Source organism: Rhodococcus sp. FW305-130, assembly GCF_058788335.1.
In genome coordinates this window covers 57,672-114,837 of sequence record NZ_JBYTAP010000013.1, presented here as the reverse complement: position 1 = coordinate 114,837, position 57,166 = coordinate 57,672, and the positions used below count along the sequence as shown (strand labels likewise).

The following is a 57,166-nucleotide window of genomic DNA, read 5'->3' as shown; positions in this document are numbered from 1 at the left end:
CCGAGGCCGGCGTTTGCGCCGAGGAGGCAGCGCTTGCCGAGGGAGATGGTTTCCTTGCCGCCGCCGGAGAGGGTGCCCATGATCGAGGCGCCGCCGCCAACATCGGATCCGTCGTCGACGACGACGCCCGCGGAGATGCGGCCTTCGACCATCGAGTTACCGAGGGTGCCGGCGTTGAAGTTGACGAAGCCTTCGTGCATGACGGTCGTTCCGCTGGCGAGGTGCGCACCGAGTCGGACACGGTCCGCGTCACCGATACGCACTCCGGACGGCACGACGTAGTCGACCATGCGGGGGAACTTGTCGACGCTGAACACGGTCACGACGCCGCGGATGCGCAGACGTGAGCGAACTTGCTCGAAGCCTTCGACGGCGCACGGGCCGAAGTTGGTCCACACGACGTTGCTGAGCAGGCCGAACTGGCCGTCGAGGTTGACGCCGTGGGGTGCGACGAGACGGTGCGAGAGGAGGTGGAGGCGCAGGTAGACGTCGTGTGCGTCGACCGGTGCCTTGGAGAGATCGGCGATGGTGGTGCGGACGACGACCTGCGAGACCTCGCGAGCGTCGTCAGTGCCTGCCAGCAGTGCAAGATCGGAAGGAATGTCTGTTCCCTCGACGTTCTCGGTACCGGTCTTGTCGAATGTTCCCAGCTCCGGTGCCGGGAACCAGGTGTCGAGGACGGTTCCGTCCGCGGTCACGTTGGCGATACCTACTGCTGTTGCTCCCTGTGCGCTCACGGGACTAGAGATTACTGGGTGGTGGGTGCACCGGCCTAGGCTGGTGCGTGTGAGCATCCTCGATCTTGCTTCGGACCCCATCGACTTGACGGCCGCCCTGGTCGACATCCCCAGCGTCTCGCACGACGAATCCGTCATCGCGCAGGCCGTCGAGGATGCGCTGCGTGAGCAGACTTCGGGCTTCGAGATCATCCGCAACGGCAATGCCGTGTTGGCGCGTACGTCGCGTGGTTTGCCCAGTCGCGTCATGCTCGCCGGACATCTGGATACGGTGCCCATCGCGGACAATGTTCCTTCGCGGCGTGACGGCGACATCCTGCACGGCTGCGGGACCGTGGACATGAAGTCGGGCGATGCGGTCTTTCTGCACCTGGCGGCCACCATCGAGAACCTGGCCCACGATCTGACCCTGGTTTTCTACGACTGCGAAGAGATCGCCGCAACCTTCAACGGCCTGGGACGGATCGAACGCGAGATCCCGGAATGGCTCGCGGCCGACGTCGCAATTCTCGGTGAGCCGACGGCCGGTTTCATCGAGGCCGGGTGCCAGGGCACGATGCGGGTTCGGTTGACGGCTTCGGGAACTCGCGCACATTCGGCCAGGTCCTGGCTGGGGGACAACGCCATTCACAAGTTCGGCGGTGCGTTGGAGCGGTTGTCGAGTTACCAGCCGCGCTCGGTCGACATCGACGGTTGCGGCTACCGCGAAGGTTTGTCGGCGGTGCGGATTTCTGGCGGGGTCGCCGGAAACGTCGTCCCGGACGAAGCCGAGATGGACGTCAACTTCCGATTCGCGCCCGATCGCAGCGAGGCGCAAGCCGAGGCGCATGTGCGCGAAGTGTTTGACGGTCTGGGCCTCGGATTCGAGGTCACCGACTCCTCGCCCGGCGCGCTGCCTGGCTTGGCGAACCCGTCCGCTGCCGCCCTGATCGAGGCGGCCGGTGGTCAGTTCCGTGCGAAGTACGGGTGGACCGACGTGTCCAGGTTCTCGGCGCTCGGCATTCCTGCCGTGAACTACGGACCGGGTGATCCGAACCTCGCACACAAGCGCGACGAGCACGTTCCGGTGCAGCAGATCACCGACGTCGCGGCCGTGCTGAGGAAGTATCTGTCGGCCTGACCGTTAGCCTTGCCGCATGGCACCAGAGAAGAATTCGGCTTCGAAGAAGCAGAGCTCGTCGATCAAGCACCGCGGGCCCGTTCAGCTTCGACGCAAGCGCAAGGACGAGAAGACTACGACCGATCAGCGCTTGCTCGACAAGCGCGGACCCACGGACTGGGTACACACCGATCCGTGGCGTGTGCTGCGTATCCAGAGCGAATTCATCGAAGGTTTCGGCGCACTCGCCGAGGTCCCGCGTGCGGTGACGGTGTTCGGTTCGGCACGCACCACGGTCGATCATCCCGAGTATCAATCCGGCCGTGAGCTGGGAACGGCGTTGGCCGAAGCCGGATACGCCGTCATCACCGGCGGTGGACCGGGAGTCATGGAAGCTGCCAACCGCGGTTGCAGCGAGGCCGGCGGATACTCGATCGGTCTCGGCATCGAGCTGCCGTTCGAGCAGGGTCTCAACGAGTGGGTGGATCTCGGAATCAACTTCCGGTACTTCTTCGCACGCAAGACGATGTTCGTGAAGTACTCCCAGGCATTCATCTGCCTGCCGGGTGGCTTCGGAACACTCGACGAGCTGTTCGAGGCACTGACCTTGGTGCAGACCCACAAGGTCACGCGCTTCCCGATCGTCCTGTTCGGTACCGAGTACTGGTCCGGACTCGTCGACTGGATTCGCGGCACCCTCGAGCGTGACGGCAAGATTTCCGAAGGTGACGTGAACTTGCTGCACGTCACCGACAGTGTGGAAGAAGCAGTACGAATCGTCCTCAACGCCGACAAGGGCGTCGACGAGGCCGCAGATCTGGGGAAAGAAGAAGAATGGTGACCGATTCCGGCAAGAAGTACTCGATCTGCGTCTACTGCGCGTCGGGTCCGGTGGACGAATCGTTCCTGGCGTTGGCGTCAGAGGTGGGAACCGCGATCGGTCGACGCGGATGGCAGTTGGTCTCGGGCGGTGGCAACGTCTCGATGATGGGCGCTGTCGCCGAGTCGGCTCGCGCGGCGGGCGCCTGGACCGTCGGCGTCATTCCGAAGGCCCTGGTGCACAAGGAAGTAGCCGACGTCGATGCCGACGAGCTGATCGTCACGGACACCATGCGCGAGCGCAAGAAGCTGATGGAAGATCACGCCGACGCGTTCATCACGCTGCCGGGCGGAATCGGGACGCTGGAGGAGCTGTTCGAGACGTGGACCGCCGGCTACCTCGGAATGCACGAGAAACCAGTGGTGATGCTCGATCCCGTCGGGCACTTCACCGGCCTGCTCGAGTGGTTGAACAAGCTCGACGGGACCGGCTTCGTCGGGCGTCAGGCTTTGGACACTCTGTTGGTGCGGACGGACGTCGAGGCTGCGCTCGACGCGTGCGTCAGATCCTGATCAGACGCCTGCGTGGAACCCTGACCTGGGGCATGGCGGGCTTTATTACCGTGCAGTAAGGTGGCCGCAGACTGGGCGGCCGAATGGGCGCCGGATACGTGTTAGGGGAGCCATGAGTTCGGAAGCCCGTTCGACCGTCGGCCTGCTGGATCTGGCGGCAAAACTGCCGTCGATGATCACCGAGGTGCCGATCCTGGCGCGGGGGGCCGCCGGGCTCACCCGCAAGCCTTCGGCCAAGGAATCGATCGGGTTGATCTTCCAGAAGGCCGCGCACGCGCACCCGTCGCGCCCGTTCATCCGGTTCGAGGGCCACGCGACCAGTTACGCGGAGGCCAACGAACTGGTGAACCGCTACGCCGACGTCCTCCGCGGACGAGGAGTCGATCGCGGAGACGTCGTCGGAGTGCTGGCAAAGAACACCCCCGAAGCCCTGCTGATCGCGTTGGCCGCCGTCAAACTCGGCGCGGCTGCGGGCATGTTGAACTACAACCAGCGCGACGACGTTCTGGCACACAGCCTTACGCTGCTCGACGCGCGCGTCCTGGTGGTCGCCGACGAGTGCGAAGAGGCCCTCGAATCCTTGCCGGCGGGGTTTACCGGACCGAAGCAACTTCTCGTCAGTGAACTCGCGGATCTGGCGAAGACGGCTGATGCCGCCAACCCGGCGGTCACCGCCGAGGTGCTCGCGAAGGAGAAGGCGTTCTACATCTTCACCTCGGGTACCACGGGAATGCCCAAGGCCAGCTTGATGACTCACTTCCGTTGGCTGAAGTCGATGTCGGGCCTCGGGTTGATGGGCGTGCGCTTGCGCGGCTCGGACACTCTGTACTGCTGCCTGCCGCTCTACCACAACAACGCGTTGACGGTCTCGTTGTCCTCGGTGCTCGCGTCCGGTGCGACAATCGCGATCGGTCGTCAGTTCTCCGCCTCGCGGTTCTGGGACGACATCGCACTCAACAAGGCGACCGCGTTCACCTACATCGGCGAACTCTGCCGCTATCTGCTCAACCAGCCGGTCAAGCCGACCGACGGCGACAATGCTGTTCGGCTGATGGTGGGTAACGGTCTGCGCCCGGAGATCTGGGCCGAATTCACCCAGCGCTTCGGCATTCCCCGCGTCGCCGAGTTCTACGGTGCGAGCGAATGCAACATCGCGTTCGTCAACGCACTCAACGTCGACAAGACGGCCGGGATCTGTCCGTTGCCGCACGCCGTCGTCGAGTTCGACGAGGACACCGGAAAAGCGTTGCGTGGAGCCGACGGTCGCCTTCGCAAGGTGTCCACGGGTCAGGTCGGGCTCCTGCTGTCGAAGGTCACCGACCGAGCGCCTTTCGACGGTTACACCGACGAAGCCGCGAGCAACAGCAAGCTGGTGCGCGGCGGATTCAAGGACGACGACACCTGGTTCGATACCGGAGACCTGGTGCGCAAGCAGGGATGGGGCCACGTCGCCTTCGTCGACCGTCTCGGCGACACCTTCCGTTGGAAGGGCGAGAACGTTGCCACCACGGAGGTCGAGGGCGCGCTGAGTTCGCACCCGGCCGTCGAGGAAGCAGTTGTCTACGGCGTCGAGATCCCGGGCACCGACGGTCGCGCGGGAATGGCGGCGGTCAAGCTGCGGGACGGGCAGAGCTTCGAGGGAAGCGAAGTTGCAGCTCACCTCTACGGCAAGCTTCCCAACTACGCGGTCCCGCTGTTCATCCGCATCGTCGACTCACTCGAACACACCAGCACTTTCAAGTCGCGCAAGGTGGAATTGCGCAACGAGGGTTACGACGTCGGCGCCGACACTCTGCACGTTCTCGAAGGCCGCGAGGGTGGTTATGTGGACTCGTACGACGAATACGTCGGAAAGGTCGCGGCGGGCTCGGTACCCAAGGGCTAGACCGAGTTCCGTCATGCCAGTATGAGTGGCATGTCTTCACTCTCCGGTTCTACCGCGCAGCCAGGTCCGGCGCCCACCCTGTGTGGGCGTCCGGTCGCGGTCGACCGTGCACTGGTGATGGCGATCGTCAACCGCACTCCCGATTCCTTCTACGACCAGGGCGCGACGTTCTCGGATTCGGCAGCGATGGCCGCCGTCGACAGGGCCGTCGACGAGGGCGCCGATCTGGTGGACATCGGGGGAGTGAAAGCCGGGCCAGGTGACCTCGTCGACGCCGACGAAGAGGTCAGGCGGGTGGTTCCGTTTGTCGCCGCGATCAGAGCCAAGTACCCCGAGCTGATCATCAGCGTCGACACCTGGCGGAGCGGCGTCGCGCGGTTGGCACGCGGCGAAGGCGCCGACCTGATCAACGACACGTGGGCGGGTGCGGATCCGGAACTCGTTGTGGTTGCCGCCGAGACTGGTGCCGGGATCGTCTGCTCGCACACGGGTGGTGCGGTTCCGCGCACCCGCCCGCACCGTGTCCGCTACGACGACGTCGTCGCAGATGTGGTCACCGAGGTCGTGTCGGCGGCAGAACGCGCCCTGGCACTCGGAGTGCCGCGTGACGCGATTCTGATCGATCCCACTCACGATTTCGGTAAGAACACCTTCCACGGGCTCGAGTTGTTGCGAAAAGTGGACGTTCTTGTAAACACCGGGTGGCCAGTGCTGATGGCGCTGAGCAATAAGGACTTCATCGGGGAGACTCTTGGTGTGGAGCTTTCCGAGAGGTTGGAGGGAACATTGGCAGCGACAGCAATGGCCGCGGCTGGCGGCGCCCGGGTGTTCCGTGTTCACGAGGTGGCGTCCACCCGTCGAGTAGTCGACATGGTGGCCGCGATCCAAGGACGCCGTGCCCCGGTACGTACGGTTCGAGGTCTGGCATGAGCATCACCGGTGCGGGCCCGACCCGCGTATGGGCAGAAGCCAACAGTTGGGACCATCCGAGTTGGACGGTCGCCGAACTCGAACGGGCGAAGGGTGGCCGAACCGTCTCGGTGGTGTTGCCCGCGCTCAATGAAGAGGACACCGTTGCTGCGGTGGTCGACACCATTCATCCGTTGCTCGGTGGTTTGGTCGACGAGTTGATCGTTCTCGATTCCGGTTCGACCGACCGTACCGCCGAGCGTGCTCGCGCGGCGGGGGCGACGGTGATCAGTCGTGAGAGCGCAGTCCCGTCCATCCCGCCGACCGCGGGCAAGGGTGAAGTGTTGTGGCGTTCGGTCGCCGCAACGACCGGCGATCTGATCGCATTCGTCGACTCCGATCTCATCAATCCCGATCCAGCGTTCGTGCCGAAACTGCTGGGGCCGCTGCTCACGGTGGACGGCATCCATCTGGTGAAGGGCTACTACCGCCGTCCGCTGCGCGTGAGCGGCACGGAGGACGCCAACGGCGGCGGACGAGTCACGGAATTGGTTGCGCGGCCCATGTTGGCTGCGCTGCGGCCCGAACTCACGTCGGTACTGCAACCATTGGGCGGTGAATACGCGGGCACCCGTGAGCTGCTGTCGGCTGTTCCGTTTGCGCCCGGCTACGGCGTCGAGATCGGCCTTCTGCTCGACACGTACGACACGTTGGGGCTGGCGGCGATCGGTCAGGTCAATCTCGGTGTGCGCAAGCATCGCAACCGGCCGCTCGCCGACCTCGGCGTGATGAGCCGGCAGATCATCGGAACGATGCTCCGGCGGTGCGGGATCGAGGATTCGGGTGCCGGGTTGACCCAATTCCTGGTCGACGGCGATTCTTTCGTGCCCGAGACCACTGAGGTTTCGCTACTCGATCGACCCCCGATGAATTCGATAGTGCGCACCGCGGGGGTCTGACCGCTCACTCTCGGGTATGGGAGTATCGGTTCATGATGACGATCCTCCTGTACCTGATTGTCATGGCACTGGTCGGCGCGATGATCTTCCTCGCCGCCAGCGCTGTGTTCGGGCGCTCGGAAGAGCTGCCGCCGCTGCCTCCTGGCACGACGGCGACCGTACTCCCGGCAGAGGACGTCACCGGGGCGGATGTCGACGCTCTTCGTTTTCAGCAGGTGTTGCGTGGATACAAGGCGAGTGAAGTGGATTGGGCCCTGCATCGCCTCGGGTTGGAAATCGATTCTCTGCGTGCGCAACTGGGCCGTGACGAGAAGTCCGAGGTTCTGGTGAAGGCGGATGCTCCGGCCAAGGCCGAAGCAACGCAGGAGGCGCCTGAGACCGAATCCGAAGCGAAGGATTCCCAGGGCTGATGGCAGACGGACTGGTTCGGTGCGGCTGGGTGGTCGAGACGCCCGGTGACTCGCTGTACCGCGACTATCACGACGAGGAGTGGGGGCGTCCGCTGCACGGGCGCGACGAACTGTTCGAGCGGCTCGCCCTCGAAGCATTCCAATCGGGGCTTTCTTGGATCACGATTCTGCGCAAACGCGAGGCGTTCCGCGAAGCCTTCGACGGGTTCGATCCGGACAAGGTCGCAGCGTACGGAGTTGCGGATGTGGAGAGATTGCTCTCCGATGCCGCGATCGTCCGCAATCGCGCGAAGATCGAGGCGACGATTTCCAACGCCCGAGTGCTCGTGAATTCACCCGATCTGGACCTCGATTCGTTACTCTGGTCGTTCTCGCCGCCTCGACGCACCAGACGACTGACATCAATTGCAGAGGTTCCAGCGGTCACTCCCGAGTCGACTGCCATGGCTAAGGAACTCAAGCGACGCGGGTTCAAGTTTGTGGGTCCTACCACGGCTTATGCGCTCATGCAGGCTGCCGGAATGGTCGACGATCACGTGGTTGATTGCTGGGTTCCGGCGCAGGTGTGACGGTCGACTGAACACCCCTAAATGTGACTCAGATTCCCGGTTCCTGCATCCATAGGGAACAATGGAGGGTACGAGCCTCGCTGATTGTTGGCGGGGCGCACCGTTAGTCGAGGCGCAGAGCAATGCAGCGCAGATCTGGAGGGAGCAGAGGATGGCGGCCATGAAGCCCCGGACCGGGGACGGTCCCCTCGAAGCAACCAAAGAGGGACGAGGAATCGTCATGCGGGTTCCACTCGAGGGTGGCGGACGCCTCGTCGTCGAGCTGACCCCGGATGAAGCTGCAGCGCTCGGTGTGGAACTCACGAACGTCACCAGCTAGTCGGGTCCAGGTTGTAGCAGTACGAACAACAGCACGTGATTGCACGCAGGCTCCGTATCCGTTTCGGTACGGGGCCTGAAGTGTGCGCACCGCCGGTAGCCGAAAGGACGGATCAATGCTTGCCGCCGTGGTCGATCTACTGTCCTGCCCGCAGTGCGCTGCTGAGTTGGAATTGGTGGACGGCGCCGCCGAGTGCGATCGCGGACATCGATTCGACGTGGCTCGCCAGGGTTACGTGAGCCTGATCAGTGGCGGTGCCACGAAGTTCACCGGCGACAGTGCCGAGATGATCGCCGCGCGTGCACGACTTCTCGGCGCCGGCCACTTCGGCCCGCTGATGGATGCCGTTTCCCGGGCCTGCGCGACGACGGCAGGGGCGGATCCTGCGCGGATCGTCGAAATCGGTGCAGGCACAGGACAATACCTCGCACACGTCGTGGATTCGCTGCCTGATTCTCGGGCAATAGCCTTGGACGTGTCCAAGTTCGCGGCACGGCGAGCGGCGAAGATCCACGAAAGGATCGGCTCGATCGTCGCGGACGTCTGGCAACCACTTCCGATTCGAGACGGAGCGCTCTCCCACGTGCTCTGTGTGTTCGCTCCACGCAACGGTCCGCAGTCCCATCGAGTTCTCGCCGATGACGGCGTTCTGGTGGTCCTGACGCCCACCGACAGGCATCTGCGCGAGCTGATCGACATTCTCGAGATGGTCAAGGTCGACGATCGCAAGGTGGAACGTCTCGAATCGTCGATGGCCGGCTTGTTCGAGCGCGTGAGCAGCGACGAGGTCGAGTTCACGATGTCACTCTCACACCAGGACGTCCTCGACTTGGTGGGGATGGGACCGTCGGCGAGGCACCTGACGCCCGCCGATCTGGCTGCCGCCGTGGCGAAGCTGCCGCAGCCGAGCACCGTCACCGCGTCGGCGACGGTCTCGACCTATCGCAAGATCTGACGCGGATCAGCGTCTCGTGACGGCGTCCGCGTAGACCTCGAGCGTCTGCTTGGCGATTTCGGCCCAGGAGAACTCGTCGATCGCACGGATTCTGCCCGCACGACCCATCGCGTCGGCGCCTTCTCGGTCGGCGACAACGGCATTGACGGTGGCAGCGAGTGATTCCTCGAATGCGTTCGGCTCGTAGGCGTTGTAGTGCACGAGTCGTCCGGTGACGCCGTCGGCGACCACCTCGGGGATACCGCCGACATCGGAAGCGACCACGGCGGTCTCACACGCCATGGCTTCGAGATTGACGATTCCGAGGGGCTCGTACACCGAAGGACAGACGAATACCGTTGCTGCCGAGAGTATTTCCCTGATCTGCTCGGTTGGGAGCATCTCGCGCACCCAGTAGACATTGCCCCGATGTCTGGCGAGTTCGGCCACTGCCTTCTCCGTTTCGGCGGCGATCTCCGGCGTATCGGGAGCGCCGGCGCACAGCACGAGCTGAATCTCCGGGTCGAAGTGGTGTGCTGCCGCGACGAGGTGCCCGACGCCCTTCTGCCTCGTGATCCGTCCGACAAAGGCCACGATGGGTTTTGCGGGGTCGACGCCGATCGACGCGAGTGCGGACGGCGCTCCCGGCGCAGATCCCCCGGGATGCCATACCTCGGTGTCGATTCCGTTGCGCACTACGTGAACGCGACTCGGATCGACGGCGGGGTACGCGTCGAGGACGTCGAGTCGCATACCTGAACTGACGGCGATGATCGCGTCTGCGTGCTCGACGGCGTTGCGTTCGGACCACGACGAGATCCGATAGCCGCCGCCTAGCTGTTCGGCCTTCCACGGGCGTCTGGGCTCGAGTGAGTGCGCGGTGAGGATGTGCGGCACGTCGTAGAGAGCCGACGCGAGATGTCCGGCCAGTCCGGTGTACCAGGTGTGGGAGTGGACGATGTCGACACCGGCCGCGGCGTCCGCCATCCGCAACTCGGTGGAGAGCGTCGTCAAGGCTGGGTTGGATCCGGCGAGAGCGGGGTCGGGAGAGTGGACGATCGCGCCTTCGCGCGGGGCGCCCATGCAGTGCACGTCGACCTCGCACAACCGCTTCATCTGAGCGACGAGCTCGGTTACGTGTACTCCTGCGCCGCCGTAGATCTCCGGCGGGTATTCCTTGGTCATCATTGCGACTCGCACGCGCTAAACCTAACCGCCCGTGGTCGATCCGGCTACCGATCGCGTTATCCCCGACCGTTCGGAGAGGGACACGATCGGACCTCTCGGACTGCTTCGCTAGCGGGAGTTCACCAGTGCGGATAGGTTAGCGGTGTGAGAAGCCAGCCGCATGTGCTTGGAATCGTGCTCGCCGGGGGCGAGGGCAAACGCTTGTATCCGCTGACCGCGGACAGAGCGAAGCCCGCAGTGCCCTTCGGAGGTGCATATCGACTTATCGACTTCGTGTTGAGCAACCTTGTCAACGCGGGATATCTGCGTATTTGTGTGTTGACGCAATACAAGTCACATTCACTCGACCGTCACATTTCGCAGACGTGGCGATTGTCCGGGTTCGCGGGTGAGTACATCACTCCGGTCCCGGCCCAGCAGCGGCTCGGGCCGCGCTGGTACACCGGCAGTGCCGACGCAATCCTGCAGTCGCTCAATCTCGTTTACGACGAGGACCCCGAGTACATCGTGGTTTTCGGTGCCGACCACGTGTACCGGATGGATCCGGAACAGATGGTGCAGCACCACATCGAATCCGGGGCAGGCGTGACGGTCGCGGGTATTCGTGTACCGCGAAGTGAGGCTTTCGCTTTCGGCTGCATCGACAGTGACGAGTCCGGACGCATCACGCAGTTCCTGGAAAAGCCCGCCCATCCTCCCGGGACACCGGACGACCCAAATTCCACGTTCGCGTCCATGGGTAACTATGTGTTCACCACCAAGGTGCTCGTGGACGCCATCCGCGCTGATTCCGAGAACTCCGATTCCGACCACGACATGGGCGGAGACATCATTCCCGCCTTGGTCGCGGCGGGTGAGGCGTCGGTCTACGACTTCAAGGACAACGTCGTTCCCGGCGCCACCGATCGAGACCGCGGTTACTGGCGTGACGTCGGTACCCTCGACGCCTTCTACGACGCTCACATGGACCTCGTGTCGGTGCACCCGATCTTCAATCTCTACAACCGTCGCTGGCCCATCCGCGGCGCCACCGAGAATCTCGCGCCCGCCAAGTTCGTGAAGGGCGGACTCGCTCAGGAATCAGTGGTCGGTGCGGGGTCGATCCTGTCCGCGGCGACCGTGCGCAATTCGGTACTCAGTTCCAACGTGATGATCGAGGACGGTGCGACCGTCGAGGGCAGCGTGCTGATGCCGGGTGTGCGCATCGGCAAGGGCGCCGTCGTGCGGCGCGCGATCCTCGACAAGAACGTCGTGGTCGGTGACGGCGAAATCATCGGCGTCGATCTCGAACGTGACCGCGAACGATTTGCCGTCAGTCAGGGTGGCGTCGTCGCCATCGGTAAGGGCGTCTGGATCTAGAGCTTGCTCGCGCAGAGGAGGCCGTCGCCGAGGGGGAGGAGGACTCGAATGAGTCGCTCGTCCTCGGTCACGGCCTTTGCTGCTTCTCGGACCGCAACCGTTGTCGCGTCGCGAGCGGAGCTGTCGGCAACGCGGCCGTCGGCCAGGGCGTTGTGCAGAACGATGACACCGCCGGAGCGCAGCAGGCGGACACCTTCGCGGACGTAGTGGGGGTGGTCGATCGCGGCGCAGTCGACGAACACCAGGTCGTAGCCGCCGTCCGCGAGCCGGGGAAGTACGTCGAGAGCCCGTCCGTTGATCAGGCGAGTGCGTGCCGGAGCGATTCCGCTTTCGCGGAAGGTCAGCTTGGCCGCCCGCTGGTGTTCGGGCTCACTGTCGATCGTGGTCAGGACGCCGTCGTCGCGCATGCCGTGCAGAAGCCACAGGCTGCTCACGCCGGCTCCGGTACCCACCTCGACGGCCGTCTTCGCGTCGAGCATCCTCGCGAACATCGCGAGCGTCGCACCGACGGCGGGCGTCACCGGATGGGCTCCGAGATCCAGCGCTCGATCTCGCGCCGCGGTCAAAATCTCGTCCTCGGAAACAACGTCCTCGACGTGGCGGAGTATCTGTTCGGCGTGGGTCACGCTCATGAGGTTATCGGGCGGTTCGGATTGTCGCTGCAAGGCGCGCAGTCACCAGGATTCTCAGGAATCCCTCAGGCTCCTCATATGGCGTGCACACCGCGATGAGAAAAGGTGTATATATCGCCGGATCGAAGATCGCACGGCGGTATCGATTTTTACCAAGTTGGTCTTTCGCAGCTCGGTGATCGGGAACAAATCACAGCAACGGCTGGTTCTCCCGAATATCGCGCACTACGTGATTCGGACAACGCGGTGATCGAACTACGCGATCCCGAGCAGGAGGATCAACTTATTTACCAGGTCAACGACGAGCCTCGCCCTCGAGAGTCGGAAGTTTTGACGACGGAATCGGCTGTGGATTCCGAATTGATCGGCACTGCTGTGTTCGATGCAACTGGTGAGAAGTCCTCCATGCCGTCTTGGGACGAACTCGTGCGTCAGCACGGTGACCGGGTGTACCGCCTGGCCTACCGGTTGTCAGGCGATGCCCAGGACGCCGAGGACTTGACGCAGGACACCTTCATTCGGGTGTTCCGCTCGCTCTCCGATTATCAGCCCGGAACTTTCGAGGGCTGGTTGCACCGCATCACCACAAACTTGTTCCTCGACATGGTTCGCCGACGCAACCGCATCCGTATGGAAGCGCTGCCCGAGGACTACGACCGCGTTCCCTCACCCGGTCCGGACCCCGAGCAGATCTACCACGACGCGCGCCTCGACGCAGGTCTGCAGGCCGCACTCGACTCACTCGCACCTGAATTTCGCGCCGCTGTTGTGCTCTGTGACATCGAAGGTCTGTCGTACGAGGAAATCGGTGCCACACTGGGAGTGAAGCTCGGAACGGTTCGTAGCCGTATCCATCGTGGGCGACAGGCGATTCGTGATCATCTGGCAGCGCAGCGCGCAGCCGAATCCGAACTCGTCGGTTTCTGACGGTCGGGTTCGAGCTACAGAGCGGGACGTGGTCAATCACCTGGAGGGACGAATGACGGAGGCGCGGGCACATCGCCAGTTCGGTTCGACCGAACATCTGGCCAGCGAGGCAATCGCTGCCTACGTCGACGGAGAACTCCGAATGCAGGCCTACTTGCGGGCCTCGCATCACATCTCGATCTGCGCCGAGTGCGCTGCGGCCGTCGATGCTCAGCAGCAGGCACGTGGTGCGCTGCGTCGAAGCGGCGAGATGACGATGCCGTTGTCCCTGGTTGGACTTCTCAGTCAGATTCCCTCGTGCAACAGTCCGACCACCGGACCCAATTCGGAAAACGCCGACGGTTCCGTCGGCAATCAGCCCGCAGGCTTTTCCACCATCAGCAAGCGGTTGTCCCGTCGCTGGCGCAAATGACGCCGCGCGCGCTGGCGCAAATGACGCCGCGCGCCAGCTTCCCGGCACGGATCAGTGATACTGGACAACGTGACTGACGGAAAGAGGGGGCATTCCGGAGTGAGCTCGGATTCTTCGGCAAGCGGTTCGGCGGATCGACCGGCAGATGCGCCGGTGCTCGATCCTCGGCCGGTGTACCGACCTCAGATCGATCCGGCCTCGCGCCAGGTGTTCGGTCGACCGAGTGGAGTCGAGGGCTCGTTCACTCCGATTGCCACGCGATCGACCCCGTCTTCCGATGTCGTGATCGGGAATCCGGACCCAGTTCTGGCCGAAGCGTTCGGTCGACCCGCAGACGCCACCGAGTCGATCGGTCGCGATCCCGAGGCGTCGGCGAACAACACACCCGACGAAGAACCCCCGCGTGATCCGTGGCGCGATCCTGAATCCGAGGTCTCGCTGGGCAAGCCTGCAGAGTCCGAGGCGCCGGTGCAGTTGCCTCCCGCCCAGAAGCTCGACGTGCGTGAGCTGCTGTTCGGTCGCAAGGTCGCCCCCTCGGCACTGGCCGCGCTCGCGGGCATGGCACTTGTCATCGCTCTTGTCGGCGGCTTGCTCGCCACTGTCATCACCGCCGATCGCAGTTCACTCACCAGCTCACGTGTCACGCTCGTTCAATCCGGCGGCGGTGAACAGCCGGAGTCGCAGGTGGCGAAGGTCGCCGACGCAGTGTTGCCTTCCGTGGTGTCGATTCAGGTCGCCGTCGGTGACCAGGGCAGTACGGGTTCCGGTGTGGTCATCGACGGCGCCGGATACATCGTCACCAACAACCACGTGATCTCCTCGGCCGTACCGCCTGCTCAGGACGCGAAGATCCAGGTGATCTTCTCCGACGGAACCAAGACCGACGCCCAGATCGTCGGACGTGACGTCAAGACAGACCTCGCGGTGCTCAAGGTGTCGGCCAACAATCTGACGGTCGCTCAGCTCGGAAAATCCGAGGATGTTCAGGTCGGCGACGACGTCGTCGCCGTCGGCTCACCCCTCGGATTGAGCAAGACCGTCACCCGCGGAATCGTCAGTGCGCTGAACCGGCCTCTGCGTTTGTCGGGTGAAGGCACCGACACCAACGCCGTCATCGACGCCGTCCAGACCGATGCGGCGATCAACCACGGCAACTCAGGTGGTGCACTCGTCGACGACGAAGCCCGCGTCATCGGTATCAACACGGCCATGCTCAGCGAGTCCGGTGGTTCGGTCGGGCTCGGCTTCGCGATTCCGATCGATACGGTCACCGAGGTGGCGCAGACCATCATTCGCGACGGCAAGGTTCATCACCCCGACATCGGCGTGAATGCCCGCACCGCGGTCAACGACGCGACCAGCGGTGCTGCGGTGGCCAACGTCCGCGACGGCAGCCCAGCTCAGCGTGCGGGGATCGTCGAGGGTGACGTCATCGTCAAGGTCGGTGACCGACCGGTGACGAGTGCCGACGAACTGGTGGTTGCGGTCAACGCGACGACCGTCGATCAGCCGGTCAACGTCCAGTTGATCCGCGACGGACGGCAGGTCGACATTTCGGTCACGCCTGTGTCCGACTGATCGGACCCTGCGATCTTCCTGTGAGGTTGATCCGGACATGCGCGCACCGAGCGAGCACACAGTAGGCTGACCCTGTGTTTGGCAACATCGGTTGGGGCGAGTTCATGATCCTCCTCGTAGCGGCTCTGGTCATCTTGGGACCTGAGCGGCTTCCTGGTGCGGTCTCCTGGGTCACGAAGTCCCTGAGGCAGGTGCGCGAATATGCTTCGGGCGCTTCCAATCAGCTCAAGGAAGAACTGGGCACCGATTTCGAGGATCTGCGTAAACCACTCGCAGATCTGAACAAGCTGCGCGGAATGACGCCGCGCGCTGTGATCACCCAGCACCTTCTCGACGGCGACGACTCCATCTTCACGGGCAACTTCGACAAGAAGCCGCAGAGCGGAGTGCAGGAGCCGAAGACGCTGTCGAAGGACAAGCCACTCACCGCGGGCGAACGTCCTCCTGTGGACTTCGACGCAACCTAGATTCGACATACGAAAGGGCGCCTGTCACCGATCGGTGACAGGCGCCCTTTCGTATGAGGGGGGTTCTACAGGTTGCGAACCGTATTGATACCGAGCGACATTCCGGCCAGCCCGCGCTGACGGACGGCCAACTTGTCGGCGATGTCCTTGAGTGCGATGGCCGCGGGTGAATCGGGAGCGCTGAGGACGATCGGCGTCCCGGCGTCGCCTGCCTCGCGGACGGACGGGTCCAGCGGAATCTGTCCGAGAAGCGGAACCTTGGCGCCGACGGCCTTCGTGAGGCGATCGGAGACGGTCTGCCCGCCGCCTTCGCCGAAGACGTCCATGCGGGTGCCGTCGGGAAGTTCGAGCCACGACATGTTCTCGACGACGCCGGCGACGCGCTGGCGGGTCTGCAGGGCGATGGCGCCCGCTCGCTCGGCGACCTCGGCAGCGGCCTGCTGCGGTGTGGTGACGACCAGGATCTCGGCGCTCGGGATGAGCTGAGCCACCGAGATGGCGATGTCACCGGTGCCTGGCGGCAGATCGAGCAGCAGCACGTCCAGATCGCCCCAGAACACGTCGGCGAGGAACTGCTGGAGCGCGCGGTGAAGCATCGGTCCGCGCCAGACGACAGGAGTGTTGCCCTGGGTGAACTGCGCGATGGAGATCATCTTCACGTCGTGTGCAACCGGCGGCATGATCATGCGCTCGACCTGAGTGGGCTTGGCGTCGGTGCCGAGCATGCGGGGGATCGAGTGACCGTAGATATCCGCGTCGAGTACGCCGACAGACAGTCCGCGCGCGGCCATTGCTGCCGCGAGATTGACTGTCACACTGGACTTTCCGACGCCACCCTTGCCGGAGGCTACGGCGTAGACGCGGGTGAGTGAACCCGGCTGGGCGAACGGGATGACGGGTTCGGCGGAATCGCCGCGAAGCGACTTGCGGAGCTCGGTCCGCTGGGCGTCGTCCATGACGTCGAGTTCGACGCGGATCGCACCGACCCCGGCGACGTCGGCGACGGCCTTGGTGACGCGTTCGGTGATCTCGGTGCGCATCGGGCAACCGGCGGTCGTGAGATAGATGCCGATGTCGACGCTGTTGTCACTGGAGAGGGAGATCCCCTTGACCATCCCCAGCTCGGTGATGGGTTTGCGGATCTCTGGGTCCAGAACTCGCGCGAGCGCGGAGCGAACGTCGGACTCGGTCAGTACAGACATGACTCCATGGTAAGTCCAGGTAGGTCAGTGGATGCGCGGCAGGTCCGATGCGGCGGGCACGATGCCGGTGGAGTACCCGAGCGACCAGGCCAGAACGTTGGCAACGTAGGCGGCCGAGTTGTTGTAGCGGTGGATCGCGGAGGCAACCTGGGTTACGTCCTGCATGTTGAGTCCGCCGTCGCACAGGTACTTGCCGGTGGTCAGTGCGGAGTCGAAAAGGTTCTGGGGGTCGGCGATTCCGTCACCGTTGCCGTCGCCGGCGTACTGGTTCCAGGTGGACGGGATGAACTGCATCGGGCCGACCGCGCGGTCGTAGACGGTGTCGCCGTCGAGGGCGCCGCCGTCGGTGTCCATGATGACGGCCTGGCCGGGAAGGCTGCCGTTGAGTGGCAGGCCGATCACGGGCTTGTAGAGGTTGCCGTTCGCGTCGGCGTCCTTGCCGTCGTTGGCGTGGCCGGATTCGACGCGGCCGATACCGGCGAGGAGTGTCCAGTGCATGTTGCAGTTGGGCTTTTCGACGGCGAGGATCCGCTCGGCGTTCTGGTATGCGGCGACGCTCACGCTCGGGATTCCGAGTGCACCCTCGGCCATGGAGGCTGGGAGCGGGGGAGTCGCCTGCACGGGAGCCAACGGCGCGGGTTCCGGCGCGGGGGCGGGAGCGGGCTCGGCGATTGCTTCGACGGCGGGCAGAATCTGCGCTTGCGGTTCCTGCGTGGCTTGCGCGGCAGTGTCCACCGTTTCGGCGGAGCTGGTGTTGAAGAACGGAACCTTGGGAGCGGCGCCGGCCGTGTTGGCTGCGGTGACGAGTCCGATAGGGATGAGTCCGGTGAGCGCGATGACCGAATTTCGACGGATGTGCGAATCTGTCTTCTTGCTGTGCCGACCCACTGTGTATGCCTCCTGAACCTCCGCGAGGAGGTTTTCCGTTCAACTGACGGAGTCGAGGCTACCTGATTTGTTGCGCTTCCGTTATTCAACCGTGATCTGGAAGGGCAGTTTGGGGCATATGCACTGTTCTTTCGTGATTTTTGGTTACAGAGCGGGCATGCCGGGAAGGCCCGGGAAGAACGGCGCGAATGCCGGAGCCGGGGCCGGGGCAGGTTCCGGTGCGGGGGCCGGTGCGGGTGACGGAGCGGGCTCAGGCGACGGGGCAGCCGGCGGCGAAGATTCCGCGGGCGCTGCGTCGGTGGTGGCGGGTGCCGTGGCGGCTACTGCCATTCCTGGGACCGTGCACGGCAGAAGGATGCCGTCCTGCAAGGCGTCGAGTGCTGCTGGATCCGGAAGGATCACGCACATGTCGTCGGGCCAGCGCCATCCCTCAGCCGTCAGAATCGGCCAGACGAGACCCCGTGAGGTGAGGACGGGGAGCGGGATGATCGGACCGGGAGCCGCGTTCCGGGCGGCGTTGGGTCCCGGAGTGGGGCTGGTCGGCGTTACTCCCGGCGGGATCAGTGCCTGGATCTCGGGTGAGAGCGCGGGCATGTCGGGCAGACCTGGGAAGAGAGGGGTGGTGGTCGGAGTCGGCGTCGTCGACGCAGATTCCTTGTCGCCTGCCGCCGGGTCGGTAGCTGCAGCAGCGGCGAGAACGGCCGAAGCGGCGGAGTCTGCCGAGGCGGCGGCGTTGATCGCCGAGCTGCCGGTGTTGATGCCGGTGGTGTACGGGAGCTGGCCGGAAGGAATGACACCGTTCTTGTATGCCGTCGACCACATGATCACGTTTGCCGCGTAGGCGGCCGAGTTGTTGTACCGCAGAACAGCTTTGGTCTCCTGGGCGACATCGCGCAGGTTGAGGCCGCCGCTGCAGAGGTACTTCGCTGCCGAGAGCGCCGCATCGAAGACGTTGTTGGGGTCCTTGATTCCGTCCCCGTTGCCGTCGCTGGCATAACCGGCCCAGGTGGCCGGAATGAACTGCATCGGCCCGACAGCGCGGTCGTGGGTCGGGTCTCCGTCGATCGCGCCCTTGTCGGTGTCCCGAATGACTTCGTTGCCTGCCAGCCGTCCGTCGAGGACAGGGCCGAGGATCGGGGTGACCGTCGTACCCACCGACGTCGTCTTGCCGCCGTTGGCGTGACCGGATTCGATGCGTCCGATGCCGGCCAGGAGATGCCAGGGGATGCCGCAGCCCGGCGCCTCGGTCATCATCACCAGTTCGGCGGAGCGGTACGCGTTCAGAACGATCTCGGGGATGCCCAGAGAGGTGAGGACGACGGCCGCAGCGTTGGGCGCTGCCGGAGCGCCGGCGACCGTATCGCTGGGTGGGGCCGATCGTTGCGTTCGGACGGTGCGGGGCGTCGGGAGGAAGTCGACAGAGTCCGGCTGCGCAACGGAGGCGGAGCCTGCGAGGGCGATGGGGACCTGCGACCCGCCGGATGGTGCGCTTCCGGCCGTGAGGGCTGCTGGACCTGTTACGACAAGCAGTCCCCCCACCAGTGTGGATGCTGCAATCATTCCGCGTACTCGCACGATTCCCCTTTGCTGGTGCTCCCGCCTCGGAGTACCCACCGTGATAATCCATCCTGCTGTGACTTACGTTACATATCGGTCACGGTGCGTGCAGCAAAACTCAGCGAACGCTCAGCTAGTTGTGACTTTGTTTCGCAGTATTCGAGTCACGGTGCTTCTTCTTCGGGGTCGGTTCGCCGTCGGCGGCAAGGATCGACTTGATCTCCTCGAGCTCCCGCCGCAGGTAGTCGCGGGTGGCGACCTCGCCGACGGCGATGCGCAGCGCTGCGAGTTCGCGAGCGAGGAATTCAGTGTCCGCTTTGGTTTGCTCGGCGCGTGAGCGGTCCTCCTCGAGCGAGACCCGGTCGCGATTCTCCTGACGATTCTGGGCCAGGAGGATCAGCGGCGCCGCGTAGGCGGCCTGGGTGGAGAAGGCGAGGTTGAGCAGGATGAACGGATACGGGTCCCACTGCAGCGCCACCGCGAACACGTTGATCAGGATCCAGACGATCACGATGATCGTCTGGATCGCGAGATAACGCCCGGTACCGAGGAAGCGGGCGATGCGTTCACTGACGCGCCCGACAGCTTCGACGTCGAAATCGAGATTGAACCGGCGGCTTCCGCGAGGCGTTTCCAGTCGTTGCCGTGCGGTCGTGCTCGACGCCCGTTCGCTCATCGGAGTAGTTCCTCGTCGTCGGAGTAATCCTCACGCCAGTCTTCCGGCAGGAGGTGATCGAGCACGTCGTCGACTGTCACGGCCCCGATCAGGTGGTTCTCGTCGTCCACGACCGGCCCGCACACCAAGTTGTAGGTCGCGAAGTATCGGGTGACCGACGCCAGCGAGTCGTCCGGCGCCAACCGGGGCATGTCGGTGTCGAGTATTCCGCCCACCAGGCTGGCGGGAGGCTCGCGGAGAAGCTTCTGCAAGTGGACGCAGCCGAGATACCGCCCGGTCGGAGTCGCCGTCGGCGGACGTACGACGAAGACCATGCTCGACAGCGCCGGGGTCACGTCGTAGTTGCGGGCGCGGGCAAGGGCCTCGGCGACGGTCGTCGAGGCCGTCAGTACTACCGGTTCGGGCGTCATCAGACCACCGGCAGTGTCCGGGGAGTGCTCGAGCAGGCGTCGAACAGGTTCGGAATCCTGCGGGTCCATCAACTGCAACAGTGATTCGGCTTCGGTCTCGGGCAGCTCGCCCAACAGGTCGGCGGCGTCGTCGGGATCCATCGCTTCGAGTAGATCGGCGGCACGTTCGACTTCCAGGTGCATCAGCAGATCGGTCTGGTCGTCCGCCGGCAGTTCCTGCACGACGTCGGCGAGGCGTTCGTCGTCGAGTGCCACGGCCAGTTCGTGGCGGCGCTTCTCCGGCAGTTCGCGCATGGCGTTGGCCACATCGGCGGGTCGCATCCCTTCGTACTGCAGAAGGAGGTGAGCTACGCCCTGGCCGGGGAGCGAGAGATCGCTCTGGGTGAGGCCGGCGACGTGCTGCCAGTCGACGATGTGAATCGCCGCGCGTCGACCGAGGCGTCCGCGATGGCCGCGAACGGCGACCTTCGAGACGACCCAGTCTCGCGTTCGCGTCGATTCGATCCCGAGGTCGACGACTATCGTGTCGACGCCGTGAAGCTCCTCGAGTTCCGGGTCGTCCACGCGCACATGCGAATCGAGTACCTGCGCCAGCGCGAGTACTTCACCCGGCCGCTGGTTGAAGCGCCGCAAACTGACGTTGCCCGTGGTCAGGGTGACCGCACTCGGCTCGATGGCTGTCACGCGGAGCATCGGAACGAAAATGCGTTTGCGCGTGAACATTTCGATCACCAGACCGAGAACCCGCGGTTGCTGGCGTCCGATACGGACCGTGATGACGACGTCGCGCACACGACCGATCGATTCGCCGTCCGGGCCGAGTACAACCAGGCCGGCAAGCCTGGCTGCAAATACCTTGCCTGCTGCTGCCATGATTGCAAGGCTAATTCGTCCAGCGTCAAAATCTGCAACGGCGCCACCGAAAATCGAGAAGGGCAGTCCGCAATGACTTCACGCAACCGTTCCCGTCGATCGGTATTGGCAGTTCCCGGCAGCAGTCGGAAGATGATCGACAAGGCGAAGGGATTGCCCGCCGACGAGATCTTCCTCGACCTCGAAGACGCGGTGGCGCCGTTGGCGAAGCAGGCGGCACGAGAGTCGATCGGCGACGCGTTGGCCGAGGACGGGTGGGGCAAACAGGTCAAGGTCGTCCGGGTCAACGACTGGACGACCGAATGGACGTATGCCGACGTCGTGGAGGTGGTCGGCCGCGCCGGAGCGCATCTGGACGCCATTCTGCTGCCCAAGGTTCCCGACGCGAGTCACGTCCAGGCACTCGATTTGTTGTTGACGCAGGTCGAGAAGGCCAACGGTCTCGAGGTCGGCAAGATCGGAATCGAGCCGCAGATCGAGAACGCGATCGGCTTGACCAACATCGACGCGATCGCCACCGCGAGTCCCCGCGTCGAGGCACTCGTGTTCGGCCCGGCCGACTTCATGGCGAGCTTGAACATGCGAACTCTGGTCGTCGGTGAGCAACCGGACGGTTACGACCGCGGTGACGCGTATCACCACATCTTGATGACCATCTTGATGGCCGCACGTGCACACGGCGTCCAGGCGATCGACGGTCCGTACCTCCAGATTCGCGACGTCGAGGCTTTCACTCGGTCGGCGGCGCGGACGGCAGCGCTCGGCTTCGACGGCAAGTGGGTTCTGCATCCCACGCAGATCGAGGCTGCCAACGAGGTGTTCAGTCCGCGCCAATCCGATTACGACCGTGCAGAACTCATCTTGGACGCGTACGCGTTCCACACCTCGGCCGCCGGAGGAGGGCGGGGCGCCGTCATGCTCGGCGACGAGATGATCGACGAGGCGAGTCGCAAGATGGCACTGGTGATTTCGGCCAAGGGCCGCGCCGCGGGGATGACGCGCACGTCGGAATTCACGCCGCCCGAACACGCCTGACGCTCGCATAGCCGAACGAATCAGGTCTGTAAAGGGCACAATAGGGGTAGATGTACTTGCGTCATCCGCGTGGATGACGTGCCCGAAAAGAGGAGCGCTGCCAGCCATGTCCAATCCGCTCGGTCAATCGTCGAATGGGTCGCGCCGTGGAGCGTTGCCGACACCGCCTTCGGGATGGCCCATCGGGTCGTATCCCACCTACGCCGAGGCACAGCGCGCAGTCGATTACCTCTCCGATCAAGAATTCCCGGTTCAGGACGTCACAATCGTCGGCGTGAACCTGATGCAGGTCGAGCGCGTTCTCGGCCGGTTGACGTGGGCCAAGGTGATCGGTGGTGGCATCGTCTCCGGTGCCTGGCTCGGTGTCTTCTTCGGCCTGGTGCTCGGAATCGTCACCGGCGGGTTCCTCGCTCCGCTGATCGCGGGCATCGTGGGCGGCATCATCTTCGGTGTCATCTCCACGACCATCCCGTACGCCGCGACGCGTGGGCAGCGGGACTTCGCCTCGACGATGCAGTTGGTCGCCGGACGTTACGACGTACTGTGTGAGCCCAAGACGGCGGAGTCGGCGCGCGACCTGCTCGCCAAGCTCGCCATCTGACATTCTCGCTCGGGCTGCCAACTTGTGTGATCTCGGTTACTTTATGTACACGCGGGCGAGGTAGTACTCGCTTCCCGTGACCGTTTGCCGGACAAGGAAATAGGTCCCTTCTCCGGGAAAAGTGCCGATGTGTGGTGCGTCGGCCAGCCGAATCGACTGCGCCGTCTCGCCGCCCGAGGAGGACGGCTGTGCAGAACAAGAGATTGCAGGCGGGGCAGAAGAAGAAATTGAGGGTGGGGCTGCTCGGCGCGGCGACATTGTTGTTGGCGCCCTTGCTCAGTGCGTGTGGATCAGACAATGACGACGGCGTGGTGCTGTCCTTCTACACCGCCGCCGACGGCGCCGAGCAGTATGCGGAGGCCGCCGCCAATTGTTCGGCGGCGTCGAACGGCGCGTACCGGGTCGAGCAGAAAACTCTGCCCAAGGGTGCCGACGACCAGCGACTTCAGTTGGCCCGGCGTCTGACCGGCAATGACAAGTCACTCGATCTGATGACGCTCGACGTGGTGTGGACTGCCGAATTCGCCGAAGCCGGATGGGCATTGCCGCTTCCTGACGACGTGGCGGCCGAGGTCAGCAACGGGACTCTCGAGGGTCCGCTGGAGTCGGCGAAGTGGCAGGACCAACTCTATGCGGCGCCATTGAACACCAACACCCAATTGCTCTGGTATCGAAAGGATTTGATGCCGGACGGGCAACCACCCCAAACCTGGGATCAGATGATCGACATCTCCGAAGGCCTGGCCGCGGAGGGGCGCCCCAGCTGGATCGGTGTGCAGGGCAAGCAATACGAAGGATTGATGGTCTGGTTCAACACCCTCCTCGCCAGTGCCGGCGGATCGGTGGTGGGGCCCGACGGAACAACCGTGACGGTGGCCGACGGTGATGCTGCCCAGCAGGCGCTGACCGTCATGAAGCGCGTCGCCACCGCGAAGGGTGCGGATCCCTCGATCTCGCAGGGGGATGAAGCGTCGTCGCGATTGGGTATGGAGAGCGGCAAATCTGCCTTCCAGGTCAACTGGCCGTTCGTGCTGCCCGGCATCATGGAGAACGCCGAGAAGGGCGATCTGCCGTACATCGACGACAAGGGCAACGTCACCAGTGAGAACACCGGAAACACGGTGCTCACGGTGAACGGAGAACGGAATTTCCTTGCCGCTCCGTATCCCTCGGTGATCGAGGGTAAGCCGGCCGAGGTCACGATCGGCGGCTTCAACGTAGCGGTGGCCAAGACCAGCCAGCATCCGGACCTCGCGTTCGAGGCGCTCACCTGTCTGCGTAACGAGGAGAATCAGCGCAACAACGCGGTAGCTGGTGGCGTTCCGCCGACTCTCGAGAGCCTGTACGACGACCCGGCGTTCCAGGAGGCGTACCCGGCGTGGCGTGAGGTTCGCGACAGCCTGGACACCGCTTCGGTTCGTCCGGTTTCTCCTGCCTATCAGAGTATTTCGACGCTCATCACTGCCACGCTGAACCCTGTAGGAAACATCGATCCGGAATCGACCGTGAACGATCTTGCCGAGCAGGTACGCAAGGCAGTCAATTCCGAGGGGCTGATTCCGTGACGATCGACAGCGAAAATTCGGGAGCTGCACCAACAGTCGCGACGCCCTCGCCGGAGCCGAAGCACTCCGCGAAGTCGAAGATGTCGGACGGAAAGGCGGCCGAGCGTCGCCTCGGTCTCTGGCTGGTGGCCCCGGCCGCGATTCTCATGATCGCGGTGACCGCATATCCGGTGGTCTACGCCGTTTGGCTGAGTTTGCAGCGCTACGACCTGCGCTTCCCGGATCAACGAAAGTTCGTGTGGTTCGACAACTACGTGTCGGTGCTGACCGACGGTTACTGGTGGCAAGCGTTCGCGGTGACGACGTCGATCACTGTCGTCTCGGTCGTCATCGAGTTCGTTCTCGGACTGACCATCGCACTGGTGATGCACCGAACGATCGTGGGCAAGGGGCTCGTCCGCACCGTTGTGCTCATCCCGTACGGCATCGTCACCGTCGCGGCGGCATACAGCTGGTACTACGCGTGGACGCCGGGGACCGGCTACCTCGCCAATCTCCTGCCCGACGGCAGTGCGCCGCTCACCGACCAGATCCCGTCGCTCGCGATCATCGTCCTTGCCGAGGTCTGGAAGACGACGCCGTTCATGGCGCTGCTCCTGCTGGCCGGCTTGGCGCTCGTGCCCGATGACCTTCTCAAGGCGGCTCAGGTGGACGGCGCCGGCGCGTGGACCCGGTTGGTACGCATCATCCTTCCGCTGATGAAGCCCGCCATCCTCGTCGCTCTGCTGTTCCGCACACTCGACGCGTTCCGCATCTTCGACAACATCTACGTGCTGACGAAGGGAGCGAACGACACCGGGTCGGTGTCGATTCTGGGTTACGACAATCTGTTCAAGGCATTCAACCTGGGCATCGGATCCGCGATCAGCGTGCTGATCTTCGTGTGTGTGGCCGTGATCGCGTTCATCTTCATCAAACTTTTCGGTGCTTCGGCTCCCGGATCCGATACGGAAGGACGCTGACATGACCGTGACTCCCAGACTCAAGATCAGCTGGTCCGTCGTCAACCTTCTGGTCTTGCTGTACGCGCTGGTTCCCGTCCTGTGGATCGCCAGCCTGTCCTTCAAACCGGCCGGAACGATCAAGGACGGCAAGTTCATTCCGGAGAAGTGGACCCTGGACAACTACCGAGGAATCTTCGACACCAGCGCCTTCACCAGTGCTCTGATCAACTCCATCGGTATCGGACTCATCTCGACGGTCATCGCCGTGGTGATCGGGACCATGGCAGCGTACGCCATTGCGCGCCTGGATTTTCCGGGCAAGAAGCTGCTGGTGGGTGTTGCACTGCTGATCGCGATGTTCCCGCAGATTTCATTGGTGAGCCCGCTGTTCGACATCGAACGACGGCTCGGACTCTTCGACACCTGGGCCGGACTCATCCTGCCGTACATCACATTTGCGTTGCCGTTGGCGATCTATACGCTCTCGGCGTTCTTCAAAGAGATTCCGTGGGAACTCGAGAAGGCGGCTCAGATGGACGGCGCGACGCCGGGTCAGGCGTTCCGGAAGGTGGTGGCTCCACTGGCCGCGCCCGGTATCGTCACTGCGGGCATCTTGGTTTTCATCTTCTGCTGGAACGATCTGTTGTTCGCGATCTCGTTGACGTCGACCGAACGCTCCATCACCGCCCCTGCGGCCATCGCGAACTTCACCGGCGCTTCACAATTCGAGGAGCCCACCGGGTCGATCGCCGCGGCCGCCATGGTCATCACCATTCCGATCATCATCTTTGTTCTGTTCTTCCAACGTCGTATCGTGGCCGGGCTTACTTCCGGCGCAGTGAAGGGATAAGCCTGTGGCCGAGATCGTGCTGGACAAGGTGACCAAGCTGTACCCGGACGGAGCCAAGGCGGTCAGTGATGTCGACATCACCATCGCCGACGGAGAATTCATCATTCTCGTGGGCCCCTCCGGTTGTGGAAAATCCACGACTCTCAACATGATTGCCGGGTTGGAAGACATTTCGACCGGCGAGCTGAGGATTGCGGGCGAACGCGTCAACGAACGCGCCCCCAAGGACCGCGACATCGCGATGGTGTTCCAGTCGTATGCTCTGTATCCGCACATGACGGTGCGCCAGAACATCGCGTTCCCACTGACCTTGGCGAAGATGTCCAAGGACGAGATCAACGCCAAGGTCGACGACGCAGCGCGGGTGCTCGACCTCACCCAGCATCTCGATCGCAAACCGGCGAACCTGTCGGGCGGTCAGCGTCAGCGTGTCGCGATGGGACGCGCAATCGTGCGCAGCCCGAAGGCGTTTCTCATGGACGAGCCGCTTTCCAACCTGGACGCCAAACTGCGCGTGCAGATGAGGACGGAGATCGCCCGTCTGCAGCAGCGACTCGGTACGACAACGATTTACGTGACCCACGACCAGACCGAGGCGATGACGCTCGGCGATCGGGTAGTCGTGCTGCGCGGCGGAATCGTGCAACAGATCGGTGCGCCGCAGGAACTCTACGATCGTCCGAACAATCTGTTCGTGGCGGGGTTCATCGGGTCCCCGTCCATGAACTTCTTCCCCGGACAGTTGACGGCGGACGGCGTCAGCACGCCGATCGGCGATGTTCGCCTGCCCGCGGCGGCGCAGTCGAAGATCTCGGGCAGCGGCTCGGGCAAGGACGTCGTGGTCGGTATCAGGCCGGAACATTTCGAGGACGTGGCGCTGGTCGATGCAGCGCAGAAGCCGCACGGTGGGACGTTCACCGTCGACGTCGACGTGCTGGAATCGATGGGTTCCGACAAGTACGCGTATTTCCTCGCTGGTGGCCCCGCCGTCAATTCTCGTGAACTCGAGGAACTCGCCGCCGATTCGGGAACGGCCGTCGCTGGTGGCGGTCAACTGGTTGCCAGACTCTCGTCCGAGTCCACCGTGGCCCAGGGCAGGTCTATCGATCTGTGGTTCGATCCCGCCAAGATCGCAGTGTTCGACGGCGGTACGGGAGCCAATCTGCTGCTGTGACCTTTACCCGGGCAAGGTGACCGAATACGTCGCGCCCCAGGGGAGCGGTACCTGTTCGGGGCCGGGCGCTGCGTCGGCCGGCTCGGGTAGGGGGACCAGGCGGCCGAATTGTTCGTGATGGGTGGAGGCCGGGGCGGCTTGCGCTGTCCCGGCGACCACGGCGATCGGCGCCGCTGCCAGGGCGCCGGCGACGGCAAATCGAGTGGCGATGCGGCGCTTGCTTGCTCGGGTCGAGATCATGAGCACTCCTGCGTGGTTTCGAGGTTCGGTGAATGCTGTGCCATTCACGGTATTGCGGGTTGATTGTGAAATCTCGTGTGCGAAGCTCATTCACAGGGAACTGGGATGGGCGGCACAGGAGGACAGATGAACGAATCCTCGGTACGAACCGAGCACCTGCCCGGCGGCCCGGACCTCGAACGGATCATGCGCGAACACGCCTACCGCGGTGCGTACCTCCAACTGACGGTGCGCGGCGCTCTGGTGCTGTTCATCGCCCTGACGCTGATCTTCGTCCCGCCGATGAACGACGCGGGATGGTGTTTCGCGATTCTGGGCGCCTATGCCCTCTGGTCGGCAGCCGTGGCGCTGTGGATCCGCAAAGGCGGCACCGGCCCGGTGACGATGATCTGGCTCGGCTTGTTCGTCGACCTCGCCGTGCTCGCAACTCTGACATTGCTGACCGGTCTCGCAGCCGAGCAGAGTTGGACCGCCGACATCTTGAGCAACGGGCTCTTCGTCATTCCGGTTCTTGCGTGTACGCAACTGCGGACGGACGTGTGTGTCGGCGTCGTTGCCTGCACGATCGGTGTGTTTTTTGCTTCCAGTTGGGCAACGATGACTTCGAATTCCGAGCCGTGGCCGTCGATCCTGCTGAGTACCATGGCCTTGGCCGGGGTGGGTGCGGGCGCAATCGGATTGACTCGGATTCAAAGGTCGCGAGTGTTGACCATCGGGCACCTCGTCGGGCATCGCACGAGCCTTCTGGCCGAACTCATGGGGCTCGAGCAGCGTGAGCGCACAGAACTGTCCGAGCAATTGCACGACGGGGCGCTCCAGTACGTTCTCGCGGCGCGGATGGATCTCGACGAATTGGCAGGCAGTGCGGAACCCGTCGCGTTGGCGCGAGCCGGGAAAGCGCTCGGTGAAGCGACAACGCTGCTGAGATCGTCCGTCTCGGAACTGCATCCCACAGTTCTCGTCCACGTGGGTCTTGCCCGCGCGATCGGGGACCTCGCGCGCTCGGCGCAGGGACGCGGCGGAGTGGTGGTCGACGTCGACACTTCGGGCTGGAACGACGATTTACGCACGTCCGCGGACGAGGTCTTGTTCGGCGCCACCCGAGAGCTTCTGGGCAACGTCGTCAAACATGCCGGCGCGCAGAGCGTCCGGATCGAGCTTGCGCGGCTGGACCACCGTGCGGTGCTCGTGGTCTCGGACGACGGTCGGGGGATCAGCGCCGATCGGATTGCCCAACGACGGGCCGCCGGGCACATCGGACTGCTCTCGCACGAACTGCGTGTGGTTGCCGCTGGTGGCTCGTTCTCGGTCGGACCGGGTGAAGAGTCCGGAACCCTCGCGCGAGTCGAGATACCGATCGAGATCGTCACCGCCCCTGACCACGATCGTTGAGGAGTTGTCGATGGCTGCACTGATCACCGATCGCGAGCTCAACCTGGCGACTCTGGCGCGGCAGTTCCTGCTGCGGCGGGCCGAGGTCAGCGCGTTGGATGCGATCGAGCACCTGGCAGGTCTGCAGGCCCAGGCGCCGAATCCGCCCTACCTGGCACTGTGGGCGCGGCTGAAGAACTTTGCGGCAGAAGACCTCTCCACCCTTGTCGAGAAGCGCCAGGTGGTGCGGCTGGTTGCCATGCGGGGCACGGTCTTTGCCCTCTCGGCCGCCGATGCGGGTCCCTTCCGGGCCACGGTTCAGACGATCATGGAACGCGATCTCCACACCAACAGCACTCAGCGTGCGGCGCTCACCGGGTTGGATCTCGACGCGCTTGCGCAGGCGGGGCGTGACCTGGTAGCGGACGGGCCGCGTACTCAGATGCAGATGAGACCGATACTGGCAGAGCGCTTTCCCGGCCACGCGGCCGAAGGACTGGCGCACGGAGTTCGAGGGCTTCTGCCGATGGTGCAGGTCCCACCGCGAGGTCTGTGGGGACGATCCGGAGCACCGGCACTGACGACGTTGGAGAATTGGCTTGGCGCAGAGGTGAGTTCAACTCCAGATCCCGACGCGATGGTGCTGCGCTATCTGGCTGCCTTCGGGCCCGCGAGCGTGAAGGATGCGCAAGCGTGGTCGGGACTCACGAGACTCGCCGAAGTCTTCGAGAGGCTACGTCCGGGCTTGATCACCTTTGTCAACGCGAAAGGGGCCGAGGTGTTCGACCTGCCGGACGCGCCACGACCGACCTCCGGAACACCGCCGGTCAGAATCCTTGCTCCGTTCGACAACATCCTGCTCTCGCACGCCGACCGCTCGCGAATCATGGACGAGCAGTATCGAACTCGCGTCTTCACCGTCAACGGCATCATCAAGCCCGCCATCCTGGTGCGCGGAAAGGTGGTGGGATTCGCAGCGGTGACGCCGGCAAAGGAGACCGTCGAGTTGAGCGCGACTCTGTTTGCGCAGCAACCGAAGACCGCGCTCGCGTCCATCGAGAAAGAAGCGCGTTCGTTGCTGAAGTTCATGCACCCGAAGATCCCGACCCGAGAGGTGCGGTTCGCTGTCGCTACGTAGCAGGCTTGTGCTTTCGCGGTGCTCGATCGCGTAGTTCGGCCACGATCTCGTCATTCCACATGTGCCGCCGCACCAGTCGGTACCGCTCCCGGGCGATCCACAAGTACGCCTCGGCGTCGGTGTGCTCGGGCAACATGTCGGCGCCCCTCAGCATTCGCACGACGGGGAGAAACTCCTCGCCGAACCAGCGCCGGGCGACCGTGTCTCGGCCGAGGAACTCACCCTTTTCCTGCATGAGCCGAAAACCCCACGCCTCCACGCACTCACTGAGTTCGGCGTACTCCCACGGGTCGGTGACCTGGACAGCTTCGCGTTGTGAACCCTGCAGCGGAACGCGAGTGAGGAAGAGTCGGCGATGGTCCTTGATGAGCAGATCGGCGCGCTGAGTGATGCCTTCCGGCGAGATGCGCGTGATGATCTCGGTGACGTACGCGTCGATTGTCTTCTGGTGCATCGCACACGCAATGGACACTCGGTGGTGTCCGTCGATCACGAAATGCATGGAGCCGACACGGTACAACTGAACGGGTGGCACCGATTCGCCGCGTCGTTGCGCCACCGCAAGTCGCTCCCAACGAGCGCGCGAATGAGTGGACGTCGGGCGGAAGTACCTGTCGAAATCACCTGTGCGGTCGACACTTCCGACTATCGATTCGATGGTGACGACCTGTAGACCCAGAGACTTCTCACCAACCTTGCCGAGCGCTGCGACAACCTCGTCGAACGGCAGGATCGCGTTGACGTCGTCCGGTTCGCGTCGTAGCCAACTGACCAGACGGGCAACGTCGGCGCGTCGACGCTGACGAGCGAAGTCGTTTTCCGCGTCGGCTGTGGGAAATCCGGTGTCACGAGCCATGTCGGCGCCTCACGATCGTCGGCGGAGTACCTGGGGAAATCTCCATCAGCGTGAAGCCGACGGTATTGAGCACGATAGTCCGGCCTACCTCCAGATCGAGAGGTGTTCGCCCGTGCGGGTGGATGTGTCCGTGAATCATGACCGTCGGATCGAGGGTGCGGATCAAGGGGGTGAAGCATTCGAACCCACGATGTGGCCGATCCTCGGCGTCGCCGACACCGCGGGCGGGGCTGTGGGTGAGCAGCACATCCACGCCCGCCCGGCCGCCGGGAAGCCTCGATTGCCAGGCGTTTCGCCAGGTGAGCGAGCGGGCGCGTCGGCTCTGCTGGCGCTCGGACCACTGATTGGGACCCGTGTTGTATCGGATGGAACCACCGAGGCCCGCGATCCGCAGACCGGCGACGGTCACGATGCGTCCGTCGGCGTTGACTGCTCCGGTCGGGCCGGGCCACTGCGCCGGCATACCTGCCCGCATCCAACCGGATCTCTTGTTCGAATATCCGGACAGATCGACGTCGTGGTTTCCGGGAACGAACACGCACGGCGCATTCAGTTGGTCAGACAGGTACTCCAGATACGCAAACGGCAGATCGCCCGCGCCCAGGATCACGTCGACTCCGAGTGAACGAACTTGACTGCTCCACAGGAATTCGACGGTCTCGTCGCTGACAGCGAGAACGGAGACCATTTCGACGACGCTACCGCCACCGCGAGGTATCTGCGCTGCGAACCTCGCGGGCACGGTGTTTAGATGGACGAGTGTCAGACAGCGTCGTATCTTCCGTCCGGGCCCATCTCGTCAGCAGCATCGAGGGGCCGGACCCCACCGCGGCCTCAGTGACGTTCCTCGGTGTCGAACCGCTGGACGTGCTGCGTTTCGAATCACCCGACGGACTGGTCCGCTACGTCACACTGGGGTGCTCGCGTCATCCGATGGGCGACCCCAACGAACTGGTCGCAGACCCCACACGCGGTCCTCGCGCCGAGTTGGTGCTCACCCTGCGCGGTGGCACGGGTGTCGCGTCGGGTGTGGCCAGGACGCTCGCGGTCCTGGCTGCGGCGCCGTCCGTCGAAGGCGTCGTGCTGCTCGAGGACGCACTGTTGGACCTGGGCGAGCCGCTGTGGAAGGACACTGCGTTCACGGCGGTGCTTCTTGGTGACAGCGGGATCGCCGACCTGACGCTGCCGGAGCCGTTCGATCCGGTGCGCTTCCTTGGCGTGGTCCCCCTGACCGGTACCGAAGCCGCCTGGGTGCGTCTGCGCGGCGCGGAGGCGCTGCGGGAAGCGTGGACCGAGGCGGGGATCGACATTCGCGATCCGCACCGTTCCGCTGCCTCGCTCTAGCTGCGCCGGCGCTTTGTCCGTCAGATCATTCGGCGTGCACGAGGATGTCCGCCAAGTTCTCGAGACTTACCCGAACGGTCCGTGAAAATGCTTTCGTCACGATCGGGTCGGCCATCTTGCCGAATACGCCGCCGAGTCCGCTTTCGCTGTCGAGTCGGTAGGTGACCCGAGTGCCGTCACCGACTTCTTCGCAGGTCGTGGTCTGCGAGAAGCTGACCGGACTTTCGACGGACGTCGATTTCGACGATCTCGGTGGGTCGTACTCGGTGAATTCGGATGTCCACTCGAGACGCTTGCCCAGGATTCTCGAGACACCGTGCCAACGGCTTCCCACGCCCATCGGGCCGTCGGTGATCTGTTTGCACTCGACCATCGAATTCTCCCAGTTGGGCCAGTTCTCGGCGACGGCGATGTACTCCCAGACGTCCTTGGGTGGCAACGCGATCTCTACAGACTGCTCGACTGTAGGCATGGTTGTTCCTCCATCTCTCCTGGATCTGAATTTGCTTGTCGCAAAATGAATTTCGGGAACGGAATGAAAATGCGTACCCATATCCATTGTCCGCCTGCGACGGTGGCAAGTACAGGGAGTCAGCGTGCGAGGTTCACAGCCAGTTGTTGCGACGGAAGAGAAAGAACAAGCCGACACACACCGACGCGATGAGGAACAGGATGGACTGATAGCCGTACTTGTAACCGAGTTCCGGCATGTTCTCGAAGTTCATTCCGTAGATACCGGCAACGCCCGTCGGCACGGCGGCGATTGCGACCCAAGCCGAGATCTTGCGCATGTCGGTGTTCTGTTGCACCGCGATCTTCGCGAGTGCGGCATCGACCAGAGAGCTCAACACCTCGTCGTATTCCGAGATACGTTCGGCCACGATCGTGTGGTGATCCCTTACGTCACGGAAGTATCGCCGGATCTCCTTCGGGACGAGGCCGCCCGCGGGCTGGGTCAGCTGGAGCAGTGGCAATCCGAGTGGAGTGACCGAGCGTCGTAGTTCGACGATTTCACGTTTGAGCAGGTAGATATGCTCGACGGCAACGGTGTTCCGCGGGTTGAACACCAACTCTTCCATGCTGTCGACGTCCTGCTCGACGAGTTGAATGACGGAGAGATAGCTGTCGACGACGTGGTCGGTGATCGCGTGCAACACCGCGAACGGGCCCATGGCGAGACGCTCGGGATTCTGCTCGAGTGACTTGCGCACGCTTGCCAGTTCGGAGTGATCCCCGTGACGGACGGTCACCACGAAGTCGGGACCGACGAACACCATGATCTCGCCGGTTTCGACGATCTCGCTCGCCGTCGCCACGGACTCGTGCGGTACGTAGACGACCGTGCGCAGCACCAGGAACATGACGTCGTCGTAGCGTTCGAGTTTCGGGCGCTCGTGTGCATGGACGGCATCCTCGACCATCAACTCGTGGAGTCCGAAAGTTGCTGCGACATCTTGCATCTGGCCTTCGTCGGGTGCATGCATGCCCACCCAGACGAACGCGTTGTCTCGACTACGGACCTCGGCCAACGCGGCGCGGTGCGTGTACTTGCCCGGCAACCGCACGCCGTCAACGTAGACCGCGCAGTCGACGATCGCGCGGGCTGCCGGAACGGGGATCTTGGGCGCATCGGCTTGCGTCGATTTGCCGTTCGACCAATTCGGCAGTGACGGCATGGTTGGCACGCTCGCTCCTTCTCGGTCTGTAGTGCAGGGGAACGGCACTGCGGCGACACGTGATCGAATTGCGCTGCCGCTGCGGCGTAATCGTACGTCAGCTTCCGGCTCGGCGACCGGAGCGCGATGAAGTTGCCGATTGCTGACACACTGGAACAGTGCGAATAGACCTTCACACCCACTCCAACGCATCGGACGGCACCGATACCCCGGCTGCCCTCATGCGCGCCGCAGCCGACGCCGGACTCGACGTCGTCGCCATCACCGATCACGACACGACTTCGGGCTGGGCCGAGGCGGCGCACGCCTTGCCGGCCGGCGTCAGCCTGGTTCGTGGGATGGAGATGTCGTGCGAAGGTCGAGGTGAGCGTGGTTGGCCGGTCGCTGTTCATCTGCTGGCGTACCTGTTCGATCCGACGCACCCCGAATTCGCCAAGGAACGTGAGCGACTGCGCGCCGAACGCGTCGAACGTATCCGGGTGATGACGACCATGATGGCGCGCGACGGTCTGCCCGTCGATCCCGATCAGATCTTGGCTGACGCCGGTCCGTCCGTCGGACGCCCGCACGTCGCAGCGGCCCTGATGCGAGCGGGAGTGGTGTCGAGCATCAGTGAGGCTTTCTCCGACCTGTTGTCCAGTCGAGGGAGATACGACGTTCCCAAGTACGACACTCCGCTCGAGTACGCCGTCGAACTGGTGGCAGCGGCCGGGGGAGTAACTGTCCTTGCGCATGGACGTGCCCGTTCGCGCGGCGGATTGCTTGCGCTCGACCACATCCGTGATCTGGCCGATCTGGGTCTCGGGGGTCTCGAAGTCGATCACCCGGACCATCGCAGCGACGATCGTGACGTCCTGCGCCGCCTGGCCGTCGACCTGGGCTTGGCAGTCACCGGATCCTCGGACTACCACGGCGAGAACAAGACGATCGGACTCGGCGACGAGCTCACGGACGAGGCCGAGTTCGACAAACTCGTCTCGGCTGCCACCGGCGTGGAGGTACTTGGGCGCTGATGCTCGACACCACGCTCTACCTCACCGTGTTCATCACGCTGTTCGTGATCATGGACCCGCCCGGAGTCATCCCGGTGTTCTTGTCACTGGTCGGCCGCAAGAGCCGTGAAGATCGCAACCGAGCGGCATGGCAGGCCCCCGCCGTCTCCCTTGCGGTCATCTCGGTCTTTGCCATCGGCGGTCAGGCGATACTCAACTACCTTCACATCGGCATTCCGGCGTTGCAGGGCGCAGGCGGATTACTGCTGCTTCTCATCGCACTCGAACTGCTGACCGGGAAGGCCTCCAACCGTCCGCAGGGAGCCGACGACGTCAACGTCGCACTCGTTCCGCTGGGAACGCCGATGATGGCCGGTCCCGGTGCAATTGCGGCTGTCATCGTCTTTGTCGCCCAGGCCGATGGTGAAGCGGCGTCGTATCTGGCGATCGCGTTGGCGATTCTGTCCATCCACCTCGTGCTGTTCGTGGTCCTGCGCTTCTCGACGGCACTGATCCGGATACTGGGTGAGGGTGGCATCAGCCTGCTGGCACGCATCGCCGGTCTTTTGCTCGCCGCCATCGCAGTTCAACTCATTGCGGAATCAATCCGCGGATTCGTCGCGGGAGCGTAAGAGATGACATACGACGACAGGTACGAGGACGACTACCGGTACCAGGATTATCAGGACTATCAGTACGAAGACGATTACGACTATCCCGCCGACAAACGACAATGGCTGCTGGTTCGCGCTCTACGCGCCCTGAGCGGCACCGTGGCGGCCGGAATCGTGGTCTTGACACTCGTCATCATCGGTTCGGCATATCTGGGCGGCAACCGCGGATTCCCGGGTCCGGGAACAACGTCGATCACCGCGCACATTGCGGCCTCGGTGGTTGCTTTGGCCGCGCAGATCTGGTGCGACCGCAGGCGGGGTATCGCGGCGGTTGCCGGATCGGTGGTCGTGCTCGTGGTGGCGGGGCTGTTGTTGGTGACGCAGTGGTGGGGATGACTGGGTGGGAATGACGGCTCGGGTTCGAGTGTGGTGAGGAATCCGACCGCTTGGAGGATTTGATTGTGATCCGACTCTGGTGGCAAACTGGAGTTACTTCGAGGCGGCGCCACAGCCCGGCCCCGAAGTGCAGGTTTCGTCAGAATTTCTCCCGAAACCTAGATTGCATGGATACGCCAGGGCTCACCCGCCCCACACCATGACGCTTCGGATGTATTGCGGCCCACTTTCTCGCGCACGCCGAATGCTCTTCTTCTCAGTAGTCGTTCGCGGAAGAAATGATCTCTGACCGTTGTGAACGTAGTTTCGCAGCGGTCCGAAGGATTACTTCCCAGTAACCCAGCCCCGCTTGAGGCTGGACTAATCAGGAGTGTCATCGTGTCCCTCGTGACTGAAGCCATCAACGTACCCAAGGTCGAGTTGACCGACGAAGAAATCTTTGCCGCTCACGTCGGTGGCAAGCTCTCGGTCGAGACCACAGCACCGCTCGATACGCAGCGGGCCCTCTCGATCGCCTACACGCCGGGTGTTGCTCAGGTGAGCCGCGCCATCGCTGCAGACGAAACCCTCGCCGATCGATACACGTGGACCAACCGACTTGTCGTCGTGGTCAGCGACGGCACCGCGGTTCTCGGACTCGGCGACATCGGCCCCCGCGCGTCGCTGCCCGTCATGGAGGGCAAGTCGGCACTGTTCAAGAACTTCGCCGGACTGAACTCCATTCCGCTGGTTCTCGACACCAAGGATCCCGACGAGATCGTCGAGACGCTCATCCGTCTGCGCCCGAGCTTCGGCGCGGTCAACCTCGAGGACATTTCGGCGCCGCGTTGCTTCGAGATCGAGAAGCGCGTCATCGAAGCCCTCGACTGCCCCGTCATGCACGACGATCAGCACGGAACCGCCATCGTGGTCCTCGCTGCCCTCAAGGGCGCCGTGAAGGTTCAGAGCCGCGACATCACCACACTCAAGGTCGTCATCTCCGGCGCCGGTGCTGCGGGTGTTGCGTGCGCGAACATCCTGCTCGCCGCCGGAATCAGCGACGTCATCGTGCTGGACTCGAAGGGCATCATCTCGGGCGAGCGCAGCGACCTCAACGACGTGAAGGCAGAACTCGCGGCCCGCACCAATCCCCGCGACCTGCACGGTGGTGCCATCGAGGCTCTCGAAGGTGCCGACGTGTTCCTCGGTGTCTCGGCGGGCAAGATCCCCGAGGAGCTCATCGCTTCGATGGCTCCCGAGTCGATCGTGTTCGCGCTCTCCAACCCGGACCCGGAGATTCACCCCGAAACCGCGTCGAAGTATGCGGCGATCGTGGCTACGGGTCGCAGTGATTTCCCGAACCAGATCAACAATGTTCTCGCCTTCCCCGGTGTGTTCAAGGGCGCGCTCGACGCCGGCGCCCGTCGCATCACCGAAGGTATGAAGCTCGCTGCCGCCGAGGCAATCCTGTCGGTGGTCGGCGACGAGTTGGCGGCGGACAAAATCGTCCCCAGCCCACTCGACCCTCGCGTGGCACCCGCAGTAGCGGAAGCCGTCGCGGCCGCAGCGCATGCTGAGGGCGTGACCAGCTAAGAGGGACTACGAAAGCCCCGATCGGGACCCGCACACAAGGTTCCGATCGGGGCTTTTCGTGTGTACCGATCTACAGACGAGTGAGGTCGGGTGTTCGGCGCAGCCTGCCGGTCCCGGGAACCGATGCCCAGACCACCAGCGCCAGTAAGCCGTCCACGACCAGAGCCACAACCGCGACCAGAATTGCGCCGACGACCACTCGGTCGTACTTGTAGAGCGCGAGACCGTCGAAGATGTACCGGCCGAGGCCGCCGAGGTTGACGTAGGCGGCGACCGTTGCCGTGGCAATCACCTGCAGTGTCGCGTTACGCAGTCCGCCGAGAATCAATGGCAGCGCATTGGGTATCTCGACGCGGAAGAGCACTTGGAGTTCGGTCATACCCATCGCCCGCGCGGCCTCGACGACGCCGCGGTCGACGCTGGCAATTCCGGCGTAGGTGCCGGCGAGTAGTGGGGGAATGCCGAGGATGACGAGGGCGAGAATCGGCGGCATCACCCCGAGTCCCATGAGAAGAACGAGGAAGGTCAGCAGGCCGAGAGTGGGCAGCGACCGCAGTGCGTTGACGAGACTGACGACCACGATCTCACCGCGACGCAGATGGCCGATGAGTAATCCGATGGGCACCGCGATCACAGCCGAAAGCGCCACGGCCAGAACGCTGTACCAGAGGTGCTGGAGGATGCGGGTGCCGATTCCGGTGTCGCCGCTCCAATTTCCGGGATCGACGATGAAGTCCCAGGCTCCGGTGAAGATGCTCATACGGGTTCCCCCTCGGCAGCCACGACGGCGGGGACCTTCGACGAGGTCGATGTTCTGGTCCACGGGGTCAGGAATCGGCCGATCAGATACAGGATCAGGTCGAGCGCCAGGGCCAGCACGACAATCGCGATGATGCCGGCAACGATCTGGTCCGGGTAGTCGCGGTCGTAGCCCTGTTTGAACAGAACTCCCAGCCCGCCGATTCCGATCAGCGATCCGACCGAAACCAGCGAAATATTGGTAACGGCAATAACTCTGATGTTCGCGATCATCACCGGCAGTGCCAACGGCAACTCGACCGTCAGGGCGCGTCGTAGCGGTGTGAACCCGACGGCGGTGGAAGCGTCGATGACGTTGTCCGGCACCGAATCGAGTGCTTCGGGCACGGCCCGGATGAGCAGTGCCGTCGCATAGACGCTCAGTGCGATCACGACGTTGAGCGGATCAAGGGTCTTGAGTCCGAACAGCTGAGGGATGGTGACGAACAGCGCGAGCGACGGAATCGTGAACGCAATGCTCGCCAGGGTCAACGTGATTCGGCGCAGCCATCTGACGTTGCGGATCGCTGTTCCGACCGGAACGGCAATCAGGAGACCGATCAACAAGGGCAGCAGCGCCAGATACAGATGGGTCTTCGAGTAGTCCACGACCGTCGAGAAATTGTCGATGAGCCAGCGCATGCCGCTACGCCCCGAATCCCTCGGTGAAGGCGACTCGGTTGCGTTCCTCGTCCTCGCGTCGACGCTGATCTGCCAATCTCGCCACGACTTCGGACCCGAGGATCCCGCCGATGACCGCTCCCTCGCCGTCGACGGCAACGCCGATACCGGAAGGGGACGAGATTGCCGCATCGAGTGCTTGGCGTAGATCACCGCCGGGGGAGAACAACGAACCACCGGCCGACGTCGACTGCGCGAGAGTGCGTCCCGAGCGCAGGCCTTCGACGCCGGTCACGTCGATCCATCCCTGCGGACTTCCGCTGTCCGTGACCACGAGAACCCACTCGCCCAATTCCAGACGCAGAGCCTTCAATTCGTTCTCGACGGCCGTGCGTACGGGGTGTAACGGAACCTCGTCGGCAGCGCGGAACGACAATCCCCGATATCCGCGATCGCGTCCGACAAATCCGGCGACAAAATCCGTTGCCGGTGCGGCCAACACGTCGCGAGGTGCCGCAACCTGCTGAAGCCGCCCGCCGGGACCGAAGACGGCAATGTGATCACCGAGTTTGACTGCCTCGTCGATGTCGTGGGTGACAAAGACGATCGTCTTCTTCAGTTCGCTTTGAAGACGGAGCATTTCGGTCTGCAGATCCTCACGCACCACCGGGTCGACGGCGCTGAAGGGCTCGTCCATCAACAGGATCGGCGGATCGGCAGCCAATGCTCGCGCAACTCCCACACGTTGTTGCTGCCCACCCGAGAGTTGCCCGGGATAGCGGGTGGCAAGGGAGATGTCCAGACCGACTCGTTCGAGTACCCCCAACGCGGCTTTGCGCGCTGCGCGGCGGGACTCACCGCGCAGTACCGGAACTGTTGCGACGTTGTCGATCACGGTGCGATGCGGAAGCAAGCCGGCGTTCTGGATGACGTACCCGATGCCGAGACGCAGCTTCACCGCGTCGGTCTGGGCGATGTCACGACCGTCGACGAAGATCTTGCCCGACGTCGGTGTGATCATCCGGTTGATCATGCGCATCGACGTCGTCTTGCCGCACCCGGACGGCCCCACGAACACCGTGAACGACTCGGCCTCGATGGTGAGATCGAGACGGTCGACGGCGGTGGTGCCGTCCGGATACTGCTTGGTGACGCCCTCGAATGTGATCACGTGACTACGAGACCGGCTTGTCGAGGCCCTGCGCCGTCACCCACGCCTTGGCCGCCGCTGCCGGCTCCGTCTTGGTGTCGCCGGACACCTGGACGTTGAGTGCCAACAACTCTTCGGTGGTGAGCTTGGCGGACACCGCATCGAGGACTGTCTTCAACTTGTCGGAAGACTTCGACGCGCGCAGCACCGGCACCACGTTCTGAGCCGGGAAATTGTTCTTCGGGTCTTCGAGAACCACGAAGTTGTTTGCCGGGATGGAGGCAGACGTCGTGAAGATGTTTGCCGCCGTGATGTCGCCGGACGAGAGAGCCTTCACTGTTGCCGGTCCACCGCCGTCGGCGATCGGGACGAAGTTGGCTGCCGAGATGTCGAGACCGTAATTGGACTTCAAACCGGGCAATCCGGCTGGACGTTCCTGGAACTCGGCCGGAGCGCCGAACTTGACCTCGGCGGAATGCGGAGCCAGATCGGCGATCGTCTTCAGGTTCCACTTGTCAGCGGTTTCCTTCGTGACGACCACGGCGTCCTTGTCCTCGGCGGATGCAGGCGTCGCAATGGCCAATTCCGACCCGAGAGCTGCGGGAAGAGCAGCGAGGACATCAGCGGAGCTGGTGGCCGTGCTGTCGGGATCCAAGTACTGCAGGAGATTTCCCGTGTAATCCGGAATGACGCTGATCGACCCGTCCTTGAGCGCCGGAATGTACGCCTCACGGCTGCCGACGTTGAACGACGTGGACACATCGAACCCGTTGACACGCAGTGCTTCGGCGTAGATGTTGGCGATCGTCTCGGATTCGGTGAAGTTGGCGGAGCCGACGACAACCGCGTTGGGATCGCTGTTGGAGTCACCGTCACTGCTACCGCACGCTGTCAGTGCAGTCAGAGAGACAACGGTTGCCGCGGCTACGAGCCAACGGTTGGAACGAAATCGTGAGGTGCGCATGAGCGTCCTTCCGGTTTTTCGGGCGTCCCGTGTTTCGGGCGTCGGAAACCATCCCCTTGTGGCGAAGCCACCCGAGTGGCTTCGACGGCGCCGCCACCGAGTGGCTGCGTCAGGACTGGTTACCGCGCATCGCCCGACAAGTGTAACGATAGGTACCGACATGGCACGGTTTTCGATCCATGGGATTGGATGTGAGGATTTCGGTGAAGAGCACACGCACGAAGTATTCGACTGTTGTTGCAGCACTGATGGTCCTGCCAATTCTCAGCGGATGCGCAAACGGTGATTCGGTGGTAGAGAGCGCCGGAGCGGAGTCTCGTGACCAGATCGTGGTGGCTGCTGACGCATCAGTGGAGAGTTCGGTGTTGGCCGAGGTGTATTCGACGGTGCTCTCATCCTCCGGTCTGTCGGCTCGCGTCGAATCGGTGGGTGGAGGCAGAACCCAATCACTCGAGGCTCTGGACGCAGCGCGAGTCACCTTGGTGCCCGAGTTCACCGGTGCGCTGCTCGATCACTACGACCCGTCATCCCCGGCCCGCAAGGCCGACGACGTCTTCGAAGCCTTGAGTCGCTCTCTGCCGGAGGGTCTTTCGGTCTCCGACTATGCGATGGCCGAAGATCGTGCGGTCCTCGCACTCGACACCGGATACGCACAGTCGTTGGGAGCGAAGACGATAGAAGCCTTTGCTCCTTCGTGTGCCGCGGCGACGCCGCTCGTCTCCGCGAGATTCGTCGAGGACGGGGCAGTGGAACAGTTGGCCGAGGGCGCCGAGTGTGTCTTCGCCGGTGTCGATCAGGCAACGCCGGCAGACGTACCCGGTGCACAGGTATTCGGAACCACGACGCTGTCAGCGCTGGCACAATCCGATGCCGTCACAGTGCTCGCTGATTCGAATCACGTTCTGGCTGCGCAGAATGTCGTTCCGCTCTTTCGAGCGGGCGCACTGGGAGATTCGGCTGTCAAGGCGCTCAGCGTCGTTGCGGGTGAACTGTCCACCACCGATCTCGCCGCAATGATCGAGCAGGTGCGGAGCGGCAAGGCGTCAGCCTCGGAAGTGGCCCGAACCTGGTGGGACACCCGTCAGTGACATGGACGGAGTGGGCCACCCGTCAGTGACATGGACGGAGTGGGCCACCCGTCAGTGACATGGACGGAGTTGGCCCGTCAGTGACTGTTCGATCCCACTGCTGAACTCGAATCATCCTTGGCACGAATCAGTTTCGATGCGATGAACTGGCCGAGATCGGCAACGGCGTCTGCTGCTTCCTTCACCAGTGACGCCTGTGCGTGAGCCACATGCCACAGTCGTGCGTACTCCACCAGGGACACGTCGACGCCGGCAGCGGAGAGCTTGTCGGTGAACGTCATGATCTGCGGGTAGAGAACTTCCTCGGAACCGACGTGAATCCTGGTGGGCGGCAACCCGTCGAGCTTGCCGTGCATCGGCGCGTAGCCAGGATCAGTACGGTCGCCACCGGCAAGGTAAGCGTCGGCGGCATCGAAGGACCAGGCTGTGTTGACCACCAGGTCGGCCTTTTTGGTGGCACCCCGATCGCCGGGATCGACCCACGGTGAGATCAGTGCGAGCGCGCCGGGGGTCACGCCGTGACGCTCGATCAGACGTAGAGCGGTCGCCGCGGCCAAACCGCCACCGGCCGAATCGCCGGCGATGGCAACGCGGTCTTCCGAATAGTCGAACTCGGTGACCAACTGCATGAAGGCTGAGACCGCGTCGTCGAGAGCGGCGGGATACGGATTCTCCGGCGCGAGACGGTAGTCCAAGGTGAAGACGGCACTGGACGACTCACGCGCGAGATGAGCTGCGAGAGAACGGTGTGTGGCCAGCGAACCCAGCGTGTACGCCCCGCCATGCAGGTAGAGAACTGCAGTGGGGCGCTCGGTTGGGCCGACGGTGATCTTCTCTGCCGGTCGGCAAGCCAGCTCCAGCGGGCGCACGACGGCGCCCGCTGGAACCTGCTGTAGCGGTGCCCCGGCCTCGAGCAACAGACGTTGAATCCGATACGGCAGCCGCGAGTTGAAAGCCAGACGGAAGTACGGCTTCAACAAGAATGCGACCACGGGCAGCGGAAGGGTGAACGTGCTCACCGGCAGGGCTCCTGACTCTTTATGCGAACTGCGCTGTGAAACGAACGACGCTGTGAAACGAACGACGCTGTGAAACGAACTCAGCTGGACTTGGGCATCATTCGGCCGGCGACGATCGCGACGATGCGCTGGTAGCCCGATCCTACGAGGCGAACCCAGGCGTCGAGTGCGATTGCGTCCAACCCGATGAGAACTCGCGGCTTGCTCTTGCGAACACCGTTGACGATCGTCTTGGCGGCGTCCTCCGGAGTGGTGCGCGCGAGCTTGCGGTCGAAGAACTCGGAGAAGACCGCAAGATCTTCACCCGGGCCTGCGGTGGCGTTGCGTGCGATGGCGGTCTTGATTCCGCCCGGGTGCACACAGGTCACCTTCACCGGGTGCTTGGCGATCAGCATTTCCTGGCGAAGCGACTCGGTGAAACCGCGAACGGCGAACTTGGCCGAGTTGTAGGCGCTCTGACCCGGCATCGACAGCAGACCGAAGAGGCTCGACACGTTCACGATGTGCCCGTCACCGGAGGCGATGACGTGGGGAAGGAATGCCTTGGTGCCGTTGACAACTCCCCAGAAGTCGACGTCCATGACACGTTCGAAGTCCTTGAACTCGGACTTCTCGAAGGTGCCGTGGTACGCGATTCCGGCGTTGTTGTAGATCTGGTTGACCTTGCCGAAATGGGCGACAACCGCGTCGGCGTACTCGAGAACCGCCTCGCGCTGAGTCACGTCGAGATGGTCCGACTTCACCTCGGCGCCGATGGCCTCCACCAGACGCGCTGTCTCGGCGAGCCCGACGGTGTCCACGTCGGAGATCGCCAACTTGGCGCCCTGGCCGGCCAGGTTCAGTGCGAGTGCGCGACCGATGCCCGATCCCGCTCCGGTGATGACTACGACCTTGCCTGCAAAATCACTCATTGTGCTACTGCCTTCTCGTCGTCGAGGTCGATCTGTGAAGTGGTCGCGGTGCCGACGGCGCCGAGATCCGAGGTGGCGACGCTGCGGTATGCCGCGAGGTCGAAATGCTTGGTGGCATTGCGGAACTGGAAGGTGAAGCCAGGCCACAGGGTGGTGTTGTTTCCGTGCTTGTCCATGTACCAGCTGGCGCAACCACCGTTGTTCCACACGCTCTTGGACATAGCTGCCTGCAGGTCCTTGTTGTACTTGTCCTGCTTGTCCTTGCGCACCTCGATGGTGCCGATGTCGTACTTGTCGATGGTGGCGATCGCGTCGACCAGGTAGTTGATCTGCGACTCGATCATGAAGACCATCGACGAATGTCCGAGGCCGGTGTTGGGGCCGACCAGGAAGAACATGTTGGGGAAGTTGGCAACTGCCGCGCCCTTGTATCCCTGCATGCCGGTCTCTTCGAAGACCTCGGCGAGCGAGCGTCCGTCCTTGCCGAAGATTCCCGCGAAGGTGGGGGAGTCGGTGACGTGGAATCCGGTCGCCACGACGATGGCATCGATCTCACGCGTGGTGCCGGTCTTCGAGACGATCCCGTTGGCGGTCACCTCCTCGATGCCTTCGGTCACCAGGTCGACATTGTCCTGGGCGAGGGTGGGGAAGTAGTTGTTCGAGATCAGCATGCGCTTGCAGCCGATCTGGAAGTTGGGCATGACCTTCTTACGAAGATCCTTGTCCTTGATCTGAGCCTTCAGGTGACGCTCGGCGGCGAACTGCAGCGGCTTCATGAAGACCGGCGCCTTGGCCAGGCCGACGACCTGCGTCTCTCGCATCCAGTAGATACCGGTGCGGCACAACTTCTGGAAGCCGGGGAGGTACTTGAACGCGAGATGCTCGATCTTGGTGTACTCGCGGTCTGCGCGGGGCAGGATCCACGGCGCCGTGCGCTGGTACACGTCGAGGTGTGAGACCTTCTTGCCGATAGCGGGCACGATCTGGATGGCGGAGGCGCCGGTTCCGATGACGGCCACGCGCTTGCCCGTCAGATCGGCATCGTGGTTCCAGCGCGAGGAGTGGAAGATCTCGCCCTTGAAGCCGTCGATGCCCTTGATGTCCGGGAGTGAAGGCTCACACAGTGCGCCGACGGCCGAGACGACGATCTTTGCGACGAATTCACCCTTGTTGGTGCTGACGTGCCACTGAGCCGACGACTCGTCCCAGCGGGCGGAGAGAACGTCGCAGTCGAAAATGTGCTTGTCGAGCACCTTGTGGCGGTTGGCCACCGACTGGATGTACTTGTAGATCTCGGGCTGGGTGGAGAAGGAGCGCGTCCACTCCGGATTGAGTGCAAAAGAGTACGAGTACAAATGCGACGGCACGTCACACGCGGCGCCCGGGTAGCTGTTGTCACGCCAGGTTCCACCGACGTCGTTGCCGCGCTCGAGAACGACATAGTCGGTGATGCCGGCCTGTGCCAGTTTGATCGCCGCACCGAGACCGGCGAAACCGCTGCCGATGATCAGTGTGCCGACGTGGCGAGTATCCGCGGCAGGTGCTGAGGTATCTGTAACTGGAAGACTCATGTAGGGAACGATATGCCTTTATTGAGTCACGGTCAATAGCTTATTGATGGATATTCAGTAGTCTATTGGGCATGGACGCAGTAAAGCGAACGCGGCTCGACCCTGCGCAACGCCGAGCGCAACTCATCGACCTCGGGGCGCGCATGCTGGCCGAACGGCCGCTCGAGCAGATTTCCGTCGAGGACATCGCCGATCAAGCGGGGGTGTCGCGTGGGCTTCTGTTCCACTACTTCGCGTCGAAAAGCGAGTTCCATCTGGCGATCGTCCGACACAGCAGTGAACAGATGCTCCAGCGCACGGAGCCGAGCGAGTCGGACGATCCGATGCTCACCCTCCGCTCGGTGCTGGCGTCGTACGTCGACTACGTGACCGAGAACCGCAATACCTACGTCTCGCTGCTCCGGGGGACCGCCAGCGGGGATCCCCAGATGCGTGAGGTGTTCGAGCAGACTCGCGACATCATGGCCAAGAGAACCCTCGATCAGCTCCCCAAGATCGGCCTGACTCGAACGCCTCAGGTGGAGTTGGCCGTTCGAGGTTGGATCGCGTTTGTCGAGGAAGCCACCATCAGTTGGCTCCGCGCGCCCGCAATCACCCGCGAGGAACTGATCGACCTGACGGTTCAGTCGTTGCCCGCGTTGGCACTGGCCGCCGTCGGCTTCGATGCCGGGCCGGATCTGGGTCTGCTGCAATCGAATTGACGTGAACGCAGAAAGGCCGGGCCCCACACTCCTTGCGGAATGTGGGGCCCGGCCTTTGGGTACTGCCACTGCTTACTTGGTCGGCAGGAACGCCACTGCTCAGTTGGTCGGCAGGAACGCCACTGCTCAGTTGGTCGGCAGGAACGCCTCGTCCAAGATCTCCTGCTGCTCCACCGCGTGCACCTTGCTCGATCCCGAAGAGGGAGCGGACATCGGACGACGCGAGATGCGCTTGATGCCGGTCAAGGTCTCCGGCAGAAGATCCGGCAGAGCCAGTCCGAGGAACGGCCACGCACCCTGGTTTGCGGGCTCTTCCTGAACCCAACGGAACTGATCCGCATTCGGGTAACGGTCCAGGGTCTCCTTGAGACGACGCTTCGGCACGGGGTAGAGCTGCTCCATGCGCACGATTGCGATGTCGTCACGCTCGTCCTTGTGCTTCTTCGCCAGAAGCTCCCAGTACAGCTTGCCGCTGACCAGCAGAACCCGCTTGACCGATTCGCGGGCGCTTTCGCCGCTCTCGAATGCAGGCTCCTCGAAGACCGAACGGAACTTGCCCGTCGTGAAGTCCTCGACGTTGCTGACTGCAGCCTTGTTACGCAGCATCGACTTGGGCGTGAAGACCACCAGCGGACGGCGGATGCCGTCGAGGTGATGGCGACGCAGCAGGTGGAAGTAGCTGGCCGGAGTCGACGGAACCGCAACGGTCATCGAGCCTTCTGCACACAGCTGAAGGAAACGCTCGATGCGACCGGAGGTGTGGTCCGGACCCTGACCCTCGTGACCGTGTGGCAGGAGCAGCACGACGTCGGAGAGCTGACCCCACTTGGCCTCACCTGAAGAGATGAACTCGTCGATGATGGTCTGCGCGCCGTTGACGAAGTCACCGAACTGCGCTTCCCACAGGACCAGAGCGTCGGGGTTACCCACCGAGTAGCCGTACTCGAAGCCCAGACCTGCGTACTCGGTGAGTGCGGAGTCGTAGACCATGAACTTGCCGCCGTTTTCGGCGTCGGCAGCGATCTTGGCGATCGGGCTGTACTCGTTGCCGGTCTTGCGGTCGATGAGGACCGAGTGACGCTGCGTGAACGTTCCACGCTTGGAGTCCTGACCCGCGAGACGGATCAAGGCACCCTGCTCGGCCAACGAGCCGAACGCGAGCAATTCTGCGAACGCCCAGTCGACATGTCCCTCACGGGCCATCTCGCGGCGCTTCTCGGCAACCGGCTTGACGCGCGGGTGAACGGTGAAGCCGTCGGGGACGTTGACGAACGCATCACCGATGCGCTCGAGGACCTCGGGAGCGACAGCCGTGGTCAGGCGAGCCGGGGGAGTCTGGTCGAGTTCGACGGACTCGGACGGTTCGGGCTGGAACTTCTCGAGTTCACGGACCTCGTTAAAGACCCGTTCGAGCTGGCCCTGGTAGTCGCGAAGTGCGTCTTCGGCTTCCTTGAGCGAGATGTCACCGCGGCCGATGAGGGACTCGGTGTAGCTCTTACGAACGCTGCGCTTGGTGTCGATGACGTCGTACATCGCCGGCTGGGTCATCGACGGATCGTCGCCCTCGTTGTGACCGCGGCGGCGGTAGCAGATGAGGTCGATGACGACGTCCTTGCCGAACTTCTCACGGAAGTCGACGGCCAGCTGAGCAACCCAGACGCACGCCTCGGGGTCGTCGCCGTTGACGTGGAAGACCGGTGCGGCGATCATCTTCGCGACGTCGGTGCAGTACTCGGACGAGCGTGAATGTTCCGGAGCGGTGGTGAAGCCGACCTGGTTGTTCACGACGATGTGTACGGTGCCGCCGGTGCGGTAGCCGCGAAGCAGCGAGAGGTTCAGCGTCTCGGCGACAACGCCCTGACCGGCGAATGCAGCGTCACCGTGCAGCATGAGCGGCAGGACGGTGAAGCCTTCTTCGCCCTTGTCGAGGATGTCCTGCTTTGCGCGGACCAGGCCTTCGAGAACCGGGTCGACGGCCTCGAGGTGAGACGGGTTGGCGGTCAAGGAGACAGCGATGTCGTTGTCACCGAACATCTGGATGTACGTTCCGCTGGCGCCCAGGTGGTACTTCACGTCGCCGGAGCCGTGAGCGGCTGCCGGGTTCATGTTGCCCTCGAACTCCGTGAAGATCTTGGAGTACGGCTTGCCGACGATGTTGGCAAGCACGTTGAGACGGCCACGGTGCGGCATTCCGATGACGACCTCGTCGAGCTGGTGCTCGGCGGCCTGGTCGATCACGGCGTCCATCATCGGGATGACGGCTTCGGCGCCTTCGAGCGAGAAGCGCTTCTGGCCGACGTACTTGGTCTGCAGGAACGTCTCGAAGGCCTCGGCGGCGTTGAGCTTGCTCAGGATGTACTTCTGCTGAGCGACCGAAGGCTTGGCGTGATGGCCCTCGACGCGGTCCTGGATCCACTGACGCTGATCCGTCTCGAGGATGTGCGTGTACTCGACGCCGACGTGGCGGCAGTACGCGTCGCGCAGCACGCTCAACACGTCGCGCAGCTTCATCTTCTCTTGGCCGTGGAAGCCGCCGACCTTGAACTCGCGGTCCAGATCCCACAGCGTCAGGCCGTGGCTGATGACGTCGAGGTCGGGGTGGCTGTGGAACTTGTCCTTGACGAACTGCAACGGGTCCGTGTCGGCCATGAGGTGGCCGCGGTCACGGTATGCAGCGATCAGTTCGAGAACACGGGTGTTCTTGTCGACAGCGCCTTCCGGCACGTCCTTGCGCCAACGCACCGGCTCGTACGGGTTGCCGAGCGCGTGGAAGATCTCGTCGTAGAACTCGTCGCTGATCAGCAGGTTGTGGATCGTGCGCAGGAAATCGCCCGACTCGGCACCCTGGATGATGCGGTGATCGTAGGTCGAGGTGAGGGTCATCAACTTGCCGACGCCCATCTCGGCCAGCTTCTCGTCGCTGGCGCCCTGGAACTCGGCGGGGTATTCCATCGCGCCGGCACCGATGATGGCGCCCTGGCCCTTCATCAGGCGAGGAACGGAGTGAACCGTGCCGATGCCGCCCGGGTTGGTCAGCGAAATGGTGACGCCGGTGAAGTCTTCGCCGGTGAGCTTGCCTTCACGGGCGCGTCGGACGATGTCCTCGTACGCCGCGTGGAACTGGACGAAGTTCATCGACTCGGTGTTCCGGATGGCGGCAACAACCAGTGAGCGGTTGCCGTCCTTGCCGGGAAGGTCGATCGCGAGTCCGAGATTGGTGTGCTCGGGCGTGACCGCGTTCGGCTTGCCGTCGATTTCGGCGAAGTGCCGGTTCATGTTGGGGAACGCGTTGACTGCCTGGACGATCGCGTAACCCAGGAGGTGGGTGAACGAGATCTTGCCGCCGCGGGTACGGGCGAGGTGGTTGTTGATGACGATGCGGTTGTCGAACATCAGCTTCGCGGGGATGGCACGCACGCTGGTTGCTGTCGGAATCTCGAGCGAGAGCGACATGTTCTTGACGACCGCTGCTGCGGCGCCGCGGAGAACCTTGGTTTCCTCGGCTCCGCCGGCGGGAGCGGGCTTCGCGGGTGCGGCCGCGGGCTTGGCTGCTGCAGGCTTGGCCGGGGCGGCCTTCGCGGCGGGCGCTGCCGTCTTCGCGGGGGCCGGTGCGGCAGCCTTGGCAGGCGGCGCAGGAGGTGCGGTCTTGGGGGCGGGAGGCGTGGCCTTGGGAGCAGCAGGCGGAGCTACAACAGCGGCGGGTGCAGCCGCGTTGCCGTTCGAGGCAGTCCCGTTTCCACCTCCCGTGTTCGCCGAGTCCGGCGAGTAATCGGTCAAGAATTCGTGCCAACTGGGATCCACGGACGACGGATCGTCCTGGAAGCGTTGGTACATCTCGTCAACCAGCCACTGGTTCTGTCCGAATTGGGATGTAGAACTGCTGCTCACGGCAGGTGTTCGCCTCGTTTCTATTTCGGTACCCGATCAGAGCGCCTATATATGTGAGATTAGCCCGAGCGTGTGACGAGCAATTGTGCGGCACACAATTTGTGAGCTGTCTCACGGAAGTCCGTGATCTTGCGATCGCGCACTACCTCTCGGCGGTACAAATCCGTGCCGACTGTCACGCGACGGGGTTGCCTTCGATGACAGTTCTCGACGTCAGATTATTCCCCTCACGCGCCTGCGATGCATCCCAGAGTCCCGAGTAGTGACCACCGGCATACCGCAGAACATCGTGCGGGCCGTATTCAACGATACGTCCCCGGTCAACTACGACAACGAGGTCCGCTCGGGCAGCTGTCGCGAGGCGGTGAGCTACGACGACGGAAGTCCGTTTCCGGGTGACCGACCGACTTGCTTCGAGCACCATTCGTTCGGTCGCGGGATCGAGCGTCGCGGTCGCCTCGTCGAGGAGCAGAAGGTCCGGGTCGACCAGTTCGGCACGGGCCAATGCGATCAGTTGGCGTTGGCCTGCCGAGAGCCCCTGACCGCGCTCGCCGACGGGATGATTCATGCCTCCACGCATGTCGGCTATCGAATTCAGTGCGCCGACGGAACGCGCCGCTTCCTCGATCTCCGCGTGCGACGCCGACGGCCTCCCGTACGCGATGTTGTCGGCGACCGTGCCGGTGAACAGATGCGCCTCTTGCGGGACCACGCCGAGGCGACGTCGGTACTGCGAGAGGTGGAAGTTCCGGATGTCGGTTCCGTCCACGTCGACGGATCCGGACGTCGGGTCGTAGAAGCGGGCGAGCAACTTCACCACCGTCGACTTCCCGGCACCAGTTCTGCCGACGAGGGCAACCGTCGTGCCCGGCGGAATCTGCAGATCGAAATCGGAGAGGGCGTCGACGTCCGCACCGGAGTACCGGAACCCGACCCCGTCGAGATAAACGGCGCCGTCGAGCCGTCCGGAGATCGCGATCAGATCCTCGCTGTCGGCTGTTTCGATCGAACTCCGAGTACGCAGAAGGTCACCGATTCGTTGCAATCCGACGTTTGCCTGTTGGTAACCATCGAACACTTGTGAGAGTTGCTGAATCGGTCCGAACAGCAGGCCGAGGTAGAGCACGAACGCGATCAGTACGCCGGGCGACGTCGACCCGTTGGCGATCTGGTGCGCGCCGACGAACACCACTGCGGCCAACGCGAGGTCGGACAGGAACGAGATGAACGGGAAGTAGATCGAAATGGCTCGCTGCGACCGCATCCGCGATCGGCGGTAGCTTTCGGAGCGTTCTGCGAACCTACGCGCCGCACCTTCTTCGCGGCGGTAGGCCTGAGCCGCTCGCAGACCGGCGATGTTCTCCTGGAAGTCGGCATTGACGAGCGAGATCCGTTCGCGGGACTGGCTGTAGGCAACCGAGGAGATCTTGCGGAAGATCACGGTCGCAACCACGAGCGGTGGGATGACGGCCAGTGCCACCAGTCCGAGCGTCACGTCGGTCGCCAGGAGTGCGATCGAAATTCCGCCGACGGTCAGAACGCTCACGATCGCCGTCGACATGCCGGTTTGGATGAACGACGACAGCGCGTCGACGTCGGTGGTCATGCGCGTCATGATGCGCCCGGACAATTCACGTTCGTAGTAGTCCAGACCCAGACGCTGTAGGTGTGCATAGCTGCGTACGCGGAGCCCGAACAACACGCGTTCGCCGGCCCGGGCGGTGAGCACCGTCATGACCGCGACGACGACCCAGTCCGCTGCGACCAGGAGCGCGCCGAATGCCGTCGCTATCCAGAGCGTGCTGCTGTCCGCGGTCACGACTCCGTGGTCGATCGCGTATCTGACGAGGGAGGGAAATGCGATCGCCGCTGCGGAGTCCAGGGCAAGGCACACGACAACCGCCAGTAGAACCCAGCGGACCGGCCTCAAGATCTGTCGGAGTGAGAACTGTGGATTCGATTCGCGCAGGCTCTCAGGAGCGATTCCGGGGTCTTCGCGTGCGGGTGGGAGAGCGTCGACTGCTGCCCGCAGGGACGGCGTCACCGCGATTCCGCTGAGCGCTCCGGCCATCGGTCCGCCCGCACCCTGCGTCGTAGCGGCTGTGCTGTCGGCTTCGGATTCCGGTGCCTGCGGCCACAACTGCTCGGTTGTCGGCTCGCTGCGGTCACGTCCGAAAGCATCGGAGTCGACGTCGTCGAGTTCGGCCGGTAGTTCCGGCGGCGAGGAGAACAGGGCACGAAAGAGCGGACATCGCGCTTCCAGTTCGTCCACGGTTCCGGAGTCGATGATCCGTCCGCCGTCGAGAACCGCGACCCGGTCTGCGAGCGTCAGGGTGGACCGCCGGTGAGCGAGGATGAGCGTGGTCTGGCGCCGTCTGGCCCGGAACGCGTCGAAGATCGCGGCTTCGGTAGCCGCATCGACTGCGGAGGTCGCGTCGTCGAGGACCAGGATCCGTGGGTCGACGAGCAGTGCCCGGGCAAGTGCGATGCGCTGACGCTGGCCGCCCGACAGCGTCAGACCTCGTTCACCGACAACGGTGTCGTATCCGTCCGGGAGTGCCTCGATGAACGAATCTGCCTGTGCCAGTGCTGCTGCGTCGCGGATGTCCTCGTCGGAGGCGTCCTCGCGGCCAAGTGCGATGTTGGCGGCAATGGTGTCCGAGAACAGGAAGGGCTCGTCGAAGACGAGGCTGACGGCGGCACGAAGCTGCTCACTGCGCAGTTCGCCGATGGGGAACGTCTCGCCGGCGGTATCGACTGTCACCGCACCCGAAGTCGGTGCGTAGAACCGCGGGAGAAGCAAGGACAACGCGGTCTTGCCCGACGCGGCCGGACCCACGACGGCGACGGTCTCGCCCGGTTCTATGCGGAGGTTCAGCCCGGTCAGGACGTCGCGTTCGGTGTCGAATCCGAATGCCACGTCGTCGAAGGTGACTCCGAGAGGACCGTCGGGCAGGTCCACCGGATGGTCTGGATCGGCGATGTCCGGCTGAGCGTTGATGACGTCGTAGACACGCTCTACAGCGGCGCGCGCCAGCTGCGCCATGACGATGACCGACGACAGAGTTCGGGTGACTCCGGTCATCGTCACGATGTAGGTGGCGAACGCGAGAAACGTTCCCACGGTGATCTTGTCGTGCAGTGCGAGATACCCGCCGAGAGCGATCACTCCCACCTGCCCGAGCTGGGGCAAGGCGGCCATGGTTGGCGCGAATTTCGCGTTCAACCACGCGGCGCGAAGGCGCTCGGAGTACAGCGTGCGGCTATGTTTCTCCAGCTGGTCGACGGCTCGTTGTTCCTGCCCGAATCCCTTGACGACGCGAACGCCGGTGACGGTTTCCTCGACGTGTTGGGCGAGGTCGGCGGCACGCTGCTGCGCGGACCATGTTGCGGCGAAGAGCATCGGTCGCATCAGGAACACCACCAGCCCTACTGCTGGGATGACGGCGACAGCGACGAGAGTCAACAGCGGCGAGAGCCACGCCATGATGCCGATCGCCAGCACGAATTGCAGGAGCGCTCCCGCGGACATCGGCACCATCGCGAGCAAACCCTGGACGAGCTGCAGATCCGTGATGGACCGGGAGACCACCTGGCCTGTGCGGATCTGATCCTGCCCTCGTCCGTCGAGGCGTTGCAGCGAACCGAGCAGGGCGAGCCGCAAGTCGTGTTGAACGTCGAGCGAGAGTCGGCCGGCAAGCATCCGTCGGCCGTACTGGCACGCGAAGCGGACGATCGCGAGCAACGCGATCGCCAACGCGACGAACCCGATCACCTTGCCCGGGTTCTCCTGGCTTGCGGCGTCGAGCGCATAGCGGGTCAGGAGAGGAAACGAGATGTCGATCGCAGAGGCGATGACCGTAACGAGTAGCGCGCCGATCGCAACTCTTCGATGCAACCAGCATGCGTGGGCCAAGCGGCGGATCCAGCCCGAAGCTCGATCCACCTCTCCAGCTACCGGACTGTCCGTGTTGATCGTGTTCATCGAGATCCACGGTAGACCCGGCCCCAGACAGCTTTTTCAGGTGATGTCGCGGGTCCTGGTCCGTAGCCAACCGAGCCCACAGAACAGAACTACCCAAGCGGCCAGCATCATCGGGCCGCTCGGCCAGGACGCAAACGCGTCGACGTCGATCGACGGGGCCGCATTGACGATCGTGCCGATCGTGGCCGATACCGGAAGCGCGGCCCCGATCCCACCGAGATCCATCGCGAGCAGCACGGCGCGGACGATCCATTCACCGAAGACGAACCACAGGATGACCGAGAGGGCACCGGCCATCGACGAACCGGTGAGCAGGGCCACCCCAGCGCCGAGTAGTGCCCACAGCGCACACGCCAGAATGCCTGCGGCGCAGATGGCGAAGAGATCGGTGGTGAAGCTGAAGTCCCGGCCGAAGAGCAACATCGCGCCGATGCTGACTACTTCGACCGCCAGTGCGTAGCCGACGGCGAATACCGCGACGACGGCAAGCTTTGCGCCGAGAACTCCGTCGCGGCCGCGAGCTGTGAGGAACGTTGTGGTGAGAGTCTTGTAGCCGAATTCGGATCCGGCGGTGAGCGCTCCGAAGACGGCCGCGAACACCAGGACAAGCGTGTTGGAGACACCGAGGCTGACGCCGGTGGACACGACATCGACGTCGAAAGTGGTGTCGGCCGAATCGGCTACAACTTCGACGAACGTCCGAGTCGAGGCAGCAATCAGCACGGCCACGACCACCGGTGCGATGGCCAGTGCCCACCAGTAGCGCAAGGTGAGAACTTTGAGTGTCTCCGCGCGCACGAGCGTGGTCATCTGTGTCCTCCGGAAGGTCCGTATGCGGCAGGGCCGTAATAGCCCGGTCCGGAACCGGGACCGGGTGGGCGGTGGTATCCGACCTGGGGAACCGCGTACTGCGGTGTTGTCATCGCGAGGAACAGTTGCTCGAGATCTGCGCCTTCGGTCGCGACACCGAAGATCGTGACACCGGCGGCGGATGCCACCGGTGGGAGCACCGACGTGTCGGTGCCGCCCACGGCGAGCCGTCCGTCCTGCGTGATCTGGGCGTCGATGATTCCGCGAGCGGCCAATGCCGTGGCGAGGAGCGCTGGGTTGGAACACGAGACGAGCAGTCGACTGCGCTGGGAGCGACGAAGTTCGTCCATGGTCCCTTGGTAGACGAGTGAGCCGGCGCTGACGATGACCACGCTGTCGACGGTCGCTTCCACTTCACGAAGCGCGTGGCTCGAGATCAGAACCGTTCGGCCGGAACCGGCGAAGGTCTGCAGGAACTGACGTAGCCACGCCATGCCTTCGGGGTCGAGTCCGTTCGCGGGTTCGTCGAGGACGAGGATCTCGGGATCACCGAGCATCGCGGTGGCAAGGATCAGGCGTTGGCGCATCCCGAGTGAGAAGGTGCCGGTCTTGTGGGCTCCGACCGAACTCAGACCGACCATGTCCAGAACCTGCGCTGCGCGCTGAGTCGGCATGCCGATAGCGGCCGCGTAGATCTCGAGGTGTCCGAGCGCCGTTCGTTTCGGATGGAGACTGCCGACGTCGAGTACTGCGCCGACGGTCCGGGCCGGGTTGGGCAGCAAACGCATCGGAGTGCCGTTGATCGTGGCCGATCCCGACGTCGGTGACACCAGTCCGAGGAGCATCCGCAACGTGGTCGTCTTGCCCGAACCGTTCGGGCCGAGAAACCCGGTGATCGAGCCCGCCTGAACGTCGAAGCTCAGGTCGTTGACCGCGCGCGCCGCCTTGAACGTCTTCGTCAACCCACGAATCTCGATGGGGGCAGAGAAGGATCCCATTGCGGTGTTCGTCAATGCTGCTCCCGGGTCGGCGGCGAATACGTGATGCGAGCCTACGGCCCGGACGGCTATCTGCGGATGGCCCGGCGTGACTCCGTCTGGGGAAGCACTGCGGCATCGTCGGCAGGCATCACGATCAGGTGATCGGTCCACCTGGCCGGTGCGGGTCCGAAGGCTTCGCGCGCATTCTTGACGACGCCCTTGCCGATGGCTCGGTTACCCGCACCGCCGATGACCGCACCGATTCCGGCGGGAACGAGCTTGCCGAGGATCAGTGCGCTGCGCTTGGCGGCGTACTTGGTCACGAATTTCCGCACGAGGGTGCTGTTCATTCCCCTCATCGTGGGTCCGGGAATCTTGCTCGTGATTGCCGTTCCCCAGTTCTTGGCCGTGATTCCGGTGGCCTTCTGGACGATCTCCATGCCGGATTCGCCGAGTGCGACTGCCAGGACCAGGGCGCGTCGTTGCTGATGATCCTGCACGGAGATTCCGTGCACAGACGCGATTGCCAATGTGAGCAGCGCCGACGCTTCGAGGAAGAAAGCCGATTCCGCACCGACTGCAGCGATGGACGCGACTGTTCCGACGCCCGGCACCGCGGCCGTGGCACCGACGGCGCTGCCGCTTCCGGTCACGGCGAGAATGAACATCTTTTCCATCCGCTCGACGATCTGAGCAGGTGACTCGTCGGGGTGCGCTTTACGGACGTGGTTGACGTATTTGGCCACTGCGGGCGCTTGCAGGCGGCTTCCGTTGTCGAGAACGGAAACGAGGACCTTCTCGATACGCCCGCTGTCGTTGTTCTTCGACTTGCTCATTGCTGCCCCTCCACAGTTGTCTTCCTCTGAAGCGAGGTGGACCGTATCTCGAGAATAGGTGAAGTTTTCGGTAGCGGCGGTGATCGCAGGGGCC

Annotated in this window: 55 protein-coding genes (1 of these 55 running past the window's edge); 30 read left to right on the top strand and 25 right to left on the bottom strand. The window is 63.6% G+C overall.

What is annotated here, in order from left to right:
• Positions 1–737, bottom strand: the 5' portion of a protein-coding gene (gene dapD, locus AC3WQS_RS29880) for a 2,3,4,5-tetrahydropyridine-2,6-dicarboxylate N-succinyltransferase (RefSeq protein ID WP_019749368.1). The gene continues 217 nt to the left of window position 1, outside the view; only the first 737 of its 954 coding nucleotides appear in the window; its start codon is at positions 735–737; its stop codon lies off the left edge, out of view.
• Between the two features lie 49 nt (positions 738–786).
• On the opposite strand from dapD, the gene dapE reads away from it, so the two are divergent.
• The 10 genes from dapE (at position 787) to AC3WQS_RS29830 (ending at position 9,234) form a co-directional block, all read left to right on the top strand.
• On the top strand, positions 787–1,857 hold the full coding sequence (gene dapE / locus AC3WQS_RS29875; protein WP_179154702.1) for a succinyl-diaminopimelate desuccinylase: 1,071 nt from the start codon (positions 787–789) through the stop codon (positions 1,855–1,857).
• A 16-nt stretch (positions 1,858–1,873) separates the two neighbouring features.
• Positions 1,874–2,677, top strand: coding sequence for an LOG family protein (locus AC3WQS_RS29870; protein WP_003945176.1), 804 nt, complete (start codon positions 1,874–1,876; stop codon positions 2,675–2,677).
• Positions 2,671–3,228: an LOG family protein gene (locus AC3WQS_RS29865; RefSeq protein ID WP_256065707.1), complete on the top strand. Its 558-nt coding sequence runs from the start codon at positions 2,671–2,673 to the stop codon at positions 3,226–3,228. Before AC3WQS_RS29870 ends, AC3WQS_RS29865 begins: the two co-directional genes overlap by 7 nt.
• Positions 3,229–3,340: 112 nt before the next feature.
• Positions 3,341–5,113: a long-chain-acyl-CoA synthetase gene (locus AC3WQS_RS29860; protein ID WP_133727821.1), complete on the top strand. Its 1,773-nt coding sequence runs from the start codon at positions 3,341–3,343 to the stop codon at positions 5,111–5,113.
• Between the two features lie 30 nt (positions 5,114–5,143).
• Positions 5,144–6,043, top strand: coding sequence for a dihydropteroate synthase (folP, locus tag AC3WQS_RS29855; RefSeq protein WP_037249509.1), 900 nt, complete (start codon positions 5,144–5,146; stop codon positions 6,041–6,043).
• Positions 6,040–6,981 (top strand): glucosyl-3-phosphoglycerate synthase, encoded by a 942-nt coding sequence (locus tag AC3WQS_RS29850; RefSeq protein ID WP_019749363.1) that lies wholly within the window; start codon positions 6,040–6,042, stop codon positions 6,979–6,981. The genes folP and AC3WQS_RS29850 overlap by 4 nt, the downstream gene beginning before the upstream one ends.
• Positions 6,982–7,013: 32 nt before the next feature.
• Entirely contained in the window at positions 7,014–7,391 is a 378-nt protein-coding gene (locus AC3WQS_RS29845; protein ID WP_019749362.1) for a DivIVA domain-containing protein, read from the top strand.
• Positions 7,391–7,960, top strand: a complete 570-nt coding sequence (locus AC3WQS_RS29840; protein ID WP_492713438.1) for a DNA-3-methyladenine glycosylase I — start codon at positions 7,391–7,393, stop codon at positions 7,958–7,960. The genes AC3WQS_RS29845 and AC3WQS_RS29840 overlap by 1 nt, the downstream gene beginning before the upstream one ends.
• Positions 7,961–8,111: 151 nt before the next feature.
• The gene (locus tag AC3WQS_RS29835; RefSeq protein WP_003945169.1) at positions 8,112–8,279 is read left to right on the top strand and encodes a DUF3117 domain-containing protein; all 168 of its coding nucleotides are present in this window, start codon (positions 8,112–8,114) and stop codon (positions 8,277–8,279) included.
• 115 nt (positions 8,280–8,394) lie between these two features.
• Positions 8,395–9,234, top strand: coding sequence for a putative RNA methyltransferase (locus AC3WQS_RS29830; RefSeq protein WP_070386684.1), 840 nt, complete (start codon positions 8,395–8,397; stop codon positions 9,232–9,234).
• Positions 9,235–9,240: 6 nt separating this feature from the next.
• Here the strand turns inward: AC3WQS_RS29830 and glgA are convergent, their stop codons facing one another.
• Entirely contained in the window at positions 9,241–10,413 is a 1,173-nt protein-coding gene (gene glgA, locus AC3WQS_RS29825) for a glycogen synthase (RefSeq protein WP_070386685.1), read from the bottom strand.
• Between the two features lie 132 nt (positions 10,414–10,545).
• On the opposite strand from glgA, the gene glgC reads away from it, so the two are divergent.
• On the top strand, positions 10,546–11,760 hold the full coding sequence (gene glgC, locus AC3WQS_RS29820; RefSeq protein ID WP_003945185.1) for a glucose-1-phosphate adenylyltransferase: 1,215 nt from the start codon (positions 10,546–10,548) through the stop codon (positions 11,758–11,760).
• Here glgC and AC3WQS_RS29815 read toward each other — a convergent pair.
• On the bottom strand, positions 11,757–12,392 hold the full coding sequence (locus AC3WQS_RS29815) for an O-methyltransferase (RefSeq protein ID WP_007736091.1): 636 nt from the start codon (positions 12,390–12,392) through the stop codon (positions 11,757–11,759). The genes glgC and AC3WQS_RS29815 overlap by 4 nt on opposite strands.
• 330 nt (positions 12,393–12,722) lie before the next feature.
• Between AC3WQS_RS29815 and sigE the strand changes: the two genes are divergently transcribed.
• From sigE to tatB, 4 genes are all read left to right on the top strand, one after another.
• Complete coding sequence (sigE, locus tag AC3WQS_RS29810) at positions 12,723–13,319, top strand: RNA polymerase sigma factor SigE (protein WP_029255812.1); 597 nt, start codon at positions 12,723–12,725, stop codon at positions 13,317–13,319.
• 52 nt (positions 13,320–13,371) lie between these two features.
• On the top strand, positions 13,372–13,731 hold the full coding sequence (locus tag AC3WQS_RS29805) for a hypothetical protein (RefSeq protein WP_020970204.1): 360 nt from the start codon (positions 13,372–13,374) through the stop codon (positions 13,729–13,731).
• Positions 13,732–13,830: 99 nt separating this feature from the next.
• Entirely contained in the window at positions 13,831–15,309 is a 1,479-nt protein-coding gene (locus tag AC3WQS_RS29800; protein WP_047889716.1) for a S1C family serine protease, read from the top strand.
• A 74-nt stretch (positions 15,310–15,383) separates the two neighbouring features.
• Positions 15,384–15,776 (top strand): Sec-independent protein translocase protein TatB, encoded by a 393-nt coding sequence (gene tatB / locus AC3WQS_RS29795; RefSeq protein ID WP_003945177.1) that lies wholly within the window; start codon positions 15,384–15,386, stop codon positions 15,774–15,776.
• A gap of 65 nt (positions 15,777–15,841) precedes the next feature.
• On the opposite strand, the gene AC3WQS_RS29790 is transcribed toward tatB, so the two are convergent.
• The 5 genes from AC3WQS_RS29790 to AC3WQS_RS29770 all read right to left on the bottom strand — a co-directional run bounded on the left by AC3WQS_RS29790 (position 15,842) and on the right by AC3WQS_RS29770 (position 21,382).
• Entirely contained in the window at positions 15,842–16,978 is a 1,137-nt protein-coding gene (locus tag AC3WQS_RS29790; protein WP_003945178.1) for an Mrp/NBP35 family ATP-binding protein, read from the bottom strand.
• A gap of 24 nt (positions 16,979–17,002) precedes the next feature.
• Positions 17,003–17,866, bottom strand: a complete 864-nt coding sequence (locus AC3WQS_RS29785) for a lytic transglycosylase domain-containing protein (protein WP_003945171.1) — start codon at positions 17,864–17,866, stop codon at positions 17,003–17,005.
• A 144-nt stretch (positions 17,867–18,010) separates the two neighbouring features.
• A complete protein-coding gene (locus AC3WQS_RS29780; RefSeq protein ID WP_259121475.1) occupies positions 18,011–19,441 on the bottom strand; it encodes a lytic transglycosylase domain-containing protein in 1,431 nt (476 codons plus the stop codon).
• A gap of 115 nt (positions 19,442–19,556) precedes the next feature.
• Positions 19,557–20,099: a DUF1003 domain-containing protein gene (locus AC3WQS_RS29775; RefSeq protein WP_003945067.1), complete on the bottom strand. Its 543-nt coding sequence runs from the start codon at positions 20,097–20,099 to the stop codon at positions 19,557–19,559.
• Positions 20,096–21,382 (bottom strand): magnesium transporter MgtE N-terminal domain-containing protein, encoded by a 1,287-nt coding sequence (locus AC3WQS_RS29770; RefSeq protein WP_019749352.1) that lies wholly within the window; start codon positions 21,380–21,382, stop codon positions 20,096–20,098. The genes AC3WQS_RS29775 and AC3WQS_RS29770 overlap by 4 nt, the downstream gene beginning before the upstream one ends.
• Before the next feature lie 72 nt (positions 21,383–21,454).
• Here AC3WQS_RS29770 and AC3WQS_RS29765 point away from each other — a divergent pair, with 72 nt between their 5' ends.
• The 6 genes from AC3WQS_RS29765 to AC3WQS_RS29740 all read left to right on the top strand — a co-directional run bounded on the left by AC3WQS_RS29765 (position 21,455) and on the right by AC3WQS_RS29740 (position 27,551).
• On the top strand, positions 21,455–22,417 hold the full coding sequence (locus tag AC3WQS_RS29765) for an HpcH/HpaI aldolase/citrate lyase family protein (protein ID WP_020908461.1): 963 nt from the start codon (positions 21,455–21,457) through the stop codon (positions 22,415–22,417).
• 106 nt (positions 22,418–22,523) lie between these two features.
• Positions 22,524–23,018, top strand: a complete 495-nt coding sequence (locus AC3WQS_RS29760) for a general stress protein (protein WP_003945065.1) — start codon at positions 22,524–22,526, stop codon at positions 23,016–23,018.
• Positions 23,019–23,245: 227 nt separating this feature from the next.
• Positions 23,246–24,583 carry an ABC transporter substrate-binding protein gene (locus tag AC3WQS_RS29755; protein WP_029538448.1) on the top strand — a complete coding sequence of 446 codons (1,338 nt, stop codon included), beginning with the start codon at positions 23,246–23,248 and terminating at the stop codon, positions 24,581–24,583.
• Between the two features lie 80 nt (positions 24,584–24,663).
• Positions 24,664–25,545, top strand: a complete 882-nt coding sequence (locus AC3WQS_RS29750) for a carbohydrate ABC transporter permease (protein ID WP_044480569.1) — start codon at positions 24,664–24,666, stop codon at positions 25,543–25,545.
• Between the two features lies 1 nt (position 25,546).
• Positions 25,547–26,377 carry a carbohydrate ABC transporter permease gene (locus AC3WQS_RS29745; protein ID WP_019749348.1) on the top strand — a complete coding sequence of 277 codons (831 nt, stop codon included), beginning with the start codon at positions 25,547–25,549 and terminating at the stop codon, positions 26,375–26,377.
• Between the two features lie 4 nt (positions 26,378–26,381).
• Complete coding sequence (locus AC3WQS_RS29740; protein WP_019749347.1) at positions 26,382–27,551, top strand: ABC transporter ATP-binding protein; 1,170 nt, start codon at positions 26,382–26,384, stop codon at positions 27,549–27,551.
• Between the two features lie 3 nt (positions 27,552–27,554).
• Here AC3WQS_RS29740 and AC3WQS_RS29735 read toward each other — a convergent pair whose 3' ends face one another.
• Positions 27,555–27,791: a hypothetical protein gene (locus tag AC3WQS_RS29735; protein WP_007736112.1), complete on the bottom strand. Its 237-nt coding sequence runs from the start codon at positions 27,789–27,791 to the stop codon at positions 27,555–27,557.
• Between the two features lie 126 nt (positions 27,792–27,917).
• Here AC3WQS_RS29735 and AC3WQS_RS29730 point away from each other — a divergent pair, with 126 nt between their 5' ends.
• Complete coding sequence (locus tag AC3WQS_RS29730; RefSeq protein WP_492713437.1) at positions 27,918–29,183, top strand: sensor histidine kinase; 1,266 nt, start codon at positions 27,918–27,920, stop codon at positions 29,181–29,183.
• 10 nt (positions 29,184–29,193) lie between these two features.
• Positions 29,194–30,300 (top strand): winged helix DNA-binding domain-containing protein, encoded by a 1,107-nt coding sequence (locus AC3WQS_RS29725; RefSeq protein WP_492713436.1) that lies wholly within the window; start codon positions 29,194–29,196, stop codon positions 30,298–30,300.
• Here AC3WQS_RS29725 and AC3WQS_RS29720 read toward each other — a convergent pair.
• Together AC3WQS_RS29720 and AC3WQS_RS29715 are read right to left on the bottom strand one after the other, a co-directional pair.
• Positions 30,293–31,156 (bottom strand): hypothetical protein, encoded by an 864-nt coding sequence (locus AC3WQS_RS29720; RefSeq protein WP_003945080.1) that lies wholly within the window; start codon positions 31,154–31,156, stop codon positions 30,293–30,295. The genes AC3WQS_RS29725 and AC3WQS_RS29720 overlap by 8 nt on opposite strands.
• The gene (locus AC3WQS_RS29715) at positions 31,146–31,844 is read right to left on the bottom strand and encodes a metallophosphoesterase family protein (protein ID WP_003945097.1); all 699 of its coding nucleotides are present in this window, start codon (positions 31,842–31,844) and stop codon (positions 31,146–31,148) included. The genes AC3WQS_RS29720 and AC3WQS_RS29715 overlap by 11 nt, the downstream gene beginning before the upstream one ends.
• Positions 31,845–31,915: 71 nt before the next feature.
• Between AC3WQS_RS29715 and AC3WQS_RS29710 the strand changes: the two genes are divergently transcribed.
• A complete protein-coding gene (locus AC3WQS_RS29710) occupies positions 31,916–32,500 on the top strand; it encodes a suppressor of fused domain protein (protein ID WP_019749342.1) in 585 nt (194 codons plus the stop codon).
• 25 nt (positions 32,501–32,525) lie between these two features.
• Here AC3WQS_RS29710 and AC3WQS_RS29705 read toward each other — a convergent pair whose 3' ends face one another.
• A complete protein-coding gene (locus AC3WQS_RS29705; protein WP_007736117.1) occupies positions 32,526–32,972 on the bottom strand; it encodes an SRPBCC family protein in 447 nt (148 codons plus the stop codon).
• 133 nt (positions 32,973–33,105) lie between these two features.
• Positions 33,106–34,176, bottom strand: coding sequence for a magnesium and cobalt transport protein CorA (locus tag AC3WQS_RS29700; RefSeq protein WP_019749341.1), 1,071 nt, complete (start codon positions 34,174–34,176; stop codon positions 33,106–33,108).
• Positions 34,177–34,334: 158 nt separating this feature from the next.
• Here AC3WQS_RS29700 and AC3WQS_RS29695 point away from each other — a divergent pair, with 158 nt between their 5' ends.
• From AC3WQS_RS29695 to AC3WQS_RS29680, 4 genes are all read left to right on the top strand, one after another.
• On the top strand, positions 34,335–35,189 hold the full coding sequence (locus AC3WQS_RS29695; protein ID WP_020908451.1) for a PHP domain-containing protein: 855 nt from the start codon (positions 34,335–34,337) through the stop codon (positions 35,187–35,189).
• Positions 35,186–35,800 (top strand): MarC family protein, encoded by a 615-nt coding sequence (locus AC3WQS_RS29690; RefSeq protein ID WP_492713440.1) that lies wholly within the window; start codon positions 35,186–35,188, stop codon positions 35,798–35,800. The genes AC3WQS_RS29695 and AC3WQS_RS29690 overlap by 4 nt, the downstream gene beginning before the upstream one ends.
• A 3-nt stretch (positions 35,801–35,803) precedes the next feature.
• Complete coding sequence (locus tag AC3WQS_RS29685; protein WP_020908450.1) at positions 35,804–36,178, top strand: hypothetical protein; 375 nt, start codon at positions 35,804–35,806, stop codon at positions 36,176–36,178.
• 378 nt (positions 36,179–36,556) lie between these two features.
• Positions 36,557–37,750: an NAD(P)-dependent malic enzyme gene (locus AC3WQS_RS29680; protein WP_003945072.1), complete on the top strand. Its 1,194-nt coding sequence runs from the start codon at positions 36,557–36,559 to the stop codon at positions 37,748–37,750.
• A 70-nt stretch (positions 37,751–37,820) separates the two neighbouring features.
• Here the strand turns inward: AC3WQS_RS29680 and AC3WQS_RS29675 are convergent, their stop codons facing one another.
• The 4 genes from AC3WQS_RS29675 to AC3WQS_RS29660 are packed head-to-tail and all read right to left on the bottom strand — an operon-like array spanning position 37,821 to position 41,283.
• A complete protein-coding gene (locus AC3WQS_RS29675; RefSeq protein WP_003945081.1) occupies positions 37,821–38,510 on the bottom strand; it encodes an ABC transporter permease in 690 nt (229 codons plus the stop codon).
• Positions 38,507–39,190: an ABC transporter permease gene (locus AC3WQS_RS29670; protein ID WP_019749338.1), complete on the bottom strand. Its 684-nt coding sequence runs from the start codon at positions 39,188–39,190 to the stop codon at positions 38,507–38,509. The genes AC3WQS_RS29675 and AC3WQS_RS29670 overlap by 4 nt, the downstream gene beginning before the upstream one ends.
• A gap of 4 nt (positions 39,191–39,194) precedes the next feature.
• Complete coding sequence (locus AC3WQS_RS29665) at positions 39,195–40,340, bottom strand: ABC transporter ATP-binding protein (protein WP_047888046.1); 1,146 nt, start codon at positions 40,338–40,340, stop codon at positions 39,195–39,197.
• A 4-nt stretch (positions 40,341–40,344) separates the two neighbouring features.
• Complete coding sequence (locus AC3WQS_RS29660; protein ID WP_019749336.1) at positions 40,345–41,283, bottom strand: ABC transporter substrate-binding protein; 939 nt, start codon at positions 41,281–41,283, stop codon at positions 40,345–40,347.
• 203 nt (positions 41,284–41,486) lie between these two features.
• On the opposite strand from AC3WQS_RS29660, the gene AC3WQS_RS29655 reads away from it, so the two are divergent.
• Positions 41,487–42,371 (top strand): ABC transporter substrate-binding protein, encoded by an 885-nt coding sequence (locus tag AC3WQS_RS29655; RefSeq protein WP_492713264.1) that lies wholly within the window; start codon positions 41,487–41,489, stop codon positions 42,369–42,371.
• Positions 42,372–42,448: 77 nt separating this feature from the next.
• Here the strand turns inward: AC3WQS_RS29655 and AC3WQS_RS29650 are convergent, their stop codons facing one another.
• The 3 genes from AC3WQS_RS29650 to AC3WQS_RS29640 all read right to left on the bottom strand — a co-directional run bounded on the left by AC3WQS_RS29650 (position 42,449) and on the right by AC3WQS_RS29640 (position 45,872).
• The gene (locus AC3WQS_RS29650) at positions 42,449–43,390 is read right to left on the bottom strand and encodes an alpha/beta hydrolase fold domain-containing protein (protein ID WP_256065713.1); all 942 of its coding nucleotides are present in this window, start codon (positions 43,388–43,390) and stop codon (positions 42,449–42,451) included.
• A gap of 80 nt (positions 43,391–43,470) precedes the next feature.
• Positions 43,471–44,301 (bottom strand): SDR family NAD(P)-dependent oxidoreductase, encoded by an 831-nt coding sequence (locus tag AC3WQS_RS29645; RefSeq protein WP_492713263.1) that lies wholly within the window; start codon positions 44,299–44,301, stop codon positions 43,471–43,473.
• Complete coding sequence (locus AC3WQS_RS29640; protein ID WP_019749332.1) at positions 44,298–45,872, bottom strand: flavin-containing monooxygenase; 1,575 nt, start codon at positions 45,870–45,872, stop codon at positions 44,298–44,300. The genes AC3WQS_RS29645 and AC3WQS_RS29640 overlap by 4 nt, the downstream gene beginning before the upstream one ends.
• 71 nt (positions 45,873–45,943) lie before the next feature.
• Here AC3WQS_RS29640 and AC3WQS_RS29635 point away from each other — a divergent pair, with 71 nt between their 5' ends.
• Positions 45,944–46,573, top strand: coding sequence for a TetR/AcrR family transcriptional regulator (locus AC3WQS_RS29635; RefSeq protein ID WP_007736130.1), 630 nt, complete (start codon positions 45,944–45,946; stop codon positions 46,571–46,573).
• Between the two features lie 126 nt (positions 46,574–46,699).
• Here the strand turns inward: AC3WQS_RS29635 and AC3WQS_RS29630 are convergent, their stop codons facing one another.
• The 5 genes from AC3WQS_RS29630 to AC3WQS_RS29610 all read right to left on the bottom strand — a co-directional run bounded on the left by AC3WQS_RS29630 (position 46,700) and on the right by AC3WQS_RS29610 (position 57,072).
• The gene (locus AC3WQS_RS29630) at positions 46,700–50,461 is read right to left on the bottom strand and encodes a multifunctional oxoglutarate decarboxylase/oxoglutarate dehydrogenase thiamine pyrophosphate-binding subunit/dihydrolipoyllysine-residue succinyltransferase subunit (RefSeq protein ID WP_019749330.1); all 3,762 of its coding nucleotides are present in this window, start codon (positions 50,459–50,461) and stop codon (positions 46,700–46,702) included.
• A gap of 175 nt (positions 50,462–50,636) precedes the next feature.
• Positions 50,637–54,446: an ABC transporter ATP-binding protein gene (locus AC3WQS_RS29625; protein ID WP_492713262.1), complete on the bottom strand. Its 3,810-nt coding sequence runs from the start codon at positions 54,444–54,446 to the stop codon at positions 50,637–50,639.
• Positions 54,447–54,482: 36 nt separating this feature from the next.
• Entirely contained in the window at positions 54,483–55,256 is a 774-nt protein-coding gene (locus tag AC3WQS_RS29620) for an ABC transporter permease (protein ID WP_019749328.1), read from the bottom strand.
• The gene (locus AC3WQS_RS29615) at positions 55,253–56,254 is read right to left on the bottom strand and encodes an ABC transporter ATP-binding protein (protein ID WP_020723663.1); all 1,002 of its coding nucleotides are present in this window, start codon (positions 56,252–56,254) and stop codon (positions 55,253–55,255) included. Before AC3WQS_RS29615 ends, AC3WQS_RS29620 begins: the two co-directional genes overlap by 4 nt.
• Positions 56,255–56,322: 68 nt before the next feature.
• Entirely contained in the window at positions 56,323–57,072 is a 750-nt protein-coding gene (locus tag AC3WQS_RS29610; protein WP_492713261.1) for a hypothetical protein, read from the bottom strand.
• Between the last annotated feature and the right edge of the window lie 94 nt (positions 57,073–57,166).

Bases quoted from the DNA above. Each gene is read 5' to 3' on its own strand.
- AC3WQS_RS29625 (WP_492713262.1), bottom strand. From the start codon at position 54,446: ATGAACACGATCAACACGGACAGTCCGGTAGCTGGAGAGGTGGATCGA.
- AC3WQS_RS29640 (WP_019749332.1), bottom strand. From the start codon at position 45,872: ATGAGTCTTCCAGTTACAGATACCTCAGCACCTGCCGCGGATACTCGC.
- AC3WQS_RS29760 (WP_003945065.1), top strand. From the start codon at position 22,524: ATGTCCAATCCGCTCGGTCAATCGTCGAATGGGTCGCGCCGTGGAGCG.
- AC3WQS_RS29870 (WP_003945176.1), top strand. From the start codon at position 1,874: ATGGCACCAGAGAAGAATTCGGCTTCGAAGAAGCAGAGCTCGTCGATC.
- AC3WQS_RS29730 (WP_492713437.1), top strand. From the start codon at position 27,918: ATGAACGAATCCTCGGTACGAACCGAGCACCTGCCCGGCGGCCCGGAC.
- AC3WQS_RS29715 (WP_003945097.1), bottom strand. From the start codon at position 31,844: ATGGTCTCCGTTCTCGCTGTCAGCGACGAGACCGTCGAATTCCTGTGG.
- AC3WQS_RS29685 (WP_020908450.1), top strand. From the start codon at position 35,804: ATGACATACGACGACAGGTACGAGGACGACTACCGGTACCAGGATTAT.
- AC3WQS_RS29620 (WP_019749328.1), bottom strand. From the start codon at position 55,256: ATGACCACGCTCGTGCGCGCGGAGACACTCAAAGTTCTCACCTTGCGC.
- AC3WQS_RS29735 (WP_007736112.1), bottom strand. From the start codon at position 27,791: ATGATCTCGACCCGAGCAAGCAAGCGCCGCATCGCCACTCGATTTGCC.
- AC3WQS_RS29850 (WP_019749363.1), top strand. From the start codon at position 6,040: ATGAGCATCACCGGTGCGGGCCCGACCCGCGTATGGGCAGAAGCCAAC.
- AC3WQS_RS29765 (WP_020908461.1), top strand. From the start codon at position 21,455: ATGACTTCACGCAACCGTTCCCGTCGATCGGTATTGGCAGTTCCCGGC.
- AC3WQS_RS29845 (WP_019749362.1), top strand. From the start codon at position 7,014: ATGATGACGATCCTCCTGTACCTGATTGTCATGGCACTGGTCGGCGCG.
- AC3WQS_RS29670 (WP_019749338.1), bottom strand. From the start codon at position 39,190: ATGCGCTGGCTCATCGACAATTTCTCGACGGTCGTGGACTACTCGAAG.
- AC3WQS_RS29705 (WP_007736117.1), bottom strand. From the start codon at position 32,972: ATGCCTACAGTCGAGCAGTCTGTAGAGATCGCGTTGCCACCCAAGGAC.
- AC3WQS_RS29840 (WP_492713438.1), top strand. From the start codon at position 7,391: ATGGCAGACGGACTGGTTCGGTGCGGCTGGGTGGTCGAGACGCCCGGT.
- AC3WQS_RS29675 (WP_003945081.1), bottom strand. From the start codon at position 38,510: ATGAGCATCTTCACCGGAGCCTGGGACTTCATCGTCGATCCCGGAAAT.
- AC3WQS_RS29750 (WP_044480569.1), top strand. From the start codon at position 24,664: ATGTCGGACGGAAAGGCGGCCGAGCGTCGCCTCGGTCTCTGGCTGGTG.
- AC3WQS_RS29790 (WP_003945178.1), bottom strand. From the start codon at position 16,978: ATGTCTGTACTGACCGAGTCCGACGTTCGCTCCGCGCTCGCGCGAGTT.
- folP (WP_037249509.1), top strand. From the start codon at position 5,144: ATGTCTTCACTCTCCGGTTCTACCGCGCAGCCAGGTCCGGCGCCCACC.
- AC3WQS_RS29860 (WP_133727821.1), top strand. From the start codon at position 3,341: ATGAGTTCGGAAGCCCGTTCGACCGTCGGCCTGCTGGATCTGGCGGCA.
- AC3WQS_RS29700 (WP_019749341.1), bottom strand. From the start codon at position 34,176: ATGCCGTCACTGCCGAATTGGTCGAACGGCAAATCGACGCAAGCCGAT.
- AC3WQS_RS29770 (WP_019749352.1), bottom strand. From the start codon at position 21,382: ATGGCAGCAGCAGGCAAGGTATTTGCAGCCAGGCTTGCCGGCCTGGTT.
- AC3WQS_RS29615 (WP_020723663.1), bottom strand. From the start codon at position 56,254: ATGGGATCCTTCTCTGCCCCCATCGAGATTCGTGGGTTGACGAAGACG.
- AC3WQS_RS29815 (WP_007736091.1), bottom strand. From the start codon at position 12,392: ATGAGCGTGACCCACGCCGAACAGATACTCCGCCACGTCGAGGACGTT.
- AC3WQS_RS29745 (WP_019749348.1), top strand. From the start codon at position 25,547: ATGACCGTGACTCCCAGACTCAAGATCAGCTGGTCCGTCGTCAACCTT.
- AC3WQS_RS29635 (WP_007736130.1), top strand. From the start codon at position 45,944: ATGGACGCAGTAAAGCGAACGCGGCTCGACCCTGCGCAACGCCGAGCG.
- AC3WQS_RS29725 (WP_492713436.1), top strand. From the start codon at position 29,194: ATGGCTGCACTGATCACCGATCGCGAGCTCAACCTGGCGACTCTGGCG.
- AC3WQS_RS29830 (WP_070386684.1), top strand. From the start codon at position 8,395: ATGCTTGCCGCCGTGGTCGATCTACTGTCCTGCCCGCAGTGCGCTGCT.
- AC3WQS_RS29720 (WP_003945080.1), bottom strand. From the start codon at position 31,156: ATGGCTCGTGACACCGGATTTCCCACAGCCGACGCGGAAAACGACTTC.
- AC3WQS_RS29610 (WP_492713261.1), bottom strand. From the start codon at position 57,072: ATGAGCAAGTCGAAGAACAACGACAGCGGGCGTATCGAGAAGGTCCTC.
- AC3WQS_RS29835 (WP_003945169.1), top strand. From the start codon at position 8,112: ATGGCGGCCATGAAGCCCCGGACCGGGGACGGTCCCCTCGAAGCAACC.
- AC3WQS_RS29775 (WP_003945067.1), bottom strand. From the start codon at position 20,099: ATGAGCGAACGGGCGTCGAGCACGACCGCACGGCAACGACTGGAAACG.
- AC3WQS_RS29660 (WP_019749336.1), bottom strand. From the start codon at position 41,283: ATGCGCACCTCACGATTTCGTTCCAACCGTTGGCTCGTAGCCGCGGCA.
- AC3WQS_RS29865 (WP_256065707.1), top strand. From the start codon at position 2,671: ATGGTGACCGATTCCGGCAAGAAGTACTCGATCTGCGTCTACTGCGCG.
- AC3WQS_RS29805 (WP_020970204.1), top strand. From the start codon at position 13,372: ATGACGGAGGCGCGGGCACATCGCCAGTTCGGTTCGACCGAACATCTG.
- AC3WQS_RS29645 (WP_492713263.1), bottom strand. From the start codon at position 44,301: ATGAGTGATTTTGCAGGCAAGGTCGTAGTCATCACCGGAGCGGGATCG.